The organism is Marininema mesophilum (assembly GCF_900106775.1).
Classification (GTDB): Bacteria; Bacillota; Bacilli; order Thermoactinomycetales; family DSM-45169; genus Marininema; species Marininema mesophilum.
In genome coordinates, this window is the sequence record NZ_FNNQ01000010.1 from 57,672 (window position 1) to 115,342 (window position 57,671).

The following is a 57,671-nucleotide window of genomic DNA, read 5'->3' on the forward strand; positions in this document are numbered from 1 at the left end:
TTTTCCGCGGGAGATCTTTCCCATTACCATCTTGTTAGCGAACCTAGTGAACTTTGTACCTGCTTTTATATTAGTATTTGTCATCGCGATGTTTACACCAGGGCTACATTTGCAATGGTATCAACTGATCTATTTGCCGGGTGCACTGTTGTTACAGTGTCTCTTTACCCTAGCCTGTACCTTTTTGGTATCCGTGCTAAACGTGTACTATCGTGATGTTGAGTTTATTGTTAATTTGATGTTGCGGGCTTGGATGTACTTATGCCCCATCATTTATCCAGTTTCATTGTTGGGTGCAAGTAAAAGCGATTTAGTCAGAGAGTTCGCCTGGTTATATTTCTTAAACCCGATGGCGGTTATTATCTCGATGTATCATGGGATTTTCTATCCGAAAGAGGCGGTAACAAAAATCCCACCTAGTATGATCATCTTTGTCATCATCTTGTCTTTACTTTTGTTAGTGTTTTCTTGGTGGATTTTTAAGCGGCTCAATCGCCGCGTGGGGGAAGTGATCTGACGATGGATGCGATTGTCGTCGAAAACCTGACGAAGCATTTCCGCAAAGCATACGATAAGACCTTAAAGGGGTTCTTTATCTCCGTGGCAAAGCGGGAAAGTCGGTATGAGGAATTCGTCGCTTTGAACAACGTTTCCTTCTCTGTGAAGAAGGGGGAATCCTACGCCATTATTGGAAAAAATGGAGCGGGGAAATCGACGTTGTTCAAGGTGTTGTCGGGGATTATTTCTCCGGATTCTGGAGAAGTGCAGATGAATGGTAAAGTAGCTCCTTTGATCGAACTGGGGGCAGGTCTTTCTCGGGATCTGACTGGAGCGGAGAACATCCGTTTAAATTGTGCCATTTTCGGTTTATCGAAGGCACGGATTCGTGATGTCTACGATTCGATTGTGGAATTCTCGGAGCTTGAGGATTTTATCGATACCCCCGTTAAGTTTTACTCCTCGGGGATGAAGTCTCGCCTTGGTTTCGCGATAGCCATCCATGTCGATGCTGAGATCATCTTGATTGATGAAGTCTTGGCAGTAGGGGATAAGGATTTTAAAAAGAAATGTTATACGAAGATGGAGGAACTGCGGAACGAAGGGAAGACCTTGGTAGTCGTTTCGCACAGCCTAAAACCTCTACGGAGAATCTGTGACCGGGCGCTTCTTTTGGAAAAAGGAGAAGTGAAGGATATCGGTAGTATTGATGAAATCCTCGACAAATACGAATCGGAAAAGCCAAAAAAGAAAAAAACGAAGGGGGCGTGAGTGTACATTGAGCGTAGAACGGCAGAAATATACTTTAGAAGACGTAAAAAGCACTTATAAAAATAAAGATGCATGGTGGACGGTATTTCTTGTGGATCCGGTAGCTTCTCGTCTGGTAGTACCGACCGCTAACAAGACAAATATCACACCCAATCAACTCTCTATCTTTTCCTTTATTTTGGGATTAACAGCAGTCTATTGCTTTTATGTAGGGAGCTATGCGGCGTTAGTGACTGGGGCGATCCTTTATCACATCAGTTTTATTATTGACTGTATGGATGGTAAAGTCGCTCGACTTAAGGGAACAGGATCAAGCTTCGGTGTTCTCCTCGATATTAGTCTGGATCACATCCGAGTTGTGTTGTGTGGTGCGGCGCTATGCTATAGCCAGTACCGCATTACTGGAGATGTCACCATCCTGTATCTTGCTTTTCTCTTCTTAGCAACCTATTGTGCTCGCCATATTAATGCCTTGAACCTATTTAAAGTGCGGCGCGATATGCGCGGGAAACTATTCAAGGCACGGAAGAAGCTGAGAAAAACTGCTATTGCTGCAGGGGTCATCATTGATGAGCCGGAAGAAAAACCGGAAGAAGATGAAACAAACCAGCAAGGCGAAGATGAAGCCCTAGATTCAGTCGTAGCAAATAAAAATCAAAATCAAGAGCAAGTGGCAGACATCAAGGAAGTGGCAGGCATCAAGGAAGTGGCAGGCATCAAGGAAGAAGAGCCTGTGGATGAATTGCTACAAAAAAAGAAGAAAATTGATCTTCAGCAAGGCTTCAAACAAAGGTTCGCCAATTATCTTAAGATACGTGAATTCTTCTTAAATCGGCGGATTCGAATGCATCTGTTTAGTGGGATTGAGTTTCAAATGTTCATTTTTGTCCTTGCTCCCATTTTTAATCTCGTCAAGGAAACCATCATTTTCAGTTGCGCTGGCTTGCTGATTTTTGAAGTAGCGATTCTCTACAAAATCTGGTTATCTACAAAAGATTTTGAGCGGCAATTTGATAAAATTAAAGAAAAGCAGGCGGAAATGGAAGCGCTACTTCCTGATGAAGAAGAGGAAGAGATTGATTCAGTTAATATGATTCCTGCAAAATAAGAAAATTTAACAGTTTTTTCGCGGTTCATGGATTTTTATTCTTTGATTGCGCTCTTTATTGTAAATATATACCTTTTTTGACGCTTCTTTCGATCCAATCATGATCAAAAAAACTTCTCCTGGAACGCAACTGGAATTTTTCTGTTATGCAGAATGACTCCAGTTGCGTTCTTCGTTTTTGTAAAGCTTGTATAACGGATTAAAGGTTAAAAAAGTATAGCCATTCCCGCGCAAGTTGTATAAAAGTATCATCATCTGTGCCCCTATATATTCATCGTGATCGAGAAGGCCATATTCCCTCTAAAAAACGACCCATTCATCCATTCCCGATTTTCCTGCGATTACTTTCTTCACCTTAAAGTAATGCACCCCCTAAAGTAGGTTGGATCTACCCAGGGGGTTTTTCCACTGTCTACTTTAAGGGGTGCACATCGGGTGATCCTATAGATTGTCCATGAATTAAGCAAGTTGAAGGGTTTGCTTTTTTCCTTCGATGCGAAGAGCGCCAATAGGAATTTGGAACCACCATGCTCCTTCCGCTTTTTTGACAGGGGTATATCCTGCTCGTTTGAGACTGCGGGCAATGTCCCAACTAGCTGTATAGATGAGGGCTTCATCTCCAGTTTGATCAAACTGAATGACGGTTTCTTTTTCAGCTTCTGAGAGTGTCATGTCGACATGCCTCCTTGCAGCAACCTTAGAGGGTTCTTCTCGAACATCTGTTCTTAAGATGGCTATATAATATCACGAACTTTTTTATTTGTCACCTCCCATTCAGTTTTTGCTTGGCAATATTAGCTGGAGGAACAGAAAAAGACGCCAGCAGGCAGAATTGCTGGCGTCTAGCTGATAAACAGAATTTACGGGGTGTCTACACGGATGTCGCCAGTGGTTGTAGTGAGGTCGACCTGATGTTTGCCAGAACCGAGGACAATCTGATCATTTTTCCACTTGGTAGTTCCGTTTAACTTTCCATGAGTAGTTTTTCCTTTTATGGTCGCATCAGCGGTGTCTGAGAGAGCAAACACTATATCGCCATTTTGGGTGGAAGTATTCCAGTCCCCCTTCACCTTAGGAGCATCGATACGAATATCTCCGTCTGTATTTTCTAGAGTAAGTGGACCAATGGAGTTATCGACGCTAATTTCCCCAGAAATGTTTGCGACCTTCACAGATCCCTTTACTTCTTTTAAACGAACGTTACCAGAATCATGATCCACCGATAAGTCCCCCTTTACTTCTTCTACGGTGAGATCTCCGCTACTGTGCTGGATGTTTGCCTTCGTCTTCAATCCTTCCACTTCTACATTGCCGGATTGTGCGTCCAGATCCAATGCGAGTGAGCGTGGGATATCGACCGATAGTTCGGTGTATTTATTGGCAAATATGGAGTGAACACCATTTCGCTGGGCATTCACTTTTAAGGTAGCTTCATCCCCATTGACTGACCATTCCAATGGTTTCAGGTTATCGTTATTTTTTTGAGTGGGGACAGAGAAGTTGCCATCGAGCTGGACTTTATTTGAAGAGCTTCCCCTGAGGCGGATATCTCCCTCAGGGATATCGATTCGGATCTTTTTTACACCTTTAGGAAGGGAATATTGTTTAGAGATCGATGTTGTTTTAGGTGGGTTAAAGGCATCCGTCAATTGAAAGGCATGAACAGGTATTAATGAAACGGAGACCAATACGATGAGAATGACAATCAGTATACTAATGCCATCATACTGAATTTTCCCCTCCTTTTTGAGAAATTGAAAGGCCACTACTTCAATTCCCAGCAGGATAAGAATGATGGGCCAATATTTGATGATCGTGGCTAAAAAGGGAACCACCCCAAAAGAGCTTGCCAACAGCAAAGCACCTAACAAGATTAATAACAGACCGGATGATAGGGAACCTACTCGCCACTTTCTCATGGACGTCGCTCCTCTTCTTGTTGAGCATCTTTTTTGGGAAGAATCGATTTGCCAGAGATAATTCGATAACCAATCCAGACCATCAAGAGGGCAATGAACACGGTGCGCAACATCTCATATTGTCCGAAATCCATCACTATCGGTAGAATGCGATCAATGATCAATAATACGCCACATGCGATAAGTACCCAGCCGATCCAACGACCGATGGAAGGCTTCGTTTTATTTAGAGACCAGGGAATGAATGGTTTATCCTCGATGTTCCCTTCTTCACGCAGGCGTTGGTGTTGTTGTAGTGCATCAAACAGGCCATAGAACCAAAGGATGGGGAGAAAGAAGCTAAAGGATGATTCGAGAAAATTAAACAGAAAAGCTAGCCCAAAAAAAGCGGTCATCAGTTGTAGTCCTCTGTTCATCAATCCTAGGTGGAAGTGACCCAATCCTGGGATGAAGGAGAGGAAAAAGGTGGAGACTTTTGATTTATCCATGCTGATCCTCCTCGAAATATAAATTAAGAAAAGAATTTGCTGACTTGATGTTGGAGTATGGGAAAGAAACCATGATTATCTTGTCCTAATGACCCGAACATGTTGGAATAGTGGAACCAGGTAGCATTGATCCAGTAGAAGCTATTGCTGAAGAAGAGAGCCACGGTTGCGGCGAAGGCAGATAGCCCGTGGATAATCCCTACCTTTCTTCGCCATAAGGGAGGACGCAGCAACTCAGAGGGTGCCTTGTTGGTGGGTAAAGAGGACATGACTTGATGAGTAAATTCTTCACCGTTTTCCATATCTGTATCAGGAAAGTCCCAGGAACTCTTCCAGCTCTTCATTTCCACAAGAAGTTGCTGACACGAGGGACAGGTAGAAAGATGATGGAGAATATTTTTTTCGTCCTCTGGCGCAAGATCGCCTACATGCAAAGCTAGTAATTGATCGGTATTACAGTTGTGATCCATCATCCCTTCCTCGCTTTCCCTTTGATTTTAAGCATTTTTCGTGCGCGATGAAGGCGTGTTTCTACCGTCTTAGTTGCGATACCAAGCTCCGTGGCGATTTGTTCACAGGAATGATGCTCTAGATAATAGCTCGTTACGACGGATCGGTATTTATCAGGGAGCTCTCGCACCCAGGTTCGGACTTCTTCACGTTCCTCCCTAGCAAGCAAGGAGGATTCTGGAAGGCCAACTACAGTGGGTAGATTTTGTATTACTGCGGACTCTGGGGGAATGGGGTGGCTTTGCTTTTTTCGCTTTCGATCCAGCCCCAGATTGACAGTGATCCGGTAGATCCATGTAGAAAAGGATGATTCGAATCGATAGGTGGGGAGTGAGCGGTAAGCCCGGATAAATGCCTCCTGTGCAAGATCTTCGGCATCAGTTGGGTTGCCCGTCATTTTAAGTGCAGTGGAGTAGACCCGGGGGCGATAGCGATCAACCAATGTGCTATACAACTCCTGATTGCCAGCTAAAATTTCACGTATGAGTCCGTGTTCTTCATCTTTCATAGCTACCTCCTCGTGGCTCCTTCCGCTTCTTAGACGCTTAACCCTTCCCATTCCCTTCAATCTTTTTTGGAGTATCCCCGAGGAAGCACCAGACCCTTCGTTGAATAAGATTTTAAAAGGAAAGGGGGCTACTATGGGTAAAAAAGTGTGGCTCACTGTGGTGTTGGCTCTAGTATTGATAGGTGGAACAGCTTGTGCAAAGGTGCCATCTCCAGATAAGGGAATAGGGAGTGAGGATACTAGGAAAGAACAAGGGGAGAAGAGAGAACCATTTACAGGAGTGCCATTGGTAGAAAAGCATCGACCTGCAGTTATGGTGATGATTAACAACCATCATGCAGCTCGACCCCAGACAGGTTTGTCTATGGCAGATATGGTAATTGAAGCGTTAGCAGAGGGGGAAATTACTCGCTTTGCCGCTTTTTATCACAGTGAAATGAAAGGGACGGTAGGGCCTGTCCGAAGTGTTCGTCCCTATTTCCTTGATCTATCTCGTGGAAGTCGTGCGGTGGTTGCCCATGCAGGAGGCTCCAAAGCTGCCTTGCGAGAGATCAAGGAAGAGAATATTCAAAGCCTTGATGGTATTCATGGGGGTGCCCGTCTATTTCAGAGAGTGAGCTTTCGTAAAGCACCCCATAATCTGTATACCAACTTAGAGAAACTCCTTGTTGGAGCGAAGGAGAAAGCGAGCAAACAAACGAATGAAATCGTCAGTCCTTATCATTTTAACAATAATGGATCAACTGGGAAGGGTAAACCAGCAAATAAGGTCCATTTGTCCTACCATAAATTGTATGATGCAGGTTACCAATATGATGAAGAGAGTGGCCGTTATGTCCGATTCACCCAAGGAATCAAGCAGGTGGATCGGGAGACAGAGGCTCCACTTACGATGGATAATGTATGGGTGATCAAGGCTTCTCAACGGGTGATCGACTCAGCGGGTCATCGATCAGTTGATTGGGACAAAGGAGGAAAAGGGATGCTATTTCAAAAGGGAAAAGGCATTCCAATCACATGGAAAGAGAAGGGCGGATGGATCATCCCTCTCATTGATGGTAAAGTAGCTTCGCTATTGCCAGGGAAGTCCTGGGTCAATGTTTTACCAGAGGAAGGGAAGCTAACTTGGAAATAGAAAATAGGACTAGACGAACCCAATCAAATGCTATACTTTAAAGAATGAAAGTAAGATACCGAAAAATGTCGCTGGAAGGGAGGGATACGATGCAATTGGATAAGTTGCGCAAAAAAGAAGTGGACAATCTATTCACTGCGATTTTAAGCATGGAGACCTTAGAGGAATGCTATCAGTTCTTCGATGATCTCTGTACCGTAGGCGAAATCAAATCCCTAGCCCAGCGTTTGGAAGTCGCTCGTATGTTGCGTGCTGGATCTACCTACAATCAAATTGAGGCAGATACTGGCGCGAGCACCGCAACGATCTCTCGAGTGAAGCGATGCTTTCAATATGGTACCGAAGGTTACTTAATGGCATTGGAACGCTTGGAAGCGGATAAGGAAGCAGAGTAATGTGGGCCAACCGAAAATAAAACCCTCATCTACCCGATTGTTGGTCGGCTGGGTGAGGGTTTTATTTTATAAATATAAAAACCTAAAAATTAAGAAAGATACCATATGAAATGGTTCCTTTGCAGATCCTCTACGGATCTCTTCGCTTTCTCCACCTTCGCTAGTACGTTATAATGGGTCTGGTGCTTTTGAAGGGAGGACGCGCGATGATGTTACGTGAACGGATGAAACGATGGCGCCATGTCTTTAAGTTGGACCCCAATCGCTCGCTTTCCGACCTTGCTTTAGAAAAGATCCTCACCTCGGGTACTGATGCGGTAATCATAGGCGGAACGGATGGGATCACCTATCGAAACACACGGGAATTAATCGACCGCGTCCTCGATTATGCTGTGGATTGTGTGCAGGAGGTAACCAATCAGGAGGCTGTGATCCCAGGATTGGATGGTTACCTTCTACCTGTGGTGCTGAATACCAGGGATATTCAATGGATGATTGGCGCTCAACATCAAGCGGCGAAAAAGTTTGGTGATTGGATCCCCTGGGAGGATACCGCGGCTCTTGGATATGTGGTACTGAATGCTAGATCTAGAGTAGGGAGGCTAACGGATAGCCAAGCAGACCTTACGACTAGGGATGTCGCAGCGTATGCTCAGTTGGCTGAGCATCTGTATGGATTGCCCGCTTTATATTTGGAGTACAGTGGGACTTTTGGAGATCCCAAGATGGTAGAAGCGGTAAGAGAGTCGGTGAGTGATATCCAGCTCATATACGGTGGAGGTATTAGCCGAGGGGATGAGGCGAAGGAGATGGCCCGCTGGGCGGATACCACCGTTGTGGGGAATCTGGTCTATCGGAATGTAGATGCGGCGCTTGGGACAGTTAGTGCGATAAAAGAGGAGATCGAGGAACAAGTGCGTTAGGTTACGAGTGTTGACTATTCTTAAAGAGAAAACGACTACATACCTAACGTTAGGCGATTATATATAGTTTTTGACTTGGATTAGGGAAGGTGTGTTGACTGTTGGCACAGGCTTGGGGAAAAGAGTCGATGTTGGATGGATTAAATCCAGACCAACGACGAGCAGTGGAAACGACAGAGGGACCGCTTTTAATTGTAGCCGGAGCGGGAAGTGGAAAGACACGGGTGCTGACCAATCGTGTAGCATGGTTGTTATCAGAAAAACAGATTCATCCATGGAACATTCTTGCGATTACCTTTACGAATAAAGCGGCTCGTGAGATGAAGGAGCGTATTCACCACTTGGTAGGTGGAGTAGCAGAGGATATTTGGATCTCTACCTTCCACTCGATGTGTGTACGAATTTTGCGCCGGGATATTGATCGGATTGGTTTTAATCGCAACTTTACTATATTAGATACCTCGGATCAGTTGACGGTAATCAAGCAGGTACTCAAGGAGAAGAATCTTGACCCAAAGAAATTCTCTCCGCGTAGTTTCTTGCATCAGATTTCCAATGCGAAAAACCAGCTATGGGGCCCTGAGGAACTAAAAAAGCATGCTAGTAACTACAATCAAGAGCTGGCGGCGGATGTCTATGAGGCCTATCAGCAAAAGCTCCGCATGAACCAATCCCTCGACTTCGATGACTTGCTCCTGGAGACGGTGCGCCTATTTCAACAGGTGCCTGAGGTATTGGATTTTTACCAAAAGAAATTTCAATATATCCATGTGGATGAGTATCAGGATACCAACCATGTACAGTATGTGTTGGTAAAGATGATGGCGAAAAAGCATCGCAACCTGTGTGTTGTAGGGGATTCGGACCAATCCATTTACCGCTTTCGGGGGGCGGATATTACCAATATCCTTTCCTTTGAAAGGGACTGGCCCGAGGCTACAACGGTCAAACTGGAACAGAACTATCGCTCCACCCAGGCGATCCTCAACGCTGCTAATGGGGTAATTAGCAACAATGTTGGCCGCAAAGCGAAAGACCTCTGGACGGAAAACCCTACCGGAGAGCCGCTGTCTCTCTTTGAAGCCGGAAATGAACATGACGAAGCCTACTTTGTTGCCGATACGATTGTGAAACAGCGGCAAGAAGGTAAACCTTATAGTAACTTTGCTGTCCTCTATCGGACAAATGCCCAGTCACGGGTGGTTGAAGAAGTATTTCTCAAGTCCAATATCCCTTACAAAATGGTAGGCGGGATGAAGTTCTATGAACGAAAAGAGATTAAAGATCTCCTCGCCTACCTCCGCCTTGTGGTAAATCCGGACGATGACCTCTCCCTTACCCGGGTGATCAATGTGCCCAAACGGGGGGTGGGACAAGCTACCCTGGATAAAATTGCGGCTTATGCTGAGAGTCACCAATTATCCTTGGCTCGTGCCTTGCTTGAAGTGGAGAATATCGGGCTTGCCCAACGATTTATTAATCCACTCACTTCCTTTATCTCACTGATCCGTGAGATGTCGGCAATGATGGAGTACCTTACGGCGAGCGAATTAACCGAGGAAGTGCTGAACCGTTCCGGTTATCGAGAGGAACTCCGTAAGGAAGAAACCGTAGAGGCCGCGACCAGACTAGAAAATATCGAGGAATTCCTCTCCGTTACCCATGAGTTTGAAGAGAAAAATGAAGATAAAACCCTTGTTGCTTTCTTGACTGACCTGGCGCTGGTCTCGGATGTCGACTCCCTTGGTGAAGGGGATGAAAAGGAAGCCGAAGGTGGAGTCACCATGATGACCCTTCACTCGGCTAAGGGCTTAGAATTCCCTCAGGTGTTCCTGGTGGGGATGGAAGAAGGGATTTTCCCCCATAGTCGAACCTTGGATGATGCGGATGAACTTGAGGAAGAGCGGCGACTCGCCTATGTAGGAATTACGCGGGCAGAGGAGAAGTTATATCTTTCTAGGGCGCGTTCACGGATGCTCTTTGGTAGGCAAAGTGCGAATCCCCCCTCCCTTTTCTTAAAAGAGATTCCTGATCATCTCTTAGAGTCGGTCGGGAAATCCTCTGCGGTATTAAAGAAACCTGTCCTAAGGCAAGGAACGGCCCGACCTGCGACCAATAGTGACCTGGACTGGAGCGTAGGGGATAAAGTTCAACACGGAAAATGGGGAGTCGGTACGGTAGTCAAAGTACAAGGAAGTGGTGAGAATACAGAGCTGACCATCGCCTTCCCTGCACCGATAGGAGTGAAAAGACTACTTGCTAAGTTTGCGCCTATCAGCCGGGCTTGACCCGTTGATTAAAGGAGAGAAATCATGGATCGGCAACAAGCTGAAGAGCGGCTTGCCCAGCTAAAGGATGAGCTGAACGAACATAATCATCGCTATCATGTAATGGATGCGCCAACGGTGAGCGATGCGGAGTATGATCGTTTGATGCGGGAGTTAAAGGAATTAGAAGCTCAGTTTCCAGACATGGTGACGCCGGACTCACCTTCTCAGCGAGTTGGAGGTGTACCTCTTCCCTTTTTTGAAAAAGTAGAGCATTCATCGCTGATGCTTTCCCTTGGTAATGCTTTTTCCTTTGAAAATCTTCAGGATTTTGATCAACGGATCAGAAAAGCGTCAGGAAGAGAGTCCATCGATTATGTCTGTGAGCTAAAAATTGATGGATTAGCCATCTCGGTCCGCTATGAGGATGGCCTCATGGTACGAGGCGCAACGCGGGGCGATGGACAGACAGGGGAGAACATTACCTCCAATTTAAAAACCATTCGTTCACTGCCGCTACGTCTCACTGAGCCGATCACCCTAGAAGTACGCGGAGAGGCTTTTCTACCGAAGCGAGAGTTTGAGCGAATTAATGAAGGGAAGGCCGAAAAGGGTGAGGCTTTATTTGCCAACCCTCGTAATGCGGCGGCAGGTTCTTTACGGCAACTCGATCCGCGATTGGCAGCAGAAAGAGCCCTGGACCTTTTCTTATATGGGATTGGAGAGATCGAGGGCAGGGAAATCCCAGAAACACACACGAAATCCCTTGAAATGCTTACCCGCCTGGGTTTAAAAGTGAATCCAGATCGGGTGACAGTAAAAGGGATCGATGATGTGATGGATTATGTGGACTACTGGCGTGAGCATCGCCTTGACCTTGGTTATGAGATTGATGGGATCGTCATCAAGGTAGACGACCTCGCTTTACGGGAGCAACTGGGCACCACGGCAAAAAGCCCACGCTGGGCTATCGCATATAAGTTCCCGGCGGAAGAGGGAGTCACGATTCTGCGGGATATTGCGATCAATGTAGGACGTACTGGAGCGATCACCCCGACAGCTATCCTAGACCCTGTGACATTGGCTGGGACCACTGTTCAGCGAGCCAGTCTTCATAATGAGGACTTCATCCGGGAAAAGGGGATCAAACTGGGGGATTCTGTTATTGTGCGGAAGGCCGGAGACATCATCCCCGAGGTAGTCGAAGTACTCGAGCAGCAACGGACAGGGGACGAGCGTGAGTATGAGATGCCCACAGAGTGTCCCGAGTGTGACAGTGAGCTTGTCCGATTAGCTGAGGAAGTCGCCTTACGATGCATCAACCCACAATGCCCAGCGCAAACACGGGAAGGAATCATTCACTTCGTTTCCCGTGGAGCGATGAATATTGAGGGGCTCGGAGAAAAAGTAGTCTCTCAACTCTTCCGCGAAGGACTTGTACGAGGGCCTGCGGATTTGTATGACTTAACGGAGGAACATCTCCTTCCTCTAGAGCGGATGGGTAAAAAATCGGTGGAGAACCTCTTAGCTGCCATCGAAGCAAGTAAAGAGAACTCCATCGAGAGAGTACTCTTTGGGTTAGGAATCCGTTTTGTAGGTTCAAAGGGGGCGCTTGTACTCGCTCGCCACTTTGGCGATCTGTACAAGATCATGGAGGCAGATCAAGCTACATTAGAGGAAGTGAACGAGGTAGGTCCGAAGATGGCAGAGAGTGTCGTGACTACCTTCGATAACCCCGAAGTGAAGGAGACCATCCGCCGTCTGGAAGAGGCTGGACTCAATCTAACCTATAAAGGGCCGGTGGCGAAGCCAGTGGAGGAGATGGATACTCCTTTCGCTGGGAAGACCGTAGTACTTACGGGTACCTTGGAAGCCATGTCCCGTAAAGATGCAGGTGCACAGGTAGAAGATTTAGGTGGGAAAGTGACAGGAAGTGTCAGTGCCAACACGGATATGCTCATCGCAGGAGAAAAAGCAGGCTCCAAGTTGAAAAAGGCTCAGGAGTTAGGCGTGCGAGTAGTCGAGGAAGCAGAGTTTTTAACGATGTTAGAAGGTTAGGATCTTAGAATAAGGAAGACGTGAGAAGCCCCTTTATGGGGCTTTTATGATTTGCACTTCTTCTGCCGCCGACTGCAGAGAAGCCTTTCGACTCTATATTTTATGATACGTTTTGCTTACTTTTTGATGGGTTCCGTCCCCAAATCGTCCCCTTGTGGAAAATCAATCCTTTTTAGAGCTTCTCGTTTACTCAGTGGCGCTAATGTATGGGATTCAACAAATTCAACAATGGCTTTTGAGTTGATTTTTGAGTATTCTCTTAAAGCCCATCCAATTGCTTTTTGAATAAAGAATTCCTTTGAATCTTTACAAGCTAGAATTGCTTGATAGAGTAATCTCAAATCAGTTTTTTCTTTGTATTTTAATTGAAATAGTATGACGGTTCTTTGGAGCCAGATGTTCTGAGAGCCAAGCCATTTTTCAGTATACATAGGGATGAGATCAGGGTGTTTTTGAAATAAAAATCCTACTAGGTCACTTGCAATATGATCCACTGTATCCCACCAAGACTTAGTGATAATCAAGGTTTCTAAAAGGGAGACCGTAGAAGGTTCAAATTTTCTTCGGTATTTTCTTAGTAGCTCCAAAGCGTTGTACTGAAACTCTCTCTCTGGTTGAGCCCATAGTTCTAAACAAATTTTCTCGTATTCATGAAAAGTGGGCTTGCCATGAACACGTAAAAACTCTTGAAGTAATTTTTTTCGTTCTGGAGATCTAATGCCTAAAAACTCGAAATGGTCTTTCATATACTTCTTCATAGGTAGTGATACCTCAGTATTACCATGTTCATGAAAAAAGGAAACGAGTTGTTGGGTGTAGTCTCTCATACAGATATCCTTTCTTAAGTGGGTTTGAGCTGCTGATCTCTACACTGTTTGTCTTTTCTGTCTCTTAACCATCAGAAAGTCCTAAGTTCTGGAGTAGGATTCTACCCATTCAAATCGGATTCCTCCTGAAAACAAAAAAGCACCCAGTAGTCAACTGAATGCTCTTTCCCCGTGTTTCGCCTAGGGGGTTAAATTCTCAAGAGTGTTTTGGGTTGCCGGGGTAGGTAGTTTTACACGAAGATTGATCGATGGAACGATTTCATGATACTGCTGGGTTGCCTCAACTAAGTAATGGATCGCTTTTTCCCTATTCCCATTTTCCAGATGGAAGTTTCCGAGAGTGTGACAAGCATGGGCTAATTGCTCTGTCGCCTTTACTGTGCGAAAGAGTTGGATAGCTTCCTCATATTGTTGTAGGAACTCAGGAACCTGTCCAGCGTGATAATGGATTTGACCGGAGTAAATCATACATTCGGCAAGGCGTTTCTTACGGGATTGTAGATTGCGAATCCCTTGATCTACATGGAGACGTGCCATTTCCATGTTGCCGCTATGAAGGTAGGTTTGACACAGAGCTTGGTGAATACGACCAATTTCCCAGTCTTTCACTTGGTATGGTTCTATCATTTCGAGTGAGCGCTGAAAATAGTAGATCGCTTGGTTTGTTTCTTCAAGGCGCATGTAACAACAGCCCATCTCATGGTAGGTATAGGAGAAGAGAAGTTCTGACATGGAGAATTGCTCCGCCAAGCGCAATACACGCTCAAAGCATTTGATTGCCTCATTAAAATCGCCTGATCTGCTGTGACATGTTCCCAAAACATTAAGTTGGTGACACATTTCCAACCATCTATCATTCTTCACCATGAGTTCTATCGATCGTTCTGCATATAGAATGCAGAAGGGATAGTTCGATAAATGCTGATAGACCTTGCTCATCTCTCCATATAAATAGGCTTTTTCCACTTCATTGGTCACATTTTGAATATGTGTCTCGGCTTCTTTGTAACAAGCGAGTGCTTCAGGATAACGATCTCTAAAAAGGTGTGTATTCCCTTTGAGTCGAATGTATCGAACAAGGAGATTTGGATCAATTTCAGATAGTTCCCAGCGGCTTTCAAACTCCTTCATTTTTTTGCAAAACTGTTGGTCATTCATTTGGTGAATGTAGCAATTGATTTCCAGTAGATCGATCTGGATCAACAGGTTTGTATCGTTGACTTGTTGTGCCAGATCTTTAAGCGCATCCAATTCTTTCAAGGCATGATCCGCGCCTTGGGCTAGCAATGAACGGTGAATCCGGTTAAGAAGATACTCTGCTTCACGGACAGTTTCCCTGTCAGTCACCCCTAAGAGGTGTTGAACAGTAGATTGAAGTCGTTTTGCCAAAGGTTGTATAATGTCCGGGCGGGGATGAGCCTTTTCATTTTCGATCAGGCTAAGGTAAGGAACGGATATGATCCCTTCAGCCAACTCGGATTGTGTCATACCCAGTCCTTTGCGTTGGCGCCTAATGTTAGCTCCTAAACCGATAAGAGATCCCCCCAGTGAATCTATCACGAGAGAAAATAAGTGATAGACCGATTTTGATAAATTTACGAATAATTATGACAAACGCTCTACACATCTTTCAAAAAAGATGCACCTCCTCATTATGTTACTGGTTGCAAACTATCTGTCAATAAGAGAATCGGAGTAGATTTTAAAACTTTTGCTTAGTCACCCGGAAAAAGGGCCGTTACATGGGGTTTAATATGTCGAATCTTGTCGAATTTTTAAAAACACGAAGCCTCTTTTCTGATGTATTATAAAGCTGTACGTAGGAACCACCCTCTGAGGTAAGGGCCTCACAACAGTGTTGCGACACTAGGTTACTTCTTCAGAATCATCGTTTGCGAACGTGACTGACAAGAAGAAATCTCCTCTTGAACAGTTTTAACGGTCTTGGTCTTATAATAAAGGACATCGAACCCTCGGAAGGGAGATGTCCTTCTTTTCTGTGTAGACAGTAATAAATTCCTAACTTAGAGCGTCTTTTATGGAAAGGGCTCTGTTTTCTGTATATAATGAGGAAGGATATTTTGGAATCGGAGGCGACTATGAACATACGAACCGGTCGTTGGAGACTCTTGATAGTAACCCTCCTGCTGGTTTTTAGCTCAGGATGTAGCTTATTCGCGGCAATCGACTCGGGTGCAAAGAAGAATCTCAGTAAATATGACGCATTGGCACAAGAAATGAATGATCGCATGAATTTAGAGGATCTGCGGTTAGAACCTTATGCGGTGGAGGTTGGCGGAAAAGTAAGTACTCCTCAATATCGTAAATTCGCAGTAAACTCCAGCTTAATAGTAAAGGGAACTGCTACAAAACATGCGGGCTTTCGCTCGGATGTAGCTTGGATCGAGGTAGAGAAAAAAGGGAAGCAAGGTGCTGTGGATGGACGGCAATTTTCCTATTACACACCCCTTAAGAAAGGGCGTTTTACCCAGAAGATTCAATTGTTTGCTGGTAAGGGAAGCTATCAGGTAACGGTGCGTTTGCCAGCAAAAGAGAAGAAAGATCGCTTTTACGACCTCGCCCAATTTGAAGTGATCAATGTAAATTCTGAACGGAAGCGGGATTTAGCCTATACTCGGATTGGGAAGAAGGTTGGTATAACGATTGAAAAGCCGCTCTCAGGGTTAGTTAAAGCAGATGAAAAGTTTAAGTTAATGGGACATCTACCCCAGTCGAGTGGCAATCGAGTCATGGTTCGGATAGAAAAGGACGGCAATCGTTGGGAGCACCTGATTCCACTGAGAGATGGAAAGTTTAATAACCAGATCCCTCTTTTTTATGGTAGAGGGGTTCATAAACTGACGGTACTAACTCAAGATAAGGTGAAGTCAACGTACTATAACGAAGCCGTCAATATACTGGTGAACAACCAAGCGAAGGGTTCCCAAAAGCCAATCCAATATTTTAAACATTATGATGAACGTGGTGTGAAACTGGATACTCCTTTAGTTAGTGGAGAATCCGGGAAAATGAAGTATCGAATTAAGGGACAAATCGATCCCAGTGCTCCTTATGCGAAGGAGACTAAGCATTTGATCGTACAGACGAAGAAGGATGGTCAAGAGGCGACCTATTTTGTCCCAGTAATAAACGGGCGTTTCGACGATACATTCTGGCTCCGCTTTGGCCAAGGAGACTATGAAGTGACGGTCAATGTACCTGAGATCACAAGGGTGCAGCGGGATTACTTTCGTTTCTTTGGAGTGGCGCGTTTTCATGTCACCAATACAGAAAAGCGGGACTTGCGTAATTTACTACCCTCCAGGGGTATTCAATCCGATAGTGGAACGATTCGTTCTTTAGCGGAGGAGCTCACCCGGAATAAACAAGGGAATCGAGCCAAAGCATTGGCTATTTATAAATATGTCTCCCAAAATATCCGTTATGATGTTTCTAAGTTTAAGACAGATGCTTTTGAATACGATGATAGTGCCCTAAAAACCTTGAAAGAAAAGGAAGGGGTCTGTCAAGATTACTCCTTCCTAGCCATCGCTCTCCTTCGTTCCATTGATATAGAATCACGGTTTGTCCAGGGAATGGCTGAGGGGAATAGGCACGCCTGGGTAGAAGTGAAGGTAAATGGCCGCTGGATGACCATGGATCCTACGTGGGGAGCAGGATATATTAATGGTTCAGATCAGTTTGTAAAACGGTATACCACGAAGTATTTTGATCCTAACCTTAGGGATTTTGCTTCAACCCATACACGTAAAGGTGTCATGTACTAAAAACATAATGAGGATATACATCAGAGAACGATGGTTTTATCATTGCCCGTAATGTGCGGGCCTTTTTTTTGTCGAGGGAAGTCATGATATACTGATGTGCGGATGAAGTGGGTAAGGAACGAGGAGGCAAGGTGGATAGTGGGGAATGGACATATTGCTTTTCGACATCAAGTGATTAAAGAAGAAGATGGGAGGAAGGTCCGTCAGATATTGAGTAACCGGTTTCGATTTTCTCGGCGGATGTTTCGCCGTCTTCGTAATGAGAATGGGATGGTCAAAGTCAATGGGGAGAATGTATTTCTTACCTCCCGAATCATGGCTGGAGATGTGATTGAAGTGGCGATGCCAACGGATGAAGGTGAAGGTGAAGGAACGCCACCCCAACCAATTCCACTGGATGTAAAGTACGAAGATGATGATTTAATTATCTTGAATAAACCACCAGGGATCGTAGTTCATCCAACTAGGAGACACCCCGAGGGGACATTGGCAAATGGACTTGCTTATCATTGGCAGGAGCGAGGAGAATTTCATCTCATCCGTCCAGTGACTCGACTAGATCGAGATACATCAGGGTTAATTCTCTTTGCTAAGCATGCCTATGGTCATGCTTTCCTTGCGAAACAGATGGAGAAGCGTCGTTACCAACGAGAATATCTAGCCTTTGTTCATGGGAGGGTAGAACAAGAGAAAGGGATTTTGGATGGTCCGATTCGTCGCGTAGAAGAGGGGTCGATCATACGAAAGGTGTCTTTCGATGGTGTACGAGCGGTAACCCATTTTATCCGGGTACGGCAATGGAAGAATGCCAGCCTCCTTCGCCTCTCCTTAGAAACTGGTCGGACCCATCAGATTCGAGTCCATCTTTCTCATATGGGGCATCCCATTATCGGTGATGAAATGTATGGTGGCTCAGGAGAGGAATTGGGAATGAATCGCCAAGCGCTACACGCTGGTTTCCTTTCTCTTATTCACCCACTAAGTGAGGAAAGGTTCTCCTTGGAATCATCCCTACCTGAAGATATGGCTACTTTACAAGAGAAATTAGATAAGGAATAAAAACGGACGAGCAGAGCACCTTTTTATTGGTGAACATCAAGGGGGGAGGGAATGGGATGACGGGGAGTGTAGCCTGGGTAACAGGTGGAGCAACGGGTCTTGGTGTGCAGGTAGCTAAGCACCTGGCTACAGCTGGATATCATATCGCTATTAACTATCGAACCAGTCAAAAACAAGCAGAAGAGCTTGTACAGGTGATTCAGGAAATGGGTCAGCAAGCTATAGCACTACAAGGAGATGTATCCAATCCGACGGCGGTAAAGCGGATGGTAAAGGAGATTCACCAGCGCTGGGGTCGGCTTGATGTGCTGGTATGTGCGGCGGGTCCATTTCTATTTCAACACATTTCCACTATCGAATTTACGGACGATCAGTGGCGGGAGATGGTCGATGGCAATCTATCTAGTGTATTTTACTGTGCACAAGCAGTCCTACCGATGATGAGAGAGCAAGGTTGGGGGCGGATTATCACCTTTGGTTTTCCAGAGGTAGAGACTGCACCTGCTTGGCCTGGGTTTTCTGCTTATGCCGCGGCGAAGGCCGGGGTCGTATCGCTAACCCGAAGCTTGGCCCAGGAGGAAGCCTCCCATGGAGTCACCGTCAATATGGTATACCCAGGGGATATACGGCACCCCTTTAAGGAAGCGATGATAAACGAAGCTCGTGGAAAAAAAGATCCCCAAAATCCCATTGGCCGCTCGGGTACAGGGGAGGATCTTGCACGGGTGATTCAATTTCTAGTCCATCGGGATTCAGATTTTATCACCGGTGCGGTGGTGCCAGTTACAGGAGGATTCGACAATCGCAGAGGTCACTAAAAACACCGTCTTCACTAACTGGAAGACGGTGTTTTTACATTTGAAACTAAGTAACAAAAATTGTCGAATTTACGTTATAATATAAGGTGCCTATTAATTTGCTTGCGGATCTCCACCTTGGCGTCGGATCCATACACCGAGGATAAACCAGAATGTCGACAAGACCAATCCCAGGATAAAGCCAGTTGGACCATATATTTTCCACATTAGACAGGATGCGAGAATGCCGAGTACTCCAGTAAAATGGCAGGCGAATACAGCCGCTTTTTCGTTCATGACAATCACCTCGCCCCCCACTATACCATATCCAGAAGTGGGGGATAGGGAATCACAGTCAAAGGGTAATTAACTATGATTTCCAATTTTTGATATAGAGAGAATGGTTTAAGTATGCTATATTGCGTGGAAGAGTCGTGAGTGATGTTCATTTTATTCGTTTCGTGATAGCAAAAAAGCTTAGAAAAATTAGACAAGAGCTCTATTCCAAGATGAATATAGGAATCCCAGGGGGTTTTATACATGGAGAGTAACCGGATGGAACGAGGGTCGCTTCCTTCTCGTTCTCGTGGGAATGGGCGTTCTACCGCTCGCTCTGTCGGCTCACGTAGTGATGACCGAGGAGGATTTGGCGGGGGAAGATCAAGACGTTCAACATCTGGCGGCGGAAACGGCGGTAATCAGAAGCGGTTCCGCTTTTTCAATAAAAAATGGATTTTATTGGTGTTGTTAACCAGCCTCCTACTCGTAATAGGTGGATGTTCTGCGATATTTTTTACTGGTAAGACCTATTCGATCGATGAAGCGGTAGATGCAATGGCATCTTCCTCATCCATCTATGACAAAAATGGTAAACCGGTTATCCAATTGGGTGGTTCGAATCGGGAATATGTGAAACTGAAGGATATTAAGTCTCCCGAATTGGCAAAAGCCTTTGTTGCTGTGGAAGATGAGCGGTTTAGAGAGCACAATGGTGTGGATTTTCGCGGCTTAGGACGTGCGGTTGTACGAAATATCATATCCTTCGGTAAAGCAGAAGGGGCGAGTACGATTACCATGCAGGTAGCGCGTAATATCGTACTTAAAAATTCAGAGAAAACCTATTCACGTAAGCTCAGTGAGATGGCTGTCGCCATGACGTTGGAACGCAATGCCTCCAAGGATACGATCCTTGAAAAATACCTCAACTATATCGAATTAGGCAATGATGTCCGTGGGATCAAGATGGCTGCTAAGATTTATTTTGGTAAGGATATCACGAAACAGAAGCTGAAGCCCCAGGAAATTGCGTTGTTAGCAGGGCTACCAAAAGCGCCTTACGGCTATAATCCTTATGTTAATAAAGAGGAAGCCTTGAATCGACGTAACACGATCTTAAATAAGATGGCCGAAGATACGCCAGGCGGACAAATCATTACTGAAGCCGAAGCTGAAAAAGCGAAGAAGACAGGCTTAGGCGTTAATAAGAAGTACCTCAAAAAATATCTCAAACGTGGGCAATATGCGGCCTATCGTGATTATGTGCTGAGTGAAATCAAAGAACGTTATTTCGCAAATGATCCTGATAAACTGAAAGATCTCGTTGATGGTGGATACAAGATTAAAACATCATTGAATCCTAAAGTTCAACTAGCTGCTGAGAGGGCTCTAAAAAATGATAGTCACTTCAGGAACAAAGCGGGTCAGGTAGATAAAAATCTAGATTCGGGTCTCACCCTGATGAATCGGGGAAATGGAAGAGTAGTGGCGGTTGGCGGGGGACGTAACTATATTACTGGGAACTTGTCCCGTGCTACTCAGAAGATCCAACCGGGTTCCGCAATCAAACCGATTACAGTCTTTGCTCCAGCAGTGAAAGATCATAACTTCAATGAATATTCGACAGTGAAAGACGAAAAGATCTCCATTGGTAACTGGACACCAAAAAACCAGACGAGGAGATATTATGGTCAGGTTCCGATGCAAGAGATGGTCTCCAAGTCTCTCAATGCATCAACGATTTGGCTGTTAAATAATTATGTGAAAAGGAGTGCTGCTGCTAGCTATGCAGAAAAAGCCGGAATCGAACTCGATCCGAAGGATAAGGGAAGTTATGCAGCCCTTGGCTTGGGTGGTTTCACTCAGGGGACGAGTACGGTGAAGATGGCCCAGGCATACTCGGCTTTGGCTAACAATGGGAGCAACACGGAAGCGCATGCTGTGCTTAAGCTTATCGACCGAAATGGGGAAGAAGTCAAACCGGACAAGCCAATCGTCGAGGATAAACAAGTCTATGATCCGAAGACGGCTTATTATATGACACGCATGCTGAGAAAAGCTGTACAGACCGGTACAGGTGTTAATGCACAGTTGGCTGATGGGCGACCCGTTGCAGGGAAGACAGGTACGACCCAAAATAGTAAGGAATCATGGTTTGTTGGCTATACTACCGATTATGTTGCTGCGGTAAACGTCTTTAAGGATAATGATACACCCACGGATCTTAGTGGTGGTGGTTTTGCAGCTCCGATTTGGAAAGATGTAATGACCGTTGCAGAGGCAGGAAAACCGATTAGAGATTTCAAACGACCACCAGGGGTTAAGGAGCCGTCACCTCCATTTGAACTGAAGCAGGTGAGTGATCTCTCCGGTTCCTTTGATGCCAATGCCAAAGCGATCAATTTGAAATGGACGGACTATGATCAAGAGGGCCGTGTCAAATATCGTATTGAGCGGTCGGAAGATGGTAGTAGCTGGAGCCCGGTCGGAGAGAGTCAAGATGGCGGCTACAGTGATAGTAGTATCGAAGTACCCGAGGAGAAAAGTGGATGGGATAAATTCTGGGGCGGTGATGACCCTGCGGAGAAGGAGTATTACTACCGGGTTATTGCTATTGATACCAAGGACCAATCTGAGGCCGATCCATCCTCACCACTGAAGATCACTGCAAAGTCAGGGGAGGATGGAGAGAAACCTCCGCCAGAAGATGAACAACCCCAAGGAGGAGATCAACAAGGGAACCCACAAGCTGGAGATCAACAGGGGAACCCACAAGGTGGAGCTCAACAGGGAGGCTCACAGGGAGGTCAAGGCGATGATACGACTCCCCCTCCTGGTGGAGATACTCAACCCCAGGATCCAACGGGGGGTACTCCTCCTCCTGGGCAACAACAAGGAACTCAGGGTAATCCAAATCGGCCTAGATAGCTAATCGCGTACAAGAAGGCTGACATTGGTTTAAATACTGGAATAAAGGAGGATTTGTGCCCGATATGAGGGCATAAATCCTCTTTTTTGTGTATCAAAAAGGGACTACTTGGATTTTATAGAGAATTGAAGTAGGATAAGATTAATTGAATTGAATGACAAATCTTGCTTCAAGATCAATATATAGGTAGTAGGAGGTTGCTAAGGGTGCAAGTGTAGAGTCAGTTATCAAGGGGGCTGAGAAGATGGATGAGTGGAAGAGGGGAGAGTCCGATTCATCTGAATCTCAAGAAAGGTCACCAAGACGAAGAAGGCGTCTGTTTAATAGGAAATGGTTCATGCTTGTTTTGATGACGACAGTCTTATTGGTGGCTGGTGGATGCACAGCTGTGATGCTTACAGCAAAGTCACTGCCCTTAGATAAAATGAAGGATATCCAATTTGCCTCGACACTTTATGATAAGAAGGGAAAAGAAGTAACGAAGCTGGGTCCTACGCAACGAGAGTATGTACATATGAAAGATGTAGTATCCCGTAAATTATTAGAAAATACCTTCGTTGCTGTAGAAGATCGCCGTTTTTATAGCCATAATGGAGTTGATTTTAGGGCGATTGCTAGGGCTGTTGTCGATAATATCAAAAAAGGGCATCGGGCTGAGGGTGGCGGTACGATTACGATGCAAGTAGCACGCAACGTTGTTTTGGAAAATATCGAAAAAACCTATACACGAAAATTGAAGGAAGTGGCGGTTGCCTGGAATTTGGAGCGAGATTACACTAAAGAGCAAATTTTACAGGCTTATTTGAATTTTATCTATTTGGGTAATGATGTACAGGGGATTAAAATGGCGGCAAAGATTTACTTCGGTAAAGATCTGACAAAGGATGAATTGAAACCCCAGGAAGCAGCATTGCTCGCTTCACTCCCCAAGGCACCTTCCACTTATGATCCTTATCGTAATCCCAAATTGGCAAAGGAACGAAGGAACCTGGTCCTATCGCTGATGGCCCGAGAAGGGGTTATTACCGAGGCAGAGAAGTCAAAGTATCAACAGACTGACTTAGGGGTGAATCCTAAATACCTGCGCAAATACTTGAAGGCGGATCGCTTTCAAGCCTATAAACATTTCATCATGATCGAGGCGTCAAGGCGGTTTGGCATTCCCGAAAAAGAGTTAGCCACCGGAGGTTATCAAGTATACTCTTATTTGGACTCCAAAGCACAAACAGCGATGGAGGATGCCTTTAAAAGGGATAGCCTCTTTAAGAATCGGAAAGATTTGGATGGAGGAGCTACCATGGTCGATCCGAAAACCGGTGGGGTAGCAGCGATTGCAGGAGGTAGGGAGTACCTAGGTCGTGGGTATCTCTTACGCTCTACAGAAAAGGGTCAACCTGGGTCTGCAATCAAGCCGATCACGGTTTACGCTCCTGCAGTAGAAGAAAAAGGATACAATGAGTATTCCACAGTACAGGATCCTGCTGGCTTTCAAGTGGGTTCATGGAGGCCACAAAACCTGCAAAAGCGATATTATGGTAGCCTTCCTCTAAAGGATGTGGTGGCTAAGTCACTTAACGTTGCTACAGCGTGGTTGTTAACAGAAAAAGTAGGGATGGATACTGCTGCTGAGTATGGGGAGAAGATGGGCCTTCCTTTGAATCAACAGGATAAGGAATCACCTGCTGCACTAGCATTGGGAGGATTAAATGAAGGAGTAAGCACAGTTGAAATGGCCCAAGCCTATACAGCCTTCGATAATAAAGGAACGATGATGAAGGCCCATGCCGTCAAAAAAATCACGACTCGTAATCAAGAATGGGAGACGGAGTCGGATATAACCAGGGGCAACCAAGTATTTTCTCCAAAAACTGCTTACTATCTCACACGGATGTTGCGGTACAATGTGCAACAAGGAACGGGTCGAAACGCACAATTATCCGATGGTCGCGATGTAGCTGGGAAGACAGGCACCACACAGAATAGTAAGCGGGCGTGGTTTGTTGGATATACACGGGAATATGTAATGGCGGCAATGGTCTACAACAAAGAAAATGGAAAAGTAGAGCTGACTGGGGGTGAGTATCCAGCGAGGATTTTCAGGGCAGTGATGGCTGATGCTTTAGCTGGAACACCGATCAGTCGATTTGAAAATCCAGGTGTGAAAGAGCCAGAACCACCTTTTACTCTTAAAGCAGTCGATTTAAAAGGGCGCTATCTAAAAGGGGACCCTTCCGTTCAACTGAATTGGAACGATTACTCTGATCGTTTGCAATATCGGGTAGAGAGGACAGAGGATGGTTCCAATTGGAGTACGATTGGTCAAACAGAGGATGGAAGTTGGACCGATTACGATATCCGTGTTGGAGGAAACCCCCTGGATGATTTTTTCCGAGGAGGAAAAGGAAGCTATACCTACCGGGTCATTGCCGTTGATACGAAAACCAATGAGGTCTCAGATCCCTCGAATACTGTGACGGTGAAGATAGAACCAGAGCAAAAGCCTCCCAATGAACCAGGGGAGCAACAAGGGGATATCCAGGGGGATCAACAGGGAGAACAACAAGGCGGTGAACCTGGAACCCAACAGGGTGATCAACAAGGAAACCAACAAGGGGATCAAGGAGAGCAAATTGGAATTCCTGGAGGGGACCAAGATCAAGCACCCCTTCGAAGGCGACGTCGGGGATAGAACCATCGTTCGTTCTAACTAGAACCTGCCTCCCATAGACTGTCTTACGGGACGAGTTGAGGGGAGGCGGGTTGTAGGTGGCTGTTCACGAGCGGTGGATTACAGCCTCCCGTGTCGGATTTGCCTATATCGGCACGGTAGTGGGAGCGGGTTTTGCCTCAGGACAGGAGATCATGCATTTCTTTACGCGCTTTGGAGTGGGTGGTATTTGGTCGATTTTACTGGTAACCCTTCTATTCTCTTGGTTAGGGATTCGTATGATGGTGATGGGCGCGCGCTTACGAGCAAACTCCTATGAGGAGTTTAATAATTATTTATTTGGTGATCGTTTCGGCCGTTGGATGAATATCTTTGTGGGTGTTGTCTTATTTGGGGTAACGACGGCGATGATGTCGGGAACAGGGGCATTGTTTGAAGAACAATTAGGTCTTTCCTTCCACGTTGGCGTCATTGGTACGTCGCTTATCGCTTATTTCATCATCATGCGAGGGATGGATGGGATCCTATCAGTCAATGCCTTGGTGGTTCCGCTGATGTTTTTATTTACCGTTCTGGTTGGAGTCCAGGGGTTTCAAAGTGGAGGACTGGATGGATTTCTTAGTACGGCATCCATTGCTGAAAAGGGGCATTGGAGTTCCTCCGCTTTAACCTATGTAGCCTTTAATCTGGCGATGTCCCAAGCGGTACTCGTCCCGATGGGAAATGAGATTCAAGATGAGAAAACCTTGCAGATGGGTGGAATCCTTGGGGGAGTGGGGCTTGGGTTAATGTTGTTGTCCAGCAACTTTGCTCTTGCCCTTGAGTCTCCAGAGGTATTTGGTATGGAAATTCCTATGGCACTGGTGATTGAGACGCTGGGTCAAGGGATGAAATGGTTCTTTCTTGCAGTGATGTGGGGAGAGATCTTTACAACGTTGATCGGGAACGTGTATGGATTGGCTGCTAATTTAGAGCAACAGCTCCCCCTTCGTCTTCATAGTTTGATGGTCAGTATTTTTACCTTGGGCTATCTTTGTTCCTTGGTGGGTTTTCATGTGTTTGTAGGGAAGATCTATCCGTTTTTTGGGTACTGTGGGATTTTAGTTCTCCTGTTACTCGTGATTCGTCGCTATCCACGTTTCTAAAAAAACACCCCAGAGGGGTGTTCAAGGATTATGGGACGTTCCCCTGAGAAAGAGCGAGACCATTCTTCAAGAACCAGTACCCTTCCGATAAGGTTGATTCCAATTTTCCTACTTTGATTAAAAAGATTCCTGGAGGGGATAGCGATGGATGTGAGCGAAGCGATTCGAACACGACGGAGTGTAGGGAAAGTAAGCGAGGAAATACCAGATAAACGATTGATTGATAAATTGTTGGAAGCAGCACGTTGGGCACCCAATCATCATCTCACACAACCTTGGTTGTACTATGTGCTAAGCGGGGATGCTCGTCTTCGATTGGGTGAGGTTTTAAAGGAGATCAAAGCGGAGGGGTTGAGTGAGGAGGAGCGGGAACAAGCGGCTGACCAACTGGCTAGGGAGAAAAAGAAACCGCTTCGTGCTCCTGTAGTTATCGCGGTAGGTGTTACTCCTTCTGAGGATCCTAGAGTGGAGGAGATCGAAGAGATCTGTGCCGTAGCAGCGGGTGTTCAAAATGTACTACTTACCGCTCACTCTTTGGGACTGGGGGCTATATGGCGTACAGGTAAGCCCACCTATCATCCAAAAATGAAAGAGTTTTTTGGACTTAGGAAGATGGATACATTACTTGGTTTTATCTATATTGGGTATCCATCGGTTTTGTCACGTGAGCGTGAACGTTTACCGATAGAAGAGCGTGTAGAGTGGTGGGATTGCTGAGGGCTCACAATGAAACGGTAGAGGGGCGATAGGGATGACCACGTATTTGCTGATTATCGTGACTGCCTATCTAGTCGGATCACTTCCTCTTGTTAGCTTATGGAAAGGAAAGGGTTTTCGGGCATGGCCTCCTCATGATGGAGTGTACCAACCACGTAATTTGTCAGAGTCGATGTGGATATTGTTTCTGGAAGTAGGCAAAGGAGCGATTGCTACTCTTCTTGGCTTAATGTTTCTTGGCTGGTCAGGGGCTGCGTTTGCGGCATTGATGGTAGTGACGGGGCACCTTTTCCCTATCTTTACAGGTTTTCGTGGTGGGAAGGGAATGGCGGTTTCCGCTGGGTCTTTGCTAATTCTTAGTCCATTTCTCTTTATCATCGGCATTGGGATCTACGTGACAGTTCTACTCCTTACCCGATATCTTTCCATTTCTGCAGTGGTTGCGACAGGAGGGGTTCTTCTCTTATCCTTGGTTCTTTTCCCTAGCTTTTACGTGATCATAGTGGTCTTTATTTTAGGTACGTTAATCTTGTTTCGTTATCGGGAACCGATTGCACGATGGCGACGTGGATCAGAGCGACCGTTTCATTTTCGGGGGTTCCGGCGCTGGGGATAATCCCTATGTTCCTCTTTCCTCTTCCCGAATTCCTTCTGATACAATATAAATAGAAAGAGAAATTGGATGAGGGGGAACCACTGTTGGAACTGGTGGGTAATTTACGACCTTTGCAACATGACAATACGAGCCCTGTCTCCTATTTTTTTCGGACAGGACAAGATAGGGCTCAATTAAATGATTTGGTAGGGGAAACCATTTGGATTAAGTTTAAGGGCGAGATTAATTGCATTCACTGTGGCCGAAGGGTTAAGAAAACCTATAACTCAGGGTCTTGTTTCCCATGTTTTCGGGATTTAGCTGAAAATGATCTTTGTATCGTGAAGCCTGAGCTTTGTCATTTTGACAAAGGGACATGTCGAGATGAGGCTTTCGGTGCAGCCCACTGTATGCAACCGCATATCGTATATTTGGCATTGTCTAGTGAGGTGAAAGTAGGGATCACCTGGAAAGCCAATATGCTAAAACGATGGGTGGATCAAGGGGCAATCCAGGGATTACCCATCGCTGAGGTGCCAAGTAGGAAGTTGGCAGGGCAGATAGAAGTTGAACTAGCTCAGCATATCTCAGATAAAACCAATTGGCGCCGGATGTTGAAGAGTGAAATTGCGAAGCGAGATTTGAGAAAGGTCAGGGAAGAGTTGTTTGATACCGTCCCAGATCAATTTCGCCAATACTTATTAGTCGATGGGGAAATCCACTCGATTTCCTACCCACAAGTATCCATTCCAGAAAAAATTACTGCTTGGAATTTGGACAAGCATCAAGAAGTGAGTGGAAAACTGATTGGGATTAAAGGCCAGTATCTGATATTGGATACAGGAGTTTTGAATGTAAGGAAGTTTTCAGGGTACAAAGTGGCCCTTGTTGTGTAAAGAGGATTGGTTAAACGAAGCTTCTTGAAAAACTTACGTTCCCGTTTTTTGATAGTTAGTCTCTTTGACGGCGTAGAAGCTATGCAGTCTCTCATATCGCTATATTGCAACTGGGAGTCAAAGGGATATCGTGCACCGTACATAAAACGGCTTGATTCAATGCTAGCTGATGGAGATCTTACAGTTCTCGAATCCTCAACTTAGGAAACGCCGCAAACCTTTATATAATGGTTTGCGGCGTTTTTTTGCATAGAGGGTAGTACTCTTCACGGCGCCTCATGACCTGGGGGGCTATACCGGGTCTTCATTCAAAGAAAAATCGGGCTATATGTTTTTACTATAAAAGACCATTAACTAAGCATACACACAATCTTCTTCTCTTGTTGAGCATAGAATACCATCATTAAAACTATAAATACGATTGATAAATGGGAAGGAAGATTGTATGACAAAGGTAAGCCGTCAATTTAAAAGGCTTTGCAGCCAGTTTACAAGGATTTTAGGTGGAGAATCAGAAATCGAAGAAGGGCCCGTTTGTTTTGTAAGTCGTCCAGTGGAATTGGATGTAAAAATCTTAGGCAGACGTACAAATTCCCCTCTAGTTAACCATCAACTCTTTTCATTTGAATCTCTTGATTGTCAAGGACGCGCGCTCTGCTTAGGTGAAACGGCAGTATTCCAAAATCAAGCGAACCGATTAATTAGGAATCTCCAAAAAAATGGGATTATAGTAACAGCGCTTCATAATCACTGGCTAAATGAAAGCCCCCGTTTGATGTACATTCACTGGGAATCTATAGATAAACCCATCGCATTTGCGACTAAAACTAAACAATCTATTGCTTTCTTAGGTTAAATTCCATTGAGGCGGAGAAAGTCAACGTATCTTACCGTGTGTTTAAATTAAAAATGACTACATCCGGTGATCCGGCTCCCTAATGTACAGGGAGCCGGATTTTTTTGGGGCCGAAAAAGCATCAATACATCACAATATTCTGAATATTTTTCTAAATTGGTCTATAACAGAAAGTTTGTTTTTCCATCTTGTAAAATTTATATCATATATTGTATAATGAAGTTGTATCAAAATTTGTAAAAATAAGAATTAATTCCCCTTTTCCGCGGGGTATTAACCGGGATGGGGAAATGAGAAGGGAGGCAAATATCTAGCTAAAAAATTGGCTTAGAGTAGCGTCCAACTAAAAAATATTTGTACTACAGCCAGTAAAATTCGATCTAATGATGCTAAATGATTGATATCGGTGTATAAGCTCCTATACATATAAATATATTAATCTATCTTTCATATGGGCGCCCAGGGTAATTGCGCTCCACCGAACCTGGAAAGATAGATAATAGAGCCTCAGTTTTCAGTTTATCATCTTCCCATCGATGGAGCGAATACGGGGTTGTTATAGGGAACTTTGGTGAATTGGCTGATCTGACATATAATCGACGGAAAATCGACACGGAGTAGTGCGAATAAAAATAATGGGGTGAATCATGTGAAGAAAAAGATTTTAATAACGGTAATGGCGTTGATGGTAGTTTTGGGAGGTATGGCTCCAGCGTCCGTTGCAGCTGATAAAGATAATACAATAAAATCTTTTTACTACCTCAAAGTGGATGGCAAAAATGTAACGGCAAAGAATCAAGCCAATACCGCTTCGGAAGGTAATGGGATTCAGGTAACCATGGTACTTCCTAAGCAGAATAAAGATGGTGAATGGTTAGCCTATGGTTTTACAAGCAGAGAGAAAGCCAACCAATTTGCAGAAAAGGATAAAAAAAGCCAACAAAGTAAATTCTCCACCCTGGGTAGTGGTCCCTGTTGCACAGATTTTTATGAGAACAAAAATCAAGGGGGCCAATACATCTATTGGAGAAGCGGGTTTACTAATCTAAGCTCTGCTTGGAACGATCGAATCTCCTCCTTGAGCACAGCATCTCCGTACTACAGCTATGCCACCACTCTATGGGAGCACACTTCTGCTCAAGGGTATGGAAGAGGCGTTTATTTTAGACATTCCGATTGGTATGGCAAAACAGCAAATATGGCTTCAGATTGGGATAACGTAGCGTCGGCAATCAGTATAAAATAAAAAAATGAACCCCCCTGTGTTCCGCTAATTGAAATGGGAGCATAGGGGTTTTTGATATCGACTACAACATCATTTTTGAAAATCATATCTTTTGAAACTTCTACTAGGTTTCCACCGTTCTACAAAGAGAAGAGAGTCTATTGAAAATAAATCCCAATTTATATATGAGTAACAATATAGCGAAAAATCCAACTTTAATGATTTTAATGATTGACATGTATTTTTAGATGAATTATGATTAGAGTACCCAATGAATACAGGATATCATTGACACTTCCTCCATCATAAGGATGAGGGGGAGGGCGGATCTTATGAGTGTTATAAACCCTTTCTTTTTTCGATATACGAGTTTGACCCCCTTGAGACAAAAAGACCGACCATGTGGTCGGTCTTTTTGTCTCTAAAATTTTAGCTAAAAATTTTGCGGAAGAAATCGATGGTACTTTCCAATGCTTCTCTTAAATAAAAAGTCTCCCCCTGGAAGGGATGAACGGCTCCAAAGGTATGATCAGCTCCAGGGATGGCATGTAGGGTGGAATGAGAAGATGCTTCATTCAGATGATGAGCCGCGTCAATAGGAACGGAAGTGTCATTCTCCCCGTGGATGATTAACAAAGGGCGATCATATTGGGTAAGACGCGTAAGGATATCGTAATGTTCTGGGTTGGCATCCAGGTCTTCGAGGAGAGTTGCATTGATTGGCATTTGTTGTTTGGTACGTGCATTAGGTATATAGGCGCGTCCCTTTTCGCGCAACTCTTGTTTAAATGCTGGGGATAAAAAGTCGGGATGAGCGACGCTATTCCAAAGGGCGACGGCTTGGATTCGAGGTTCGTCTAGAGCGAAGAGGAGGCTACTCGCTCCGCCGCGACTATGGCCGATTATTCCAATCTGATTGGTATTCATATTAGCGGAGAAGGGCAATTTCCCTAAGAGGATGCCCTTCATTACATGGGCCAGATCCTCTTGTTCATGACTGAAGGTATTTTGAGCAAACTTCTCTAGTTCACCAAAGGTAGAGGGGTCCTCTCCCACTCCGTTCATCGAAAAATTGAAAGATATGACAGCAAATCCTGCTTTCGCTAAGGTTTCCGCAGCGTAGGGAAACAACCCCCAATCTTTAAATCCTTTAAATCCATGGCAGAGAATAAGGATCGGGTGGAGGCCTTCAGTCGATTGCACGCGAATATCTCCACGAATCACACGGTCTTCCTTTTTAAGGTCAATTAGAAAACTACGATGTTCCATTGATATCCTCCTTTGAGTGAATAGGTTCTTAAACGATGAATAGGGATCTCGCTTCTATTTTAACATCGGTTGTGTGAATTTTTCCTGATTGAACCTTTTCTGACAATCCGATATAATAAGACAGCAAGTGAATAGAGTGGAAAGGTCTTCGCTGAAGGCGAATGAAAAAGGGAAACCGGTGAAAGTCCGGTGCGGTCCCGCCACTGTAAATGGGGAGCGATACCACGAAAGCCACTGTCTATGGACGGGAAGGTGTGGTGGAGCGATGATCCATGAGCCAGGAGACCTGCCTTTCCATACGAATTCTTGCCAACCCTTCGAGGAGAGGGAGGTCAGGAGAGGACTGCTTTCAATTTATAAGCGTCTTACCCCTGCTCTTACCTTTATGGGTAAGTTTTTTTTGTTGGATTTATAGATGAGAGAGGATGAACTCATGATGATGCAACGACGTTGGTGGGTAGGATTATTTGCTTTAATGATGGTGTTCGCAGCAGGTTGTGGGGCTACTAAGGATGCTAGTAAAGGTCATGAAGGGCATCAGGCGAAGCAGGAGCAGACAGGCTATCCTGTTAAACTGACAGATGATACAGGAAAAACAGTCACCATTAAAAAACAACCCAAACGGATTGTTTCTCTGGTTCCTAGCATGACCGAAACGATCTATGCAGTAGGTAAAGGAGATAAGGTAGTTGGTGTAACGGCGAACGATGATTATCCTGCTAAAGTGAAGAAGCTTCCGAAAGTTGGAGATATGAATATCAATGCGGAAAAGGTTCTCTCTTTGAAACCAGATCTCGTACTTGCTTCTCCGATGGTAAAAAAGGAGACCCTCGATAAACTACGTAAGTTTGGTCTTACTGTCATCGCATATGAACCAACAAACCTCAAAGGTATTTACAAACAGATTGAAGGTGTGGGAAAGGCTGCCGGCGTAGAAGCAAAGGCTGAGGATGTTGTGGCGAAGATGAAGAAAGATGAAGCATTGGCTAAAAAAGTGGCTGCCCAAGTTCCCAAGAAGAAACGCGTAAAAGTATGGATTGAAGTTTCCCCAGACCTGTATACAACAGGTCAAGGAACCTATATGGATGAGATGGTCACCCTTGCTGGTGGAGAAAACGTAGCTCATGATCAAAAAAGCTGGGTAAAACTCTCTGCAGAAAAAGTAGTGAAATACAACCCGGATGTGATTCTCTACACCTATGGAGGGAAATCCTCTCAGATTGCTAAACGCGGTAGTTGGAAAAGTGTTTCGGCGGTGAAGGAAAACCGAATTAAGGGATTGGATAGCAATACCACGACTCGGCCTGGCCCACGCGTGACAGAGGCACTCCTTGATATCTCTGAAGCGTTGTATCCTGATATCTATGCGAAAGTTGCAAAATGAATAGAGGAAATTGGGCGGGTCGGCTAATGGGCTGGTCCGCCCTTTGGCTACTATTGCTGATCGTGTCAATGGCCACCTCCGTCTCCGTCGGAAGTGCGGAGGTTCGCTTCGGAGATGTGTGGCAGGTGATTGCGGCTCATTTTTTGGGCAGAAGTGGCGCTCTAGATCCGGCGACGGATGCGATCATTTGGCAACTACGATTACCCCGTGTATTATTAGGGGCTTTGGTGGGAGCGGCTTTAGCCGGAGCAGGAGCGGTGTTTCAAGGGCTCTTAAAAAACCCCCTCGCTGACCCATTTATCCTCGGTGTCTCGTCTGGCTCGGCCCTGGGGGCGGCGATTGCGGTATTTACCGGATGGGGAGTAATATGGCTTGGAGGTTGGACGGTTCCTGTATGGGCGTTTCTCTTTGGGTGCTTGGCGTTGTTATTTGTATTACAGCTTTCTCGCTTAGGTGGACAGCTGCGGACGGATACTTTGATCCTTTCCGGTGTGGTGGTGCAGGCCTTCTTTGGAGCCATGCTCACCTTTGTGATTGCGATGGCATCTCCCGTGGAAATTCAGCGCATTCAGTATTGGTTGATGGGAAGTATTGCCCTTCGTGAGTGGTCAGAGGCGATAGTAATAGCCCCTTTTCTAATCCTTGGCATGATCACGGTATGGCTTATGAGCCGGTCCCTTAACCTCTTCGCTCTCGGAGAGCGCTCAGCAGGGCATTTAGGCATCTCTGTGCAACGTACACGTCTCACCTTACTTGTGGTGGCTACCCTGATGACAGCGGCGGCGGTCTCCGTATCAGGAACGATAGGTTTTGTGGGTTTCATCATTCCTCATATTATCAGGATGTTGACAGGGCCGGATCACCGTGTACTGCTACCGGTTTCCGCGCTAGCAGGAGCTGTTTTTCTAGTATGGGCAGACACGCTGGCCCGCACAGTGTTGGATCCGCGTGAGTTACCCATCGGGGTAATTACTGCACTGATCGGAGGGCCATTCTTTGCTTGGCAATTACGACGGTACACCCAGGGTCGCCAAGGGTAAGGAGGGAAAGCCCATGTTAAAAGCGAAAGCATTGAAAAAGGCATACCAAGGCCAAGCCGTTCTCCATGGTGTGGACCTTGAGATCAAGCGAGGAGAGATTCTCGGTCTGCTGGGGCCAAATGGGAGCGGTAAGACGACGCTAGTACGGCTACTTTGTGGAGAAGAACCTCCTGATGAGGGGGTAGTATCAGTAGAGGGACGAGCCCTTGATGAATGCTCTCCCCGATCACGGGCAAAGAAAATGGCGGTTCTCCCCCAGGAGGGTCTCCCCAATGTCCCCTTCACAGTAGAAGAAGTCGTCATGATGGGGAGACACCCCCATCAGGGGATATGGCCATGGACAGGGTATGGTGATCGGAGAACCGTAGAGCGGGTGTTAACGGATACCCACCTGCTAGAAGATCGAAGGCGTCCGGTTGGACTTCTCTCGGGTGGAGAACGGCAACGGGTAGCTATCGCCAAAGCGATGGCCCAGGAGCCTGAACTGTTGTTTCTGGATGAACCTACGACCTACCTGGATATCGCTCATCAGATAGCCGTACTCGATCATATAAAAAGGTGGCAACGGGAATGTGGATTGGCTGTTCTCGTGGTTTTTCATGATCTAAACCTAGCTGCTCAATACTGTGATCGGTTGGCCATCATGAAGGAGGGGGCAATTCTTCATACAGGTACACCGAAGGAGGTCATCAAGGGATCGATCATCCATGAGGTGTACGGTGTGGAGCCACTGATTATCCATCATCCAGTTAGTCATGTGCCTCAAGTCATTCTACAATCGGGAGAATCACCACAAGGGGAGTTATCAGCCACAGTGATGTCAATGTAGAAAACTACCGATATATTGAGATCAGAGGGGGAAATGCGGGATGAAGATCTACACACGTACAGGGGATGCAGGGCAGACAGGAGTTATCGGTGGCCGCGTAGATAAGGATGATATTCGCGTCACCGCTTATGGGACGACGGATGAGGTAAACGCCTTTGTCAGTGAAGCCATCGTTCGGATGGATTCTGAGAAACATGCGGATATGATTCAGGATCTGACGGAAATTCAGCACGAGTTATTTGATGCCGGGGGAGATTTAGCTCAAGCAGGGAAAAAGCGTCAGTATAAGGTGACAGCAGAGATGGTTAGCCGTTTAGAGGAATGGATCGACCGTTATGACGCGGAGGCACCTGCGATCCAGCGCTTTATCTTGCCTGGCGGGAGCCCCATTTCCTCTGCTCTCCATGTCTGTCGTGTTGTCACCCGCAGAGCGGAGCGACTTACAGTAACCTTGTCCAGAGAACAAGAGACGAATGATGAAGTACGGCGATATCTCAACCGTCTCTCCGATTTTTTCTTCGCAATTGCTCGTGCGGCGAACGCTCGTGATGGGGTCTCGGATACCGAGTACAAACGAGGTGGCCAAGTCTTCCGCTGATCCTGATGCACTTTCGTCCACCCCGAGAGTTTAGGTATACTGAGTGTGACCAATGAGGGGAGGATGTAGCTGATCATGCTTACAATGTATCATTATCCAGCCTGTGGCACCTGTAAAAATGCACAAAAGTACCTAAAGGAGAAGGGTGTCTCCTTTGAGGAAAAACATATCGTCAACGAACCTCCTGCAAAGGACGAATTGAAGAGCTTGGTGGAGAAGAGCGGTCTACCACTGCAAAAGTTTTTCAACACAAGCGGTAAAAAGTATCGCGAACTCAATTTGAAGGAGAAGTTGAAGGATATGGACGATGATGAGAAGCTAAGTCTTCTCGCCTCCGACGGCATGCTGATTAAGCGGCCGATTGTATCCGATGGTAGCAAAGTGACCGTAGGTTTTAAGGAAGATTCCTTTGCCGAGACCTGGGTGAAGTGAAGGTTAGGTAACTAATAAGGGTTAGCTAAAGTAGGGATTAACCTGCGAGAGCTAACCCTTTAATTTGATCACACATGATTTCGTACTAATAATTTATAGTGTTCTTTTAAATATGAGGTGTCTCCTTATATCTTTTTTCATATCGAATTTCAAAGCCACGTGATAACAAAAAGAGAGCAAACATAACAATAGCAAAGGCGAGGATGGGAAAAAAAGGTACCCAGGGTTGAAAACTGATCTGTTCTCTATACGCACTAATCAGCCCTCCCCATTCTGGGATTCTAGGGATCTGGACGACTTGTGAGTCTAGAGAGATGCTCTTTGTTCCACCAAAGAAAATATTAAAAACTCCTAATTGTCCGATAAGATTAAGAAGCACAATCATTTCCTGTAATGTTAGAATAACAAGGTTTTCTTTTAAAGCAGGGGCAATATGCTTTCTGATGATCCAAAGAGGATTCGCACCTAGGACGCGAGATGCAACAACCGATGGATTCTTATTGATTAGGCTGGTTTTTTTCGCAGTTACAGTAGCAATTGCAGGGATCCCAAACAAAGCGATTAGCCCACCTTGTAGGAGAAGTAACTGCCAAATGGGGATAGAGGGAATTCGGCTAATACTAATAAGTAAACAATAGAGAATAACGATAGCAGGCATACTACTAAGCAGTTCTAAGGGCTCTATGAACCTTTTTCCCCAGCGAGAAGTACCTAGCCAAAACCCAAGAGCAACTCCACTTATCATTCGGGTTAGTACGATTACGAACACAAGAAAAATGGTAATTCGTCCGCCATAAAGGATTAATGTGAAAAGGTCATGCCCATGGGGTGTTGTCCCAAGCCAATGATCCTCTGTAGGTGGCGTTAAGGGTTCGGTAATTTTTGCACCCTTATCTGTAACCTCCATATCAAATTTTCGTAGAGAATCAGGGGTGTAAGACGTTAACAGCGGAGCAAAAAGAGTAGCTAGTATAACAACTAGGATGATTGAGAATCCAAGCCTCAAGCGCCAATTATATTGTGCATTAATCAACGGCATATCTCCTTTTGAGCACATAATTTAGAAGGTGCAAAATCAGATACGTAACTAAATAAAGAAGCAAAAAGCCAAACAATGTATTGGCTAGAATAGAGTAGTCTCTATTCCCTGAGTTAGCTAGAAAGTAAGTAAATCCAGGGGAGCGAAATAAATATTCTATGACCATTAGATTCCCTAACATGATTGAGGCAATTTTCCCTAAATCAGCGCGGAGAAAAGGAAGTACATTCCGAACGACATGGTTGGAGTATATCTCTTTTTTTGTTAACCCTTTTGCTTTGGCTAATAGAATGTAGTCCTCAGATAAAACTTGTGTGACCTGTAAAGAGACTGTACGGATGACATACATTAGCGGTACCCATATTATACTGATTGCAGGAAGGAGCAGAGCTTCTTCTCCGTTTACTGAGGCAGTTTCAGCAAACAGAATCTGCGTCTGGGTGTATAACCAAACAATCAGTAGTTGCAATAACAATGCAATTGTAAAATCAGAAAAAACGGACATAAACCCTACCGTGTCTTTAAGCCACCCAGGTGCTCGGGCTACAATTACTCCCAAAAAAAGACCTAGAAGAAGAGCAACAGCGCATTAAATATCCTCCTCTTTTTAATGTAATAGTTCCTATTCATCATCACCTCTCAGGAGACTCCATATCTAAACTTTAATGGTCTTATATTACTAATATATATTTTATTAAATAGATTGAATAGAGTTTTTTATTTGATAACCATGTAAAAAAGCGAATCACAAATAGGATGCCTCTTTGTGATTCGCTTTTTTACTGTGCCTATTATGGGTCTTTTTTATAGAGTCAGTAAATCATCAAGAAAAAAATAATGAAAATAATTCCTATATAAATCATGGTGGTATTTAACAATGGATTGATAAAAACAATGGAAGAATGAGTCTCGCGCAGAAGGTGATATTTTAATAATTAGTCAGATTGAATATATTTACAGTGCAATTGAATAGAAATTATCCTTATCATGATGATCTATAATAAAAATTTTTAATAATAAATTTTGATGGAAAAAGAACTATATTATGGTATAATTGCAAAGAAGTTAAATTTAAATTAAAGGAGATGATTTGATTGTTAAAGAAAACTGTTGTTGGAGTAGTAGCGTCTACCTTAATGTTTGTCGGTTTCTCTTATCAAGCAAGTGCTTATGACAAAGTTATTAATGCATATAACACAAAGGGAGGGCATGATCAAGATAGTGATTATTTTAAAAAGGGAAAAATTGATGTCTTTTACAAAAATAAAGGTGGACATGGTAAGATGAGGCATGAATTTACCCGGCAAATTAACCGCTGGCCTGATGACCTAATTTGGGCTAAGAATAGTAAGAGCAAGTCTAAAGGTGGAGCGAAACGTACTGCAACTCATAATAGTTATTACTATGTAGAAGTGGATGGTGGTAACGGGTATACAAAAGCTTATCGTTAGTATTAAACAAAAAGGGTGTTGACATAGTCAACGCCCTTTTTGTTTAATAAAAGTAAATATAAAGATTGGATGGATAAAAATATGAAAAAAGTAATTGAATCTTGGCGAATTGAACTGACATTGCTAGCGCGGAACTACTGGTTTTGGGTTGTGCTTGTTGCTATAGGGGCCTATATCTCTTTCGGATTTCCTGGATTTTTATTGGTATATGATCCTGGGCGTGCGTTTATGGGCTCTTCCTATTTAGTTGTTGGAGGGATTTTGGTCAGTCTTCTCTATGGATGGAATTTGACCAAAGAGGAAGTTACTAATCACATGGAAGAAATCGTGTTATGCCTTTCAAAGGGTTATTCTTCAAAGGTGATTGGAAAAGTACTGGTTTTGCTAACTGTCGTTCTATTCTTTTTGGCTTTTTCTATTTCCATCCTCTACACTCGACTTTATCAAGCAAATGTTCCAGATATCTTCTTTATTAAAGGTATTTACTACATAGTTTTATATTGGGGAATGCCATTTTTCGTAATGGGGATTTTAGGTATGGTAGTAGGATCTTTAAACCAATCTAAAAAAGCTTATTTTATTATTTTAGGAACTTGGGTACTATTTAGCCCCCTCCTAAGTGAGATTAGTGAAACGTTCATAGCGTATATCAAAGATGAGTACGTGTCGTGGTTATCTGTATTGCAGATTTTTAACCTAGGTGAATCTAGTATGGCAACTCCTTATGATCCTGTATATGGATTACCTATGGAAATACATCGTTGGATGAAAGTATTCTTTTGGCTTCTGACGGGTCTATTCTTCTTGTCGATTCGTTCCTTACAAATCTCCTTGCAAGAAGTTGTTCCAAAGCATGTTTGGAAGGTAGGTAGCGTCTACATAATTGTAATCGTATCACTAGTATATTATTGGAATCAGCCTGATCAGCCTCGACTTGAAGAAGGCATGTCGGTAAATAGTTATGAGTCTGATTATTACGAGAAGAATATACAGAATAAGAGTGAAAAGTCTGCTTCTTTTGATGTGCAGACATACAATTTAGATGTAACCAGTTTTCGTGATTTGTCAGTGGTAGTGGATATGAAAATCAGACTCAAAGAAAAAAGTAATCAATTGACTTTCACCCTCTATCATGGATTAAAAGTAAAAAAAGTAGTTTCCAGGAATAAGAAACTTCCTTTCCGACAAATGGGTGATCATCTGAAGGTCTCTTTAACTGACTCTCGGTTAGATAATAAAATACGCATTGAATATGAAGGGGTAAGTTCCCCCGACTACCCCGCCAATGAACAAGGCGTTTTGCTACCCTCTTACTTCCCTTGGTATCCCATTCCAGGGTATAAGAAAGTGTATTCGGATCAAGGTACGTACTATCCTCTTCAACCTGAGCAAAGGGCTCACTTTGAACTACGTTATTCAGGACCGGAAAAGCTCTATACTAATTTATCTCATAAGGGGGGGCGAGAATGGCAAGGAGAAGCTACCAATGGAATTACGATTGTCGCGGGGATGATGAAAGAAAAGAAAATTGATGATACAACCATTATTTATCCAGTATCTACGCCTTATATGCTGAAGTCGGTGAATCAATTTATAGCTCAAGCTAAACCGATGCAGCATCGCTTAGAAAAAGATCTAAAGATAGACGGACGACCAATAGCGCAAAAGGTATTCTTTGTTACAGATAGATTGAATGAACTTCCAATGTGGAATTTTGAAGATCATACTCTGATTGGAATCGATCAATTAAGTAACTCTATTTCTGCGTTAGCTGATAAAAGTAGTATATTTGATAGGATTTTTAGTTCATTACATCAGGAGAAGAATTATGCAAATCAATCTGATGACATAAAGGGTTGGTATGAAGCTGTTGTGAGGTATATCTACGGCCAGAAGTATAAACAGCAGGGATTCGCTAGTGAAGCAGAAGAGAGTTTAAGTCGATCATATGAAGTATATTTTGATCCTGAGGAGGAAGCAACACAACAAGAGAAAAAAGATGCTCAGTATGCCAAAAAATTACTTAACTATTTTAAAAGGCATCGAAACAATACAGACGATATCGAAGGTATAGCTGTCAAATGGAGAGAAAAATTACTACAACCAAAACCGATGAAGTGGGAAGATCTAGAGTCGATCATACTCAAACGAAAACACTGAGGAGGTATTAGAGGATGTTGCAAATAAATGAGATTTGTAAAGTATATGGGGGTTCACAGGTATTAAATCTGATCTCCCTCGATATTCGACCAGGAATGTTTGGCCTATTGGGACCAAATGGAGCTGGTAAAACAACATTGATGCGAATCCTCACTACAGTGATTCCATCAACCAGTGGAAACATCCACTATGGAGATATTAGCTGGTCAAATAAAAATGAAGTGAGAAAAATGATTGGCTACTTGCCACAAAAATTCTCCCTTTATAAGCAGTTGCGTGTAAATGAAGCCCTTTACCATCTAGCAGTTCTTAAAGGGGTTTCTGCTCGCTTGCAAAAGAAGATGGTAGCAGAAGTTTTGGATAAAGTTAACTTAAATGAACATCAGGATAAAAAGGTAGGTCATCTGTCCGGAGGAATGGTAAGGAGGCTCGGAATTGCTCAAGCCATTCTGGGTGACCCCAAGATTATTATCGTCGATGAACCTACAGCTGGATTGGATCCAGAGGAACGTATTCGTTTTCGTAAGTTGTTACGGATGCTTGGAGAGAAGTCGATTGTGATTATTTCAACTCATATTGTAGAAGATATTGAATCAAGTTGTGATCAGATAGCTGTCCTGCATAAAGGGCAGCTAAAGAAACATGGAAACATAGATAAAATAAGGGCATCTGCCAAGGGTAAAGTGTGGGAATTAACAGTTTCCAATGAGGATTTTTATAAAATTTCGGATGAATGGAATGTGATCTCTAACCACAAGGAATCGGATGGATATCGACTTCACATTTTGTCGGATGAAAAGCCTGAAGGAGCGCTTTCCATTGACCCAACATTGGAGGATAGCTACTTGTATCTAATGGGGGGAAGTGGCCAAAATGAAGTATATTGATCTTCGCTACGATTGGAGATCAATGGGGGTTTTTGCTTATGTTCCGCTAGGAATCTCTATTTTTGTATTTTTGATATTACTTTTGATGGGAAGTGACTTGTCGAGAGTGATTCAATTTTCAGAGATGTCTTTGCCACTGTTTGCAAGTTGGTGGAGCATCTTGTTAATGCAAGAATTTTTAGAGCAAGAAGGAAATGAAACCTTGTTTAGTTATCCCTTAAGCCGTTATAAAATGGGGATTCTGCGCGTGTTTCTCTTCTGGGGGCTGTATATTCTGGTAATTGCCTGGGTTATAGGAGCTAAACAGTGGGTGGATAGCCCAGCTCCTCATTTTTTCTCGTCTCTCTTTTTACAATTAGGCTATGAATCTTTATTCTATGCCATGGTAGGATTTTTGTTGATCGTTTTGACAAAAAACACCGTTTGGGCAATGGGTATAATGTTTGTCTATACGAGTACACAGTTTTTGACCCATGGAAACTTAATCCCATGGTTAAACATCTATCAATTAAATACAGAACTACTTACTGTGAACCAATTGTTAAAACCGATGGTGAAGGTTGTGATTGCAGGTGTGATCTGTGGAGGCTTAGCACAGTGGCTATTGGGTAGAGTAAGGACGTTTAACTAGAAAGTTCACTCCCTATCTAATATCGATGAGATGGGGAGTGAACTTTCTTTTATTCATATTCTAGTTACATTGACCAAGGGTTATCGCCATTGGTTGCAAAAGGAATCCGATTTGGCAGCAACGAGTTTACTTGTGGGGATGTTTGCCCTTGTTTTATTTCTAGCTCGGAGTGCGACAGGTGGATTTGATATAACAGCAAAAGCGGATCGCTTTCTCTCAACCAAGTCTCTAGAGAAAGCGATTAAAGAAGCAGGACCACAAAAAAATAAGGTAACTGTTTCTTCAGCCGTTACCCAGATCGATGGGTTAATGGAAAAAGATATGTATACAAAGCTAAATGGAGTGGATGCCGCTTTTACTAAGTCCACCAACCTTCCGCTTAGAGAACGAGATTCGCGTTATGTTTCTGACCGGAAAGCATGGCAAGCTGTTTCGTCTGATCCTGATGTCGTCATTATTAGTGAACGAGATATAGGAGGAAGCGAAGAGAAGATTAAACTTGGGAGTAGAGTGAAAGTGGCCCCTGGTGTGAAGAAAAAGGTGATTGGGATTGCAAAGTATCGGACGGAAAATTATGAGTATTATACAGCCTCAGGTATATGGATTCAAAAAAAGGATAAACAAGGGCTTTCCGAGAAGAGATCTTGATAGACATAAGACATGATTGGTCAGAATCATGGAATGAGGGAAAGTGGGGAATACACATGTGTGGTCGTTTCACCTTGACGGCGAATCTTAAGGAGATCGTGGAGCGCTTTCAGGTGGAGGAACATGGGATAGAGGCGCACCTCCCCCGTTACAACATTGCACCCAGCCAAGAGGTTCCTGTGATTCTCATGGAAGAGGAACAAAGGAAGCTGGTCTCGATGCGATGGGGGTTGATACCCCGGTGGGCAAAGGATCCTTCGATTGGAAATCGGTTGATTAATGCCAGAAGTGAATCTTTAACACAAAAACCAGCTTTTCGCCGCTCCTTTCAACGCTATCGATGTCTGGTACCTGCGGATAGTTTTTATGAATGGAAGAAAGTAGATGGCACAAAGCAACCGATGCGGATCATGTTCACAAGTGGAGAACTGTTTGCTTTTGCTGGGCTGTGGGATTGTTGGACAGAGGAAAGTGGTGAGAGCTATCAATCCTTTACTATAATTACCACACAGGCCAATGAAATGGTGCAGGAGATCCATGAACGCATGCCTGTGATCCTTCATTTAGCAGAGGAGGCAGCATGGCTCGATCCTGACTGGGGAGATCCAGATTTACTCAGTCCATTTCTAGAACCCTATGAACCAGAAGCGATGACGATGTATCCCGTATCAAAGGCGGTCAATACGCCTAAAAATGATCAAGCTGAAGTAATTCGTTCCTTGAATGATATACAGGCAGGTTAAAAAGAAATTTGAACACAACAAAGCCGAGTGGATGATCCACTCGGCTTTGTGCTGGAAAATTATTTTCCTTTCCCCACTTTTTGAATACGGCCGTCGATTTTAGCAGTGAAAGGTTGTGGAAGTTGCTTGATATAGTCTACTAAGGCATCTAGATCCACAGGGCCTACCACCTTGTCTTTAGCGTCTTTAAAGACGGTGAATCCGTCGCCACCAGCTGAGAGGAAGGCATTCGCCGACGCGGTTAGCGTTTGATCGTCAGTGATCGGGGTACCATCTGCTTTTTTAAGATCCGTTACACGATCTTTAGCAGGACGGGAAGGATCGTATTTATAGGTGAAGCCGGAGATTTGTAGTATTCTTGGTTCGTTAGAGCCCTCAGGCCATTGTTGGTTGAGGAGTTGCTTCAATTGCTTACCCGTCAATTTCATCGAGACCATGTTGTTGTTGAAGGGTTGAATGGTGTAGAGGTCGCCCCAGGTTACTTTGCCCTTATTCAGATCGGAACGAATCCCACCAGGATTCATCAGGGAGATATCCGTTTTCATTTTCCAGCGCTGGGCATCGGCAACGAGATTCCCTAGCTGGGATTCACCAGCGGCGCTCCCTGTCCGTGTCAGTTCATTGGCGGACTCTCCTACTTTTTTGTTAATAATGGGTGCTACTTTATCTTGATACTTTTTAATGAGAGCAGCTATCTTAGGATCAGGAGTTACTCCCTTATGGTAAGTGTTCACGACGTTTGCCTTTTTCTTCACGATGTCGCCAGTCCGGCGATCAATAGTGAGATCAACATCGGAGAAGGCGGTGCCATAGCAGTTTGCTTGTACGATCAATTTATTATTGACCGTGGTGTTCAAGTTACTGTGACTATGACCGGCCATGATGACATCGACATCCTTATTGACTTTTTTAGCAATGTCATTGATTCGACCGTTGATTGCGCCTGTCTTTTCATCTTGGAAACCACCCTCATGGGCGAGAACGACGATGGAGCGAACACCTTCACGCTTCAATTTTTTCACTTCGCGGTTAATTACTTTTGTCTCATCCAAGAATTTGACACCTTTTACTGCTGTAGGAGTGGCTGCTTTAGGTGCATCCTTGGTTACAACACCGATGAAACCGATGGGAACTCCTTTGACCTTTTTGGTAACGTGACCACGAAGGAGACGTTTACCGGTTTTCTTTTTGACGACGTTCGCAGCAAGGTAAGGGAAATCAGCACCTGCAAAATCCCCCGTTGCATCATGGCGGCCTCCCTTAATGAGGCGAAGCATTTCTTTGTATCCTTCATCAAATTCATGGTTACCAAGAGTACCTACGTCAAACCCGACGGTATTGAGGAACTCGATGGTGGGCTCATCCTGCATCAAAGCGGATACAGGGGGGCTCGCCCCAACCATGTCTCCCGAGTGTACCATCAGGGTGTTGGGGTTTTGTTTCTGTCGTTCTTTTAAATAGGTAGCTAGGTAATCAGCACGCCCAGCTTCCTTCCCGTTAACCTTCCGCGTAATATCAAGCTGGCCATGGAAATCGTTTAAACCGAGTAATTGTACATCCACTTGCCGCTGAGGCTTCCCTGGTTCACTATTCGCATAGGCTATAGGTACGACCAATGCGCCACACAAAAGGGCACCAACGGTGATTCGCAACCACTTTCCCCGCATCTTGTTCAATTCGTCTGTCTCCTTCCCATATTTCTCTGAATGAACGAATGCCAATTCCTTAGCATTAATAACCCTTAATCATTTGACAAAGTGAGTGGATTTTCCTTTTACAAAGGGAAAAAAGTTTTCTGAGAACCGTTACTTTTTATGTGTTTAGACAGGATGAATGATTCAATAGAGTAAGGAAATAATTAACAAGTGAATAGTTGATTACATTTATAGATGGGTGAACAGTCGAGAACGATTCCTAGTTTGTAAACAGTCCAATCTTGTATTGACTTTGATCTGAAAAGTGTTATTTTAGTAAGTGCGTAGAAAAACAAATCTCGCTTGTGGTTTGGCGTTTTAAGCTAGATTTGACCGGGAAACTACATAAGCGGAGATCTGTATTCCGCGATATCTAAGGAGGAAATAAATCATATGGCATCCCGTCTAGTAGGGCTTCCAGCCCCTCATTTTGAGATGAAAAGCACAAAGGACCTGGAGACTCTTGAAGAGAAAGTGTCTCTTTCTGATTACGAAGGAGAATGGTTGGTACTTTTCTTCTATCCAAAAGACTTCACCTTTGTTTGCCCCACTGAAATTACTGCGTTGTCTGATCGTTACGCAGATTTCGCAGACAATGGTTGTGAAATCGTAGGTGTGAGCACCGACACGGAATTTGTACACCGTGCATGGATTAACACCCCTCGGGATGAAAACGGCCTTGGTGATCTAAACTACCCATTAGCCGCTGATCCAACTCATCGTGTTAGCCGTAACTATGGCGTACTAAATGAAGATGAAGGTGTTGCTCTGCGTGGCCTCTTTATTATCGATCCAGAAGGGATCGTTCGTTACCAAGTAGTTACCGATGATAATGTGGGCCGCAGTGTAGACGAGACCCTGCGCGTACTACAAGCTCTACAAACAGGTGGTCTATGTGCAGCTGACTGGAAACCAGGTCAAAGTACTCTGTAAACATCGATGAAGAGAAAGAGCCTAACGATGTCGTTAGGCTCTTTCCGTAGAAGTGAACGAAGGGTTTACTTCAATGGATTGTAACTTGTCTTGTTGTATAGAGGAGGTTATCAACAATGGCTTTGCGTTTACGTACCGACATGCCTGAACTCAAGGGAGCTACTGAGTGGATCAACGGTGAAATCGACCAAGAGAGTCTTGATGGTAAGCCGGTTCTGATTCACTTTTGGTCTGTCAGCTGCGGGTTATGTAAGGCAAGTATGCCGGATGTATTAAAGATTCGTGATGATTATCGCGAGAAGGGGTTACAAGTGATTGGAATTCACATGCCCCGTTCGGAGAAAGATACCAATATCGACCTCGTTAAGGAAACCATTGAAAAACATGAGATGACTCATCCGCAAGCCGTTGACAATAAGCATGCGATTGTAGACGCCTTTGAAAATGAGTTTGTCCCTGCCTTTTTCCTGTATGATGAGGAAGGAAAGTTGCGTCATCGCTCTGCCGGAGAAAAAGCACTATCCATGATGAAAAAGCCCCTGGAGCGTGTCCTGGGGACTATCGATTAGCGGAGGGAATGCCCATGAATCTACCTAAAGAATTTCGTTACAGTGACGAACACGAGTGGGTAAAACAAGAAGGAGACAATAAGGTGCGGATCGGTATCACGGATTTTGCCCAGTCTGAACTTGGCGATATCGTTTTCGTTGAGCTCCCTGAAGTCGGGGATACTCTTGAAGCAAATTCTCCTTTTGGTAGTGTCGAATCTGTAAAAACTGTTTCTGAGTTGTATGCTCCTGTAAGTGGAAAAGTGGTTGAGGTAAATGGTGATCTGGAAGACTCCCCAGAAAACGTAAACTCTGCTCCCTATGAAGGTGGCTGGATGGTTGTTGTGGAGATCGAAGGCACTTCCGATCTGGAAAAGCTGATGGATGCAGACAAGTATCAGGCGATGGTTTCCGAAGACTGAGTTACCAGGGGAATCGATAAGCATAGGTAATATTGTCTCTATAAGTGGAAGATCGATTAAGCGGCGACCGATTGAAGGTCGTCGTTTTTATTTGTAGGCGTTTTCCTTAAGCGCGATGCTGGTTAGATTTTTTTGGATAAATAGGTAGAGAGATTGGAAAAATATTTGCGATGAGCTGATATGTCGAATTACGTCTTATTTTCTCGGTTGAAGTCGCGGATTCGTCAATTTTCGTAGATGGGAATCGGTTTTCGATTGTGAGGAATGTGGTAAAATATCGTTATCAAACGGTGGAGAAGCCCTTTATTCACTGAACATTTCGACCCAAGGAGGCGGGGGGACATGGGTTTTTGTTGCGGAGCTACGATGGTCGGTGCAGTGGGTACATTACGACAAGGTTCGACATTGGTGCATAATGCTCCCCTGCTATACTGTCCTGTTTGTCATCATGTAGAAGTACATCATACCGTACAGGAAGAGTTTGACTTGTTGTTGGAAATTGCCCAGGGCGATGATACCCAGCATGTGAACTTAAAGGAACATGTGGATGAGTACATGATTGCTGAGTGGAAAGAATCGTGTACGAGCTTTCAGCAAGGTCAACCCGAATCGATTCTTCGTGAACAGATTGATATGGCCCTTGATTTGATGGGAGTGGCTAAGCAGCTACAGGATGAGGAATGGAAGAAAGCTCTAAAGGGTCGATTGCAAGTATTGGGAGAACGTTTTAATCAATTGCAAAAAACATGCTAACGAATGGTTAGCGAGTAGATAAGAGGTTAGTGGTTAAGTCCAGGACACCACTAACCTTATTTGTTTTTCTGTTGTTATTCTACAAAATGTTCCTATCTCAGGGGATAGGGAACTAACAGGCAGGGGAACATCAAATTAAAGGATAGCGCCTCCATTCTATGATTTATATATTTAAACGGATTCGTTTAGGAGAGCATATATTTCTTCTTCGACAAGAATCGATCAATCATGATAGACTGTTAAAAAATTAGGCTTCTTACAAAAAAGAGAGGGAAGAGGAGGGATTGGCTTGCGCATTTTAGTTTTGGGAGCTGGAGCCGTCGGAGGCTACTTTGGTGGTCGGCTCCATGAAGCAGGCGAAGATGTTACGTTTCTCGTCCGTTCTCAGCGCAAACAACAATTGGATGAGGCGGGTCTTGTGATCCGAAGCACCCATGGGGATTATCAGGCGCGGGTAAAGACGATCGTCACTGGGGAAGCAGCAGATCCATTTGATGTGGTGCTCTTCAGTGTGAAGGCCTATCATTTAGAGCAATCCTTTATTGACTTAGAACCCTATGTGAGTGAAAAAACGATGGTGATTCCATTGTTAAATGGAATTACTCATTTAGCTAGATTGGATGAGGTTTTCGGAAAAGAAAGGGTGCTGGGAGGACTCTGTTTTATCGAGACAACTTTAAATGAAGCGGGTGAGATCGAACAGTTTAGTGATCAGCATGATTTGGTGTTTGGGGAGCGAGATGGAAGTACTTCTAAGCGGGTAGAACGGTTCCAGAGTGCGATCCATAAGACGAAAGTAAATGGATCCAAAAGCGATAAGATCAAGGTGGCGATGTGGCAAAAGTATCTCTTTCTTTCCGTCTTTAGTGGGATCACCTCTCTAATGGGAGAAAGTATAGGCCCGATTCGCGAGGTGCCTGGTGGGAGAGAGACAATACAAGAGCTAGTCTCAGAGGTAGCAATTGTCGCTCATAGCCAAGAGCCTGAGCTAAATGAAGGCGTGGCGGATATCACCTTTTCCATCCTGGACAATTTGAGCGGATCGATGAAATCGTCGATGTTGCGAGACATCGAGAAGAAGGGAGAAGTGGAGGCGGATCATTTACATGGAGCCCTTCTCAAAATGGCTCCTGAGGGAGCAGAACTTCCTCGATTGACAGCGGTGTATGCTTTTTTGAAGGTATACGAAGGAAAGCGACAGCAGGGACGGTTATAAGGAAAGCTTGTTTTGAAGAGGGAGTATGAATTACCTAATGATTAATAAGGGCGCCGGAATGTTATAACGTTCCGGCGCCCTTATTGAAGAAGAATCGATTCGATTTTTCAATACGATAATGTAGCGTTCATGTTACCAGTAGTATCAAGACGCATATCCCGATGTTGCCGATAAATATTCTAGCTCTAGACTTACTGCGGAGGAACAAAGTCTTTGAAGGTATCCCCCACAGCACCCAACCCAGTGGCAAGAGCGACTCCCAATATGAAGAGAGTAAGTGCCACAGTCCAGCCCTTGGCGGTGCTTACTTTCCCAATAATTGATAAGCCTAGGGCGGTCAAAATAAGATGCCAAATAGCAAAAATTTCGATGTTACCCAACAAGGCCTTCACCATGAGGCTATCAGAGGAGATGAAGGCAGCGAGGCTAGTGGGGGTAACGGAGTTTTGCAACTCTTGGATATTCGCCCCTGTGGCTACTACAATGATGGCTTGCAAAATTAATCCAAGCAGGCTGATGACAGAGGTGTACACATTAAGAGAGAAAACTTGTCGGTAAGTAGCTTTACCGCTTAATACACGGAGAAAAATCCATTGAAGCAGGGCAGATATCAATAGACTGATGGGGGCACCCAGTAAAACGCCTAGTACAGACATGGTGATGACAAAGCCAGGTGGAGAGGCAGGGGTCAGCATGACAGCTGTTGTGAGCGCGGTCAGCCCTAGAATGGTTAAAAATGCAGACCAAAAATCGGGTCTTTCGGCAATACGTTGGAATTGAAGAGTGGGACTTGTCATCATACCCAGAAGAGATGGTTTGACGGCAGCTGTAGGGTTTCCCTCTGGTTCGTGAGCTTGTTGCACATCAATACCTCCTTGATGGGGCTCATTTATTTAGCATTAACATGATTTGAGAAGATCTCCTTTCTGAATATTATATAACGATTCAGAGATTAGATGTACAATGTGCTGAATCGTTATGTTGAGGTCTGAATAAATTGTCGCCGAAGTCCTATTTTTTATGGCGATACTTATAGGTATGGTGCCTCCTTTTTGGATAGAAGGAGGAAATGGAAGGAGATGGGAAGAGATAAAAGTAACCCCCTGTTCAAAGTACAGGGGGTTACATGAATCTATTAGCTTATAACGCTGCTTTCAAAATCGAGTACACATCTTCCTTTGCCAGCTTCTTAAAATGTCCAAACTCTTTAGCTGTGAGCAGAGTCCTCTCTACCATTAGTTCCAGCTTGGAGTCATCGATGTTGTAATCAGCGAGGCGGGAAGGTGCTCCGATAGAAGTCCAGAATTCTCGAAGGCGATCCACTCCTTCAAGACCAACTTCTCGCTCACTCTTGCCAGTAGGATCTACTCCAAAGACATGGACGGCCAATTTTGCGGCACGGGAAGGATCTGCGTCAATGGTATGTCTAATCCAATGAGGGAAAAGGATGGCTAGCCCACCGCCATGGGGAATGTCATAAACAGCGGAGACAGCATGCTCAATATGATGGGTACTCCAATCCCCCACTACTCCCATGGATAGGGTTCCGTTAAGGGCCATGGTACCAGCATAGAGAAGTGTTTCCCGTAATTCATAGTTCTCCAGGTCTTTTATCATCTTCGGCGCTGTTTCGATGACAGTGTTTAAGATTGACTCACCAAAGCGATCCAATAGAGGTGTGTTCGGAGAATGATTAAAGTATTGTTCCAACACATGGGACATCATGTCAACGATGCCATAGATTGTTTGATCCAGTGGGACGGAAAAGGTATTGGAGGGATCTAAGATAGAGAAGCGAGGGTAGGAAACAGGTGAGCTCCAAGGCGCCTTCTGTTGAGTATCCCAGTTGGTGATTACCGAACCGGAATTCATTTCTGAGCCAGTAGCGGCCAAGGTGAGCACGGTGCCAAAGGGCAGCGCTTTATCTGCGGTTGCTTTTTTAGTAATAATATCCCAGACATCACCATCGTAGAGGGCGCCAACTGCGATAGCTTTTGTGCAGTCGATGACACTTCCCCCACCTACTGCAAGGATTAAATCAATCTCCTCTTGGCGACATAGATCAACGCCGCGTTTGACTGTGGTCAAGCGAGGATTGGGTTCAACTCCCGCAAGTTCAAATACATCGCGATCCATCTCCTTTAGAATAGAGAGGATTTGATCGTAAAGGCCACTACGCTTAATACTGCCGCCGCCATATACAAGAAGAATTCTTTTGGCGTCTGATGGTATCTCCTCTTTTAGCTTAGAGAGGGTTCCTTTTCCGAATACGAGCCGGGTAGGATTATGGTAAGTAAAAGTATCCAATCGTATCACCTTCTTGTATGTATTTGTAATAGGATAACGCAAGGGTGTTAATCTGGCGAGGAGGATTTAGGGCAGAAATCGGCGATGAGGAGCGATATTCCCTAAATACACCTAGGATTTACAGGGAATGCGCCCTATTTATTTCGATTTCAGTAATTTACGTGTATCGTGATTTTCGAGGTACTTAGACTAGCGTGTTAATATGGAGAGTAGCAAGCAGATACCTCAAATGGGGTTGTCCTATTTTTAGTCTAACACTCAATTTGTTAACTTATTCATGATGGGATTACGTCAAGGGTTTAGAAGCCATACATATGATCTGAAATCTGAGTTTAATAGGCACGCACCGGAATCGAATTCCTTATTTTAGACATATAATAAATAGTCGTAAAAAAGGGGGATTTTAGGAATGCAAAGATTCTATGAAAAGATTATATTACCTATTTTTTTAGTGTTTAAACCGAAAAATATAGTAGAAATTGGGGCTGATGTGGGGTATAATACATCAAAGATTTTAGAATACTGCAAAGATTCAGGTGCACAATTGACAGTAATAGATCCTTATCCCCGATTTAATGAAGAAGAAATGAAAAAAATGCATCCCTATTTGTCAGTGGAAAAAATATTAAGTTTGAAGGCTTTAAATAATTTAGAAGATTATGACGCTATTTTAATTGATGGAGATCATAATTGGTATACAGTTTATCATGAACTCAAGTTAGTTGAACAAAAATCTTTAAAAGAAGGTAAGTTTCCGCTTATCTTTTTACATGACACTGATTGGCCTTATGCTAGACGTGATATGTACTATTTACCTGAGAGTATTCCGCCAGAATATCGACATTCTTATGCAAAGAAAGGGTTAGTACCAGGTTCATCAGAATTATCGGATGATAGTATATTAAATCACTGGTTTAATCACGCATTATATGAAGGAGGAGAGCGAAATGGAGTTCTAACAGCTATAGAGGATTTTTTGAAAGAAACTCCTCTTCCATACTTTTTTCATAAAGCGTATTCTAATAACGGTTTAGGTATTATTATCCCAGATGATCTAGCGCTAAATAATACGGTTACACGCATAGTAGAGGAATCTGGACTTTAAATAACTCATTGCATTTCTCCGTGTTTTTTGTAGATGAGGTACCTTCATCTTACACGGAGAATGCAACGAGTTAACTTTTTTCGGCTTGTTGCTATTAAGAGATTTGAGATGGCTCACAAGGAGTGCCATGTTTTTGTTGCAATGAAGATCGATTACGAAGAGCACGCCTATTGGCATATAAGGTGAGGGTGAGCATTATCCCCCATACCCATAGAGGTGTAAAGGTGAGTAATGCTAAAAAGGCTATAGAGAGTAGCAGACAGATGACACGGGTCCCCCATTCAGAAAATAATCGATAGGCGGCCAAAATTCCACATAGAGCGTTCCCGATAAAGAAGGCATTGGCGATGGCTACAACATGATCGAGAGTGATCCACCCCATATTCGTTATGATAAAAATGATGAATTGAACGGTAGCAAGGGTAAGGATTGCTGGAAAAGGTACCCCTTGCTTTGTCCGACGAGTAAGTAGATGGAAAGGTGTCTCAGCGGCTTGAGCACTAATTAGGCGGGCGGTACCGCCAACTACGAGCAAAAAGGTACTAATACATAATCCTACCGTGATTAGAGTGATGATGGGTACTGTCCATGTGCCAAGGAGTGAATAAAGAACGATTACCAAACGAGGAGAGTTAGGGTCTACACCGACAATTTGTGTGGGATCGATCCATTGAACCGAAGCGGCGGTGGCTAGGGAAACAAGTGCCACTACGATCAGGCTATATCGAACAGCCCTGGGGATGGTCCTTTCCCGGTCCTTTACTTCTAAGCTATAGTTGCCGACGATCTCCCATCCGACGATCGCCCAAAATAATAGCAATAATCCATAACCAAAGTCCCCGCCGTGGAAAGGAGAATCAAGGTATGATCCTTCTCTAAAAGAAGGGATTGCACGGAAACTACCTAATAACAAGACGACCGAGGCAGAGGTGGACAAAACTAAGGCTAAACGACCAACATAGGAAAGGCGAGTTGACAGTATCCATAGGGATAGAATGAGTAAAAGCATGCCATATTCTTCTCGCCAAGAAATATTTCCATGAAACCAAGTACTTATGAACTCTCCTGCAGTGGAGAAGAGGGCTATTGGACCGACACAGGCTGCTAATATTTGAAACCAAGCTGCTAACTTTTCGATGTCCGATCCAAAGGCGCGTTTTACGGCGATAGACAAGCCTCCATCGCCAGGCCAAGCGATACTCATCCGAGCAAAAAGGCGTGCAAACAACCCACTAAAAATAAGCATCAAAGTCCATGCAATAATAGCGTAATCCCCTATCTGTTGATAAAGGAGGGGAGGAAGTAAAATAATCCCTGAACCAAGCACTGGGCCGACCATTAGTCCACTTAGTGTAAAGGTTCCAATAGAGTCACGTTTCATTTATTTAACCTCCTGTTTGGTTTAACCGTAATTATACGGATGAGTGATTGATTTGTTAAATGAATGGTTTTAATTAAAATGATCGGATTTTATAATAGATGAAAGGAGGTATCGATATGGAGCTTCGTTATCTAAAAACCTTTCGTACAGTGGCAGAGACGGGGGGATTTACTAGAGCAGGTGAGGTACTGGGGTATGCACAATCGACGGTGACTGCTCATATCAGGACATTGGAGGAAGAGATGGGGACTCTGCTTTTCGACCGTTTAGGAAAGCGGTCGGTCCTTACTGAGGCAGGGGAGAAACTACTTCCCTTTGCTGAGAAAATGGATCGCTTATATAATGAGGCCATCGAAGTCGTAAATATGGATGAGACTCCTACCGGTCGATTGCGGATTGGAGCACCTGAGTCCCTTCTTGTATACCGCTTGCCAGCTCTGCTTCACGAGTACAGAGAGCGTTATCCTAAGGTGCGGTTAGAATTAACACCTGGGCAGTGTAAAGAAATGCCAGGGAAGTTGAAGGAGGGGGATATGGATCTAGCATTTCTATTGGATGAAGAGTGTTCAGAAAAAGAATTTAATATGAAAACCCTCATCCAGGAGGAACTAGTGATGGTGTGTGCTCCTGATCATGAGTTAGCTAAAGAGAACGTGGTTACTACTAAGGAGTTAACAGGTCAGACGATTTTGCAGACGGAAAGGGGCTGTACCTATCGTTTGTTACTAGAACAGCGATTGAAGGAAGGCAGTATAGGCCAATATCATCGGATTGATTTTTGGAGTGTCGAGGCGATAAAACAGTGTACGATAAGTGGCTTAGGCATTTCATACTTGCCTTATATATCAGTGATGCGAGAGATAGATGAGGGGAGGCTTATCAACCTGCCCTGGATGTATAGAGATGATCGTGTTTATACGCAATTAATATGGCATAAAGATAAACAGCTTTCGCCTGCGATGCAGCGGTTTATAGAGCTGAGTATGCATAGAACCCCTCACCTAAAGTAGATGAAGGGTTCTGAGTGCCGAGTTTTAGCCAAGGATGGTCTGGATTTGGTTGATAAGAAGATTGACAGCGACTTGATTGTAGCCTCCCTCAGGGATAATGAGATCCGCATAACGTTTGCTTGGTTCGATAAATTGAAGATGCATCGGACGGACCACCGTTAGGTATTGCTCAATGACAGAATCCAGGCTCCTGCCGCGGGCCTTAGTGTCCCGTTCGATGCGGCGAAGAATACGAACATCTGCGTCCGTGTCCACAAAAACTTTAATGTCCATCAGATCTCGAAGTCGCTCATCCTCAAGGATAAGGATTCCTTCCAAGATGATTACATCCTTGGGAGTGATAGTCATTTTCTCGGGAGCTCGTGTGTGCAGAGCAAAATCGTAGATCGGTTTTTCAATAGTCTCCTGTTGCTGGAGCTTGTGCAAATGATCGATAAGTAAATCATTATCGAAGGCGAGAGGGTGATCGTAATTCGTTTTAACCCGCTCTTCCATGGGGAGGTGGCTTTGATCCTTATAATAGGCGTCTTGTTCGATTAAAGCCACGGAATCGGAGAAACGTTCACAGATATTGCGGGCTACAGTCGTCTTTCCTGAGCCGCTACCGCCGGCCACGCCGATGATGATAGGTGCTTTCATAAAATTATGATTCCTTTCAGTCTCTCCACTAGGATAAGAGGTTTCTGGTATTCCTTTATTAGGGGAATATTAGTCCATTCTGCTAGACGTTTCATTAAAGACAGACCTTCGCTGATGATAGCAAGTTCGGGAACTTTTTTCAAGGCGTGGGTATAGAACATACTGGTAAAGGGACTGATCATAGGGTGCCTCGCTCATATGAGTTAATGGGATATGTAAAGGGGTGGGCGGGAATTAACAAGGGGTGACATACTGGGGTGAACAGAACAGAAGGAGGTACTCGATGAGTAAGGTTCTTACTGTGACACTAAATCCGGCGATGGATAAAACATTGATGCTCTCCAGTTTTCATCCAGGTGGAGTGAACCGAGTACAGGAAGTAATGATGACTGCAGCAGGTAAAGGGATCAATGTTGCCCGAGCGTTGACGAAATGGAGAGAAAGAGATTTCGTGCGAGCATTTGGTTGGATAGGCGGGGGGTGGCAAGGGGAGGCTCTTCTTGCTCAATTAGATGAATGGGGAATATCACAGGAGTTTATCAAAGTGCCTGGAGAGGTTCGTACCAATACTAAATTGGTCGATCAGAACTCAGGGGAAGTTACCGATATAAATGAGCCTGGTTTCACAGTAGAAACAAAGGACGTAGATCGGTTGTTAGCGGAGTTTGATCACTGTCTGATAGGAAGTGAGCTTGTTGTTCTCTCAGGTAGCTTACCCCAAGGTGCACCAAGTGATTTATATCGGACAATGATCAAGCAGGCAAAAAAAAGGGAGGTAACCGTCATACTGGATGCGGATGGAGAAGCTTTCAGAGAAGGCATCCAAGCGGTGCCCCATGTGGTCAAGCCTAATCGGGAGGAATTGCAGGGCCTTTTACAGCGTGAACTTATCACCGATTCAGATTATCTCCTAGCGGGTCAGGAGATCCTGAGATTTGGTGTCACATGTGCAGTGATCTCTATGGGAGCAGCAGGTGCGTGGTTTTTTAAGGACCAACAACAATTTCATGTACAACCACCCATCTTCCAAGCAATAAATCCTGTGGGTGCCGGAGACGGAATGGTCGCAGGGATTATCATGGGGATGGCTTATCATTGGCCCTTAGAGCAAACAGCTCGCTTTGCAACAGCGGCAGGAGCTAAAGCGTCGACGATTCCAGGAACAGGCTATGGGAAACGAGATGAAGTGCATCGATTGATGAAGGGTGTTGTGATTCGCAATCATTAAGCTATTTTTCTCCTTCATATACATAAGGGGCTGGTTCACGGTGAAGTTGAAAAACTTTTTCTGAAAGGTAGGGCATCCGCTGAATGGCTATGTCTACATCGATCCATTCAATGGCGAGGATTTCACTGGGACGAGAGAGGGTTTTTTGCCCATCGATGATGGAACCTTTGAACGTAAAGAAGAGGACCTGTTCGTCCTTTTTCGGGAAAAAGACCTCGTTTACAGCTAGCATGCCAGTTGGTTTAATGATATAACCAGTCTCCTCCTCCACTTCACGTATAGCACCTTGTTCCAATGTTTCAAAGGGCTCCACCGCTCCACCGGGAAGACTGTAATCAAAGGAGGAGCCTCTTCTATTTTGAACCATCAGAATTTTCCCTGTCTCTGGATCTTGAATGAGCGTGTATACAACAGAAACTCTTTTCATATAAAATCCTCCCTATGATGATTCACGAACTAATGAGTATATAAGATGAATATAACACAAATAACCATTTATTCATGCAATATATCTCTAGATAATTCAACAAAAACCTCATGTTGCTAGTCATGAGGTTTTTGTTGATGATGATGTATTTCCCCATTGGGGATCTGTTTAGCATTGAACATGAAGCCGCTGGCGAACCAGCGGCTTCGAGAAATTACCTGTACAAGTTACACTTGTGGGCCAGCTTGAATAACAGCGCGATCCACGCTTATAAACTTCGCAAAGTTTTCTTGGAAGCGACGCGCCAATTCCTTCGCTTGGGTTACAAATGCGACAGGATCCTGCCATGTGTTGCGAGGGAAGAGGAGTTTGGATGGAATTCCTGGGCATTGATCAGGAATATGGATGCCGAAAATCGGATCAGGTGTGAAGGTGGCTTGATCCAGGGAACCATCCAACGCTGCTTTGACCATGGTCCGGGTGTAGGATAATTGCATCCGTTTTCCAACCCCATAGGGTCCACCAGTCCATCCTGTATT

56 protein-coding genes and 1 riboswitch (2 of these 57 cut by a window edge) are annotated in these 57,671 nt (G+C 44.4%); of the genes, 38 read left to right on the plus strand and 18 right to left on the minus strand.

Going from position 1 to position 57,671, the window contains the following annotated elements:
* The 3 genes in view from BLV90_RS10460 to BLV90_RS10470 are tightly spaced (at most 7 nt apart) and all read left to right on the plus strand, a layout consistent with a single transcriptional unit that may run on beyond the window.
* Positions 1 to 517, plus strand: partial view of an ABC transporter permease gene (locus tag BLV90_RS10460; protein WP_091740409.1) — the 3' portion only. The gene continues 290 nt to the left of window position 1, outside the view; only the last 517 of its 807 coding nucleotides appear in the window; its start codon lies beyond the left edge, outside the window; the stop codon is at positions 515 to 517.
* Positions 518 to 519: 2 nt separating this feature from the next.
* Positions 520 to 1,269, plus strand: a complete 750-nt coding sequence (locus tag BLV90_RS10465) for an ABC transporter ATP-binding protein (protein ID WP_091740412.1) — start codon at positions 520 to 522, stop codon at positions 1,267 to 1,269.
* Between the two features lie 7 nt (positions 1,270 to 1,276).
* Entirely contained in the window at positions 1,277 to 2,377 is a 1,101-nt protein-coding gene (locus BLV90_RS10470) for a CDP-alcohol phosphatidyltransferase family protein (RefSeq protein WP_091740415.1), read from the plus strand.
* Between the two features lie 459 nt (positions 2,378 to 2,836).
* Here BLV90_RS10470 and BLV90_RS10475 read toward each other — a convergent pair whose 3' ends face one another.
* From BLV90_RS10475 to BLV90_RS10495, 5 genes are all read right to left on the minus strand, one after another.
* A complete protein-coding gene (locus BLV90_RS10475) occupies positions 2,837 to 3,049 on the minus strand; it encodes a hypothetical protein (RefSeq protein ID WP_091740417.1) in 213 nt (70 codons plus the stop codon).
* Between the two features lie 188 nt (positions 3,050 to 3,237).
* Complete coding sequence (locus BLV90_RS10480; protein WP_091740419.1) at positions 3,238 to 4,296, minus strand: DUF4097 family beta strand repeat-containing protein; 1,059 nt, start codon at positions 4,294 to 4,296, stop codon at positions 3,238 to 3,240.
* Positions 4,293 to 4,784: a hypothetical protein gene (locus tag BLV90_RS10485; RefSeq protein WP_091740423.1), complete on the minus strand. Its 492-nt coding sequence runs from the start codon at positions 4,782 to 4,784 to the stop codon at positions 4,293 to 4,295. The genes BLV90_RS10480 and BLV90_RS10485 overlap by 4 nt, the downstream gene beginning before the upstream one ends.
* 23 nt (positions 4,785 to 4,807) lie before the next feature.
* Complete coding sequence (locus tag BLV90_RS10490; RefSeq protein ID WP_091740426.1) at positions 4,808 to 5,254, minus strand: anti-sigma factor family protein; 447 nt, start codon at positions 5,252 to 5,254, stop codon at positions 4,808 to 4,810.
* The gene (locus BLV90_RS10495; protein ID WP_177168006.1) at positions 5,254 to 5,802 is read right to left on the minus strand and encodes an RNA polymerase sigma factor; all 549 of its coding nucleotides are present in this window, start codon (positions 5,800 to 5,802) and stop codon (positions 5,254 to 5,256) included. Before BLV90_RS10495 ends, BLV90_RS10490 begins: the two co-directional genes overlap by 1 nt.
* 133 nt (positions 5,803 to 5,935) lie before the next feature.
* On the opposite strand from BLV90_RS10495, the gene BLV90_RS10500 reads away from it, so the two are divergent.
* The 5 genes from BLV90_RS10500 (at position 5,936) to ligA (ending at position 12,580) form a co-directional block, all read left to right on the plus strand.
* Positions 5,936 to 6,937 carry a DUF3048 domain-containing protein gene (locus tag BLV90_RS10500; protein ID WP_177168007.1) on the plus strand — a complete coding sequence of 334 codons (1,002 nt, stop codon included), beginning with the start codon at positions 5,936 to 5,938 and terminating at the stop codon, positions 6,935 to 6,937.
* An 89-nt stretch (positions 6,938 to 7,026) separates the two neighbouring features.
* A complete protein-coding gene (locus BLV90_RS10505; RefSeq protein WP_091740434.1) occupies positions 7,027 to 7,332 on the plus strand; it encodes a YerC/YecD family TrpR-related protein in 306 nt (101 codons plus the stop codon).
* A gap of 206 nt (positions 7,333 to 7,538) precedes the next feature.
* Positions 7,539 to 8,255 (plus strand): heptaprenylglyceryl phosphate synthase, encoded by a 717-nt coding sequence (pcrB, locus tag BLV90_RS10510; protein WP_245726324.1) that lies wholly within the window; start codon positions 7,539 to 7,541, stop codon positions 8,253 to 8,255.
* Between the two features lie 128 nt (positions 8,256 to 8,383).
* Positions 8,384 to 10,543, plus strand: coding sequence for a DNA helicase PcrA (pcrA, locus tag BLV90_RS10515; protein ID WP_091740659.1), 2,160 nt, complete (start codon positions 8,384 to 8,386; stop codon positions 10,541 to 10,543).
* Between the two features lie 24 nt (positions 10,544 to 10,567).
* The gene (gene ligA, locus BLV90_RS10520) at positions 10,568 to 12,580 is read left to right on the plus strand and encodes an NAD-dependent DNA ligase LigA (RefSeq protein WP_091740437.1); all 2,013 of its coding nucleotides are present in this window, start codon (positions 10,568 to 10,570) and stop codon (positions 12,578 to 12,580) included.
* A 116-nt stretch (positions 12,581 to 12,696) separates the two neighbouring features.
* Here ligA and BLV90_RS10525 read toward each other — a convergent pair whose 3' ends face one another.
* Positions 12,697 to 13,407: a DNA alkylation repair protein gene (locus tag BLV90_RS10525; protein ID WP_091740440.1), complete on the minus strand. Its 711-nt coding sequence runs from the start codon at positions 13,405 to 13,407 to the stop codon at positions 12,697 to 12,699.
* Positions 13,408 to 13,587: 180 nt separating this feature from the next.
* Positions 13,588 to 14,967 (minus strand): transcriptional regulator, encoded by a 1,380-nt coding sequence (locus tag BLV90_RS10530; protein ID WP_281242021.1) that lies wholly within the window; start codon positions 14,965 to 14,967, stop codon positions 13,588 to 13,590.
* Between the two features lie 539 nt (positions 14,968 to 15,506).
* On the opposite strand from BLV90_RS10530, the gene BLV90_RS10535 reads away from it, so the two are divergent.
* From BLV90_RS10535 to BLV90_RS10545, 3 genes are all read left to right on the plus strand, one after another.
* Positions 15,507 to 17,195, plus strand: a complete 1,689-nt coding sequence (locus tag BLV90_RS10535; RefSeq protein WP_177168008.1) for a transglutaminase-like domain-containing protein — start codon at positions 15,507 to 15,509, stop codon at positions 17,193 to 17,195.
* A 138-nt stretch (positions 17,196 to 17,333) separates the two neighbouring features.
* Entirely contained in the window at positions 17,334 to 18,254 is a 921-nt protein-coding gene (locus BLV90_RS10540; RefSeq protein WP_177168009.1) for an RluA family pseudouridine synthase, read from the plus strand.
* 56 nt (positions 18,255 to 18,310) lie between these two features.
* Complete coding sequence (locus BLV90_RS10545; RefSeq protein ID WP_091740452.1) at positions 18,311 to 19,072, plus strand: SDR family oxidoreductase; 762 nt, start codon at positions 18,311 to 18,313, stop codon at positions 19,070 to 19,072.
* A gap of 93 nt (positions 19,073 to 19,165) precedes the next feature.
* Here BLV90_RS10545 and BLV90_RS10550 read toward each other — a convergent pair whose 3' ends face one another.
* Positions 19,166 to 19,348: a hypothetical protein gene (locus BLV90_RS10550; protein ID WP_091740454.1), complete on the minus strand. Its 183-nt coding sequence runs from the start codon at positions 19,346 to 19,348 to the stop codon at positions 19,166 to 19,168.
* A gap of 243 nt (positions 19,349 to 19,591) precedes the next feature.
* Here BLV90_RS10550 and BLV90_RS10555 point away from each other — a divergent pair, with 243 nt between their 5' ends.
* The 8 genes from BLV90_RS10555 (at position 19,592) to BLV90_RS10590 (ending at position 30,379) form a co-directional block, all read left to right on the plus strand.
* Positions 19,592 to 22,255, plus strand: a complete 2,664-nt coding sequence (locus tag BLV90_RS10555) for a transglycosylase domain-containing protein (protein ID WP_091740457.1) — start codon at positions 19,592 to 19,594, stop codon at positions 22,253 to 22,255.
* A gap of 245 nt (positions 22,256 to 22,500) precedes the next feature.
* Positions 22,501 to 24,945, plus strand: a complete 2,445-nt coding sequence (locus tag BLV90_RS10560) for a transglycosylase domain-containing protein (RefSeq protein ID WP_091740460.1) — start codon at positions 22,501 to 22,503, stop codon at positions 24,943 to 24,945.
* Positions 24,946 to 25,022: 77 nt separating this feature from the next.
* The gene (locus tag BLV90_RS10565; RefSeq protein ID WP_091740463.1) at positions 25,023 to 26,069 is read left to right on the plus strand and encodes a YkvI family membrane protein; all 1,047 of its coding nucleotides are present in this window, start codon (positions 25,023 to 25,025) and stop codon (positions 26,067 to 26,069) included.
* A 144-nt stretch (positions 26,070 to 26,213) separates the two neighbouring features.
* Positions 26,214 to 26,786, plus strand: a complete 573-nt coding sequence (locus BLV90_RS10570) for a nitroreductase family protein (RefSeq protein ID WP_091740466.1) — start codon at positions 26,214 to 26,216, stop codon at positions 26,784 to 26,786.
* Between the two features lie 34 nt (positions 26,787 to 26,820).
* Positions 26,821 to 27,402, plus strand: a complete 582-nt coding sequence (locus tag BLV90_RS10575; protein ID WP_091740468.1) for a glycerol-3-phosphate acyltransferase — start codon at positions 26,821 to 26,823, stop codon at positions 27,400 to 27,402.
* Between the two features lie 83 nt (positions 27,403 to 27,485).
* A complete protein-coding gene (locus BLV90_RS10580) occupies positions 27,486 to 28,277 on the plus strand; it encodes a DUF2797 domain-containing protein (protein WP_218142299.1) in 792 nt (263 codons plus the stop codon).
* A gap of 445 nt (positions 28,278 to 28,722) precedes the next feature.
* Positions 28,723 to 29,133 (plus strand): DUF1259 domain-containing protein, encoded by a 411-nt coding sequence (locus BLV90_RS10585; RefSeq protein WP_091740471.1) that lies wholly within the window; start codon positions 28,723 to 28,725, stop codon positions 29,131 to 29,133.
* A 676-nt stretch (positions 29,134 to 29,809) separates the two neighbouring features.
* A complete protein-coding gene (locus tag BLV90_RS10590) occupies positions 29,810 to 30,379 on the plus strand; it encodes a hypothetical protein (RefSeq protein WP_091740665.1) in 570 nt (189 codons plus the stop codon).
* A 408-nt stretch (positions 30,380 to 30,787) separates the two neighbouring features.
* Here the strand turns inward: BLV90_RS10590 and BLV90_RS10595 are convergent, their stop codons facing one another.
* On the minus strand, positions 30,788 to 31,627 hold the full coding sequence (locus BLV90_RS10595; RefSeq protein ID WP_091740474.1) for an alpha/beta hydrolase: 840 nt from the start codon (positions 31,625 to 31,627) through the stop codon (positions 30,788 to 30,790).
* A 125-nt stretch (positions 31,628 to 31,752) separates the two neighbouring features.
* Positions 31,753 to 31,935: riboswitch (cobalamin riboswitch) on the plus strand.
* A 125-nt stretch (positions 31,936 to 32,060) separates the two neighbouring features.
* On the opposite strand from BLV90_RS10595, the gene BLV90_RS10600 reads away from it, so the two are divergent.
* The 5 genes from BLV90_RS10600 to BLV90_RS10620 all read left to right on the plus strand — a co-directional run bounded on the left by BLV90_RS10600 (position 32,061) and on the right by BLV90_RS10620 (position 35,910).
* Positions 32,061 to 33,011, plus strand: coding sequence for an ABC transporter substrate-binding protein (locus BLV90_RS10600; protein ID WP_177168010.1), 951 nt, complete (start codon positions 32,061 to 32,063; stop codon positions 33,009 to 33,011).
* Positions 33,012 to 33,037: 26 nt separating this feature from the next.
* Positions 33,038 to 34,051: a FecCD family ABC transporter permease gene (locus tag BLV90_RS10605; RefSeq protein ID WP_245726325.1), complete on the plus strand. Its 1,014-nt coding sequence runs from the start codon at positions 33,038 to 33,040 to the stop codon at positions 34,049 to 34,051.
* Between the two features lie 13 nt (positions 34,052 to 34,064).
* Complete coding sequence (locus BLV90_RS10610; RefSeq protein ID WP_091740483.1) at positions 34,065 to 34,880, plus strand: ABC transporter ATP-binding protein; 816 nt, start codon at positions 34,065 to 34,067, stop codon at positions 34,878 to 34,880.
* A gap of 40 nt (positions 34,881 to 34,920) precedes the next feature.
* Positions 34,921 to 35,478: a cob(I)yrinic acid a,c-diamide adenosyltransferase gene (locus tag BLV90_RS10615; RefSeq protein ID WP_091740485.1), complete on the plus strand. Its 558-nt coding sequence runs from the start codon at positions 34,921 to 34,923 to the stop codon at positions 35,476 to 35,478.
* Between the two features lie 72 nt (positions 35,479 to 35,550).
* Entirely contained in the window at positions 35,551 to 35,910 is a 360-nt protein-coding gene (locus tag BLV90_RS10620) for an arsenate reductase family protein (protein ID WP_091740488.1), read from the plus strand.
* A 106-nt stretch (positions 35,911 to 36,016) separates the two neighbouring features.
* Here the strand turns inward: BLV90_RS10620 and BLV90_RS10625 are convergent, their stop codons facing one another.
* A complete protein-coding gene (locus tag BLV90_RS10625) occupies positions 36,017 to 36,943 on the minus strand; it encodes an ABC transporter permease (RefSeq protein ID WP_177168011.1) in 927 nt (308 codons plus the stop codon).
* Entirely contained in the window at positions 36,936 to 37,508 is a 573-nt protein-coding gene (locus BLV90_RS10630; RefSeq protein ID WP_091740495.1) for an ABC transporter permease subunit, read from the minus strand. Before BLV90_RS10630 ends, BLV90_RS10625 begins: the two co-directional genes overlap by 8 nt.
* A 535-nt stretch (positions 37,509 to 38,043) precedes the next feature.
* On the opposite strand from BLV90_RS10630, the gene BLV90_RS10635 reads away from it, so the two are divergent.
* The 6 genes from BLV90_RS10635 (at position 38,044) to BLV90_RS10660 (ending at position 43,469) form a co-directional block, all read left to right on the plus strand.
* The gene (locus BLV90_RS10635) at positions 38,044 to 38,400 is read left to right on the plus strand and encodes a hypothetical protein (RefSeq protein ID WP_091740499.1); all 357 of its coding nucleotides are present in this window, start codon (positions 38,044 to 38,046) and stop codon (positions 38,398 to 38,400) included.
* An 81-nt stretch (positions 38,401 to 38,481) separates the two neighbouring features.
* Positions 38,482 to 40,560, plus strand: coding sequence for a M1 aminopeptidase family protein (locus BLV90_RS10640; RefSeq protein WP_091740502.1), 2,079 nt, complete (start codon positions 38,482 to 38,484; stop codon positions 40,558 to 40,560).
* Positions 40,561 to 40,574: 14 nt separating this feature from the next.
* On the plus strand, positions 40,575 to 41,447 hold the full coding sequence (locus BLV90_RS10645) for an ABC transporter ATP-binding protein (RefSeq protein ID WP_091740505.1): 873 nt from the start codon (positions 40,575 to 40,577) through the stop codon (positions 41,445 to 41,447).
* Entirely contained in the window at positions 41,434 to 42,078 is a 645-nt protein-coding gene (locus BLV90_RS10650; protein WP_091740508.1) for a hypothetical protein, read from the plus strand. Before BLV90_RS10645 ends, BLV90_RS10650 begins: the two co-directional genes overlap by 14 nt.
* Positions 42,079 to 42,171: 93 nt before the next feature.
* On the plus strand, positions 42,172 to 42,726 hold the full coding sequence (locus BLV90_RS10655) for a hypothetical protein (RefSeq protein ID WP_143035044.1): 555 nt from the start codon (positions 42,172 to 42,174) through the stop codon (positions 42,724 to 42,726).
* 56 nt (positions 42,727 to 42,782) lie between these two features.
* Positions 42,783 to 43,469: an SOS response-associated peptidase gene (locus BLV90_RS10660; RefSeq protein WP_091740513.1), complete on the plus strand. Its 687-nt coding sequence runs from the start codon at positions 42,783 to 42,785 to the stop codon at positions 43,467 to 43,469.
* 59 nt (positions 43,470 to 43,528) lie between these two features.
* Here BLV90_RS10660 and BLV90_RS10665 read toward each other — a convergent pair whose 3' ends face one another.
* Complete coding sequence (locus BLV90_RS10665; protein ID WP_091740668.1) at positions 43,529 to 45,136, minus strand: bifunctional metallophosphatase/5'-nucleotidase; 1,608 nt, start codon at positions 45,134 to 45,136, stop codon at positions 43,529 to 43,531.
* Positions 45,137 to 45,556: 420 nt separating this feature from the next.
* Between BLV90_RS10665 and BLV90_RS10670 the strand changes: the two genes are divergently transcribed.
* The 5 genes from BLV90_RS10670 to BLV90_RS10690 all read left to right on the plus strand — a co-directional run bounded on the left by BLV90_RS10670 (position 45,557) and on the right by BLV90_RS10690 (position 49,035).
* Entirely contained in the window at positions 45,557 to 46,096 is a 540-nt protein-coding gene (locus BLV90_RS10670; RefSeq protein ID WP_091740516.1) for a peroxiredoxin, read from the plus strand.
* Positions 46,097 to 46,212: 116 nt separating this feature from the next.
* A complete protein-coding gene (locus tag BLV90_RS10675; protein ID WP_281242023.1) occupies positions 46,213 to 46,665 on the plus strand; it encodes a redoxin domain-containing protein in 453 nt (150 codons plus the stop codon).
* 14 nt (positions 46,666 to 46,679) lie between these two features.
* Positions 46,680 to 47,066, plus strand: coding sequence for a glycine cleavage system protein GcvH (gene gcvH / locus BLV90_RS10680; RefSeq protein WP_091740519.1), 387 nt, complete (start codon positions 46,680 to 46,682; stop codon positions 47,064 to 47,066).
* 342 nt (positions 47,067 to 47,408) lie between these two features.
* Positions 47,409 to 47,819 carry a hypothetical protein gene (locus BLV90_RS10685; protein WP_091740522.1) on the plus strand — a complete coding sequence of 137 codons (411 nt, stop codon included), beginning with the start codon at positions 47,409 to 47,411 and terminating at the stop codon, positions 47,817 to 47,819.
* Between the two features lie 289 nt (positions 47,820 to 48,108).
* The gene (locus tag BLV90_RS10690; RefSeq protein ID WP_091740525.1) at positions 48,109 to 49,035 is read left to right on the plus strand and encodes a ketopantoate reductase family protein; all 927 of its coding nucleotides are present in this window, start codon (positions 48,109 to 48,111) and stop codon (positions 49,033 to 49,035) included.
* 191 nt (positions 49,036 to 49,226) lie between these two features.
* On the opposite strand, the gene yknW is transcribed toward BLV90_RS10690, so the two are convergent.
* Positions 49,227 to 49,898, minus strand: coding sequence for a YknW family membrane protein (yknW, locus tag BLV90_RS10695; protein ID WP_091740528.1), 672 nt, complete (start codon positions 49,896 to 49,898; stop codon positions 49,227 to 49,229).
* A gap of 277 nt (positions 49,899 to 50,175) precedes the next feature.
* Positions 50,176 to 51,342, minus strand: a complete 1,167-nt coding sequence (locus BLV90_RS10700) for an iron-containing alcohol dehydrogenase (RefSeq protein ID WP_091740531.1) — start codon at positions 51,340 to 51,342, stop codon at positions 50,176 to 50,178.
* Positions 51,343 to 51,751: 409 nt separating this feature from the next.
* Here BLV90_RS10700 and BLV90_RS10705 point away from each other — a divergent pair, with 409 nt between their 5' ends.
* Complete coding sequence (locus BLV90_RS10705) at positions 51,752 to 52,447, plus strand: class I SAM-dependent methyltransferase (RefSeq protein ID WP_091740534.1); 696 nt, start codon at positions 51,752 to 51,754, stop codon at positions 52,445 to 52,447.
* A gap of 94 nt (positions 52,448 to 52,541) precedes the next feature.
* On the opposite strand, the gene BLV90_RS10710 is transcribed toward BLV90_RS10705, so the two are convergent.
* Positions 52,542 to 53,828 carry an APC family permease gene (locus tag BLV90_RS10710; protein ID WP_091740537.1) on the minus strand — a complete coding sequence of 429 codons (1,287 nt, stop codon included), beginning with the start codon at positions 53,826 to 53,828 and terminating at the stop codon, positions 52,542 to 52,544.
* 116 nt (positions 53,829 to 53,944) lie between these two features.
* Between BLV90_RS10710 and BLV90_RS10715 the strand changes: the two genes are divergently transcribed.
* The gene (locus BLV90_RS10715) at positions 53,945 to 54,838 is read left to right on the plus strand and encodes a LysR family transcriptional regulator (RefSeq protein WP_091740540.1); all 894 of its coding nucleotides are present in this window, start codon (positions 53,945 to 53,947) and stop codon (positions 54,836 to 54,838) included.
* Positions 54,839 to 54,862: 24 nt separating this feature from the next.
* Here the strand turns inward: BLV90_RS10715 and udk are convergent, their stop codons facing one another.
* Positions 54,863 to 55,477, minus strand: a complete 615-nt coding sequence (udk, locus tag BLV90_RS10720; protein ID WP_091740543.1) for a uridine kinase — start codon at positions 55,475 to 55,477, stop codon at positions 54,863 to 54,865.
* Between the two features lie 283 nt (positions 55,478 to 55,760).
* Between udk and pfkB the strand changes: the two genes are divergently transcribed.
* Positions 55,761 to 56,705 carry a 1-phosphofructokinase gene (gene pfkB, locus BLV90_RS10730; RefSeq protein ID WP_091740549.1) on the plus strand — a complete coding sequence of 315 codons (945 nt, stop codon included), beginning with the start codon at positions 55,761 to 55,763 and terminating at the stop codon, positions 56,703 to 56,705.
* A gap of 1 nt (position 56,706) precedes the next feature.
* On the opposite strand, the gene BLV90_RS10735 is transcribed toward pfkB, so the two are convergent.
* Both BLV90_RS10735 and pckA read right to left on the minus strand, forming a co-directional pair.
* Positions 56,707 to 57,132 (minus strand): NUDIX hydrolase, encoded by a 426-nt coding sequence (locus tag BLV90_RS10735; protein WP_091740552.1) that lies wholly within the window; start codon positions 57,130 to 57,132, stop codon positions 56,707 to 56,709.
* 227 nt (positions 57,133 to 57,359) lie between these two features.
* Positions 57,360 to 57,671 carry the 3' portion of a phosphoenolpyruvate carboxykinase (ATP) gene (gene pckA / locus BLV90_RS10740; protein ID WP_091740674.1) on the minus strand. Its footprint extends 1,266 nt past the window's final position, so the window shows 312 of its 1,578 coding nt (coding positions 1,267–1,578); the start codon falls outside the window, past its right edge; it ends in the stop codon at positions 57,360 to 57,362.

Excerpts from the sequence above, each read along its gene's own strand:
- BLV90_RS10465 (WP_091740412.1), top strand. The coding sequence starts at position 520 with ATGGATGCGATTGTCGTCGAAAACCTGACGAAGCATTTCCGCAAAGCA.
- BLV90_RS10475 (WP_091740417.1), bottom strand. The coding sequence starts at position 3,049 with ATGACACTCTCAGAAGCTGAAAAAGAAACCGTCATTCAGTTTGATCAA.
- BLV90_RS10480 (WP_091740419.1), bottom strand. The coding sequence starts at position 4,296 with ATGAGAAAGTGGCGAGTAGGTTCCCTATCATCCGGTCTGTTATTAATC.
- BLV90_RS10485 (WP_091740423.1), bottom strand. The coding sequence starts at position 4,784 with ATGGATAAATCAAAAGTCTCCACCTTTTTCCTCTCCTTCATCCCAGGA.
- BLV90_RS10490 (WP_091740426.1), bottom strand. The coding sequence starts at position 5,254 with ATGGATCACAACTGTAATACCGATCAATTACTAGCTTTGCATGTAGGC.
- BLV90_RS10495 (WP_177168006.1), bottom strand. The coding sequence starts at position 5,802 with ATGAAAGATGAAGAACACGGACTCATACGTGAAATTTTAGCTGGCAAT.
- BLV90_RS10500 (WP_177168007.1), top strand. The coding sequence starts at position 5,936 with ATGGGTAAAAAAGTGTGGCTCACTGTGGTGTTGGCTCTAGTATTGATA.
- BLV90_RS10505 (WP_091740434.1), top strand. The coding sequence starts at position 7,027 with ATGCAATTGGATAAGTTGCGCAAAAAAGAAGTGGACAATCTATTCACT.
- pcrB (WP_245726324.1), top strand. The coding sequence starts at position 7,539 with ATGATGTTACGTGAACGGATGAAACGATGGCGCCATGTCTTTAAGTTG.
- pcrA (WP_091740659.1), top strand. The coding sequence starts at position 8,384 with ATGTTGGATGGATTAAATCCAGACCAACGACGAGCAGTGGAAACGACA.
- ligA (WP_091740437.1), top strand. The coding sequence starts at position 10,568 with ATGGATCGGCAACAAGCTGAAGAGCGGCTTGCCCAGCTAAAGGATGAG.
- BLV90_RS10525 (WP_091740440.1), bottom strand. The coding sequence starts at position 13,407 with ATGAGAGACTACACCCAACAACTCGTTTCCTTTTTTCATGAACATGGT.
- BLV90_RS10535 (WP_177168008.1), top strand. The coding sequence starts at position 15,507 with ATGAACATACGAACCGGTCGTTGGAGACTCTTGATAGTAACCCTCCTG.
- BLV90_RS10545 (WP_091740452.1), top strand. The coding sequence starts at position 18,311 with ATGACGGGGAGTGTAGCCTGGGTAACAGGTGGAGCAACGGGTCTTGGT.
- BLV90_RS10550 (WP_091740454.1), bottom strand. The coding sequence starts at position 19,348 with ATGAACGAAAAAGCGGCTGTATTCGCCTGCCATTTTACTGGAGTACTC.
- BLV90_RS10555 (WP_091740457.1), top strand. The coding sequence starts at position 19,592 with ATGGAGAGTAACCGGATGGAACGAGGGTCGCTTCCTTCTCGTTCTCGT.
- BLV90_RS10560 (WP_091740460.1), top strand. The coding sequence starts at position 22,501 with ATGGATGAGTGGAAGAGGGGAGAGTCCGATTCATCTGAATCTCAAGAA.
- BLV90_RS10570 (WP_091740466.1), top strand. The coding sequence starts at position 26,214 with ATGGATGTGAGCGAAGCGATTCGAACACGACGGAGTGTAGGGAAAGTA.
- BLV90_RS10575 (WP_091740468.1), top strand. The coding sequence starts at position 26,821 with ATGACCACGTATTTGCTGATTATCGTGACTGCCTATCTAGTCGGATCA.
- BLV90_RS10585 (WP_091740471.1), top strand. The coding sequence starts at position 28,723 with ATGACAAAGGTAAGCCGTCAATTTAAAAGGCTTTGCAGCCAGTTTACA.
- BLV90_RS10590 (WP_091740665.1), top strand. The coding sequence starts at position 29,810 with ATGGCGTTGATGGTAGTTTTGGGAGGTATGGCTCCAGCGTCCGTTGCA.
- BLV90_RS10595 (WP_091740474.1), bottom strand. The coding sequence starts at position 31,627 with ATGGAACATCGTAGTTTTCTAATTGACCTTAAAAAGGAAGACCGTGTG.
- BLV90_RS10600 (WP_177168010.1), top strand. The coding sequence starts at position 32,061 with ATGATGATGCAACGACGTTGGTGGGTAGGATTATTTGCTTTAATGATG.
- BLV90_RS10605 (WP_245726325.1), top strand. The coding sequence starts at position 33,038 with ATGGGCTGGTCCGCCCTTTGGCTACTATTGCTGATCGTGTCAATGGCC.
- BLV90_RS10610 (WP_091740483.1), top strand. The coding sequence starts at position 34,065 with ATGTTAAAAGCGAAAGCATTGAAAAAGGCATACCAAGGCCAAGCCGTT.
- BLV90_RS10615 (WP_091740485.1), top strand. The coding sequence starts at position 34,921 with ATGAAGATCTACACACGTACAGGGGATGCAGGGCAGACAGGAGTTATC.
- BLV90_RS10640 (WP_091740502.1), top strand. The coding sequence starts at position 38,482 with ATGAAAAAAGTAATTGAATCTTGGCGAATTGAACTGACATTGCTAGCG.
- BLV90_RS10645 (WP_091740505.1), top strand. The coding sequence starts at position 40,575 with ATGTTGCAAATAAATGAGATTTGTAAAGTATATGGGGGTTCACAGGTA.
- BLV90_RS10650 (WP_091740508.1), top strand. The coding sequence starts at position 41,434 with ATGAAGTATATTGATCTTCGCTACGATTGGAGATCAATGGGGGTTTTT.
- BLV90_RS10660 (WP_091740513.1), top strand. The coding sequence starts at position 42,783 with ATGTGTGGTCGTTTCACCTTGACGGCGAATCTTAAGGAGATCGTGGAG.
- BLV90_RS10665 (WP_091740668.1), bottom strand. The coding sequence starts at position 45,136 with ATGCGGGGAAAGTGGTTGCGAATCACCGTTGGTGCCCTTTTGTGTGGC.
- BLV90_RS10670 (WP_091740516.1), top strand. The coding sequence starts at position 45,557 with ATGGCATCCCGTCTAGTAGGGCTTCCAGCCCCTCATTTTGAGATGAAA.
- BLV90_RS10675 (WP_281242023.1), top strand. The coding sequence starts at position 46,213 with ATGGCTTTGCGTTTACGTACCGACATGCCTGAACTCAAGGGAGCTACT.
- gcvH (WP_091740519.1), top strand. The coding sequence starts at position 46,680 with ATGAATCTACCTAAAGAATTTCGTTACAGTGACGAACACGAGTGGGTA.
- BLV90_RS10685 (WP_091740522.1), top strand. The coding sequence starts at position 47,409 with ATGGGTTTTTGTTGCGGAGCTACGATGGTCGGTGCAGTGGGTACATTA.
- BLV90_RS10705 (WP_091740534.1), top strand. The coding sequence starts at position 51,752 with ATGCAAAGATTCTATGAAAAGATTATATTACCTATTTTTTTAGTGTTT.
- BLV90_RS10710 (WP_091740537.1), bottom strand. The coding sequence starts at position 53,828 with ATGAAACGTGACTCTATTGGAACCTTTACACTAAGTGGACTAATGGTC.
- BLV90_RS10715 (WP_091740540.1), top strand. The coding sequence starts at position 53,945 with ATGGAGCTTCGTTATCTAAAAACCTTTCGTACAGTGGCAGAGACGGGG.
- udk (WP_091740543.1), bottom strand. The coding sequence starts at position 55,477 with ATGAAAGCACCTATCATCATCGGCGTGGCCGGCGGTAGCGGCTCAGGA.
- pfkB (WP_091740549.1), top strand. The coding sequence starts at position 55,761 with ATGAGTAAGGTTCTTACTGTGACACTAAATCCGGCGATGGATAAAACA.
- BLV90_RS10735 (WP_091740552.1), bottom strand. The coding sequence starts at position 57,132 with ATGAAAAGAGTTTCTGTTGTATACACGCTCATTCAAGATCCAGAGACA.